Origin of the sequence: Niabella aurantiaca DSM 17617 (genome assembly GCF_000374125.1) — a bacterium.
Taxonomy (GTDB): domain Bacteria; phylum Bacteroidota; class Bacteroidia; order Chitinophagales; family Chitinophagaceae; genus Niabella; species Niabella aurantiaca.
The window spans coordinates 173,014-230,684 of record NZ_KB893649.1; the positions used below are offsets into that span (position 1 = coordinate 173,014).

Sequence of the window (57,671 nt, forward strand, 5' to 3'; positions counted from 1 at the left end):
CCGTAGCGATCACCGTGCTGATGTTCTTTTCAGAAGAGCCCTGCGCGATCGCGCGGATATTGATCCCGTTCCGGCCCAAAGCGCCAAACATCCTTCCGCTGACCCCGGGAAGGCTTTTCATATTTTCCCCTACCAGCGCCACGATCGAAAGATGGGTTTCCGCTTTCAGCGGCTCTACTTTTTTGAGCGCGATCTCATCCGCAAAGGTCTTATCCACGATCCTCTTTGCGGCCTGCAGGTGTTTCTGGTCGATGGCTACACAGATCGAGTGCTCGGAAGAGCTTTGAGTGATCAGCACTACGTTGATCCGCTCTTTGCTCAATGCCTCAAACAACCGCTTTGAAAACCCGGGAATGCCGATCATCCCGCTTCCCTCCAGGCTCAGAAGGGCTATATTGTTCACGCTGGAGATACCGCTTACGATATGCTCCCGTACGACTTTTGTATCTTTTATCTTTCCACCGACCACCGTTCCCGGCATCTCAGGAGCGAACGTATTCTTTACATACAGCGGTATGTTCTTGCTCATTACCGGCTGAATGGTGGGCGGGTACAATACCTTGGCGCCAAAGTGCGACAGTTCCATTGCCTCACTGTAAGAAATGCGTTCGATCACCTTGGCATTGGCCGCCAGCCGCGGGTCTGCCGTCATCATCCCGTTCACGTCTTTCCAAACCTGCAGCGATTCTGCATCAATGGCCGCAGCGATCAGGGAAGCGGTATAGTCGGAGCCGCCCCGGCCCAGCGTTGTAGTGATCCCCTGCTCGTCGGAACCGATAAAACCCGGGATGACAAATACGTTGCTTTTATTTTCCTTAAAATACTTCCGGATCTCCTTTTCAGTTGTCTCCAGATGCACTTCCGCATGTGTATAATCGCTGTTTGTAAAAATAAACTGGCGCGCATCTTTCCATACCACAAACAGTCCCAAATGTTTGAAAGCCTCCGCAATGATCTGTGAAGAAAGCCATTCGCCGTAAGCGGCCAGCCGGTCCTGGTTCTTCGGGGTGATCTCCCGCAATAAGAAAATCCCGTTGCAGATCTCTTCTATTTCATTGATCGCCTTTTTAACCAGGCTCAGTAAGGAGCTTTGCGAAGCGATCGGGATCAGTGCCTTGATGGTTTCAAAATGACGCTGCTCGATCACTGTGACCTTTGACCGGAAATCTTCATTGCCATCCGCGGCCTCTTTGCCCGATGTCAATAAAAGATCTGTGACACCGCCTAAAGCGGAAACAATAACAACAATTGAATTCTTCTTTGCAGCATTGTCTACAATAGCCGCAACTTTTTTTATATTCTCAGCACTGGCTACAGATGAGCCGCCAAACTTAAAGACCTGCATGAACTTGATTTAGTAATAAAAGAAAAGGGAATAAACCCGGGGTAAAAAACGGCAGAATGCCCGATGGATGATATAGCAGCGTACAACCCTCAAGGGGTTGTGGTAATAGTGGTAGCAGTTTCGTTACCGAAAGCTAAAGAAGGTTGGATATTTTGAAAACAGTATTGCATTTTATTAGATACCTGCACAAGATAAGGGAGAATATTTAAAATTATAACAAATACAGCCACTTTTTTGAAAAAAAGCCCCCGGTGGCAAGATCCTGTGTTTGTTAAAATATTGATTTCCCTCCTGTTTTTGCAACGAAACCGCCGAAAAGGGCGTCTTACCGGCCAGGGGTCTGAAGACAAATGGTCTTCCGGCCAAAGTATAATGAATCCTTAAAATACCGGAATTTTTACGGCCTTTGCCGCCGAAGCGCCTGTATTTTTTAAACTTAGGCATTTGTTTTGTTGTTACCGGGTCAGCATATTGATCTCCTTCAACAAAACCATTATTTTTAAAAGAATCCATTGTTATGAACCGATCATTTTTTTTACCCATTGGGGCCGTTCTTACCGCACTGTTCTTATCCGGTTGTGTGAGCAGTAAGAAATTTACCGCCCTGCAGACCGATTATCAGAACCTTAATCAGCGCTACCAGGCCAGCCAGGTTGATCTGGCAGAAAGTAAAGCGCGGGTTAAAAGCCTTGAAGAGCAATTAGAACAGGAACGCACCAATAATGCCTCTCTGAAAAAAGCGCTGGCGGCCCTCCAGGGTTCGCTGGATAAAAGCATTAATCAGAATACACAGGGGAATGTCAATATTTCGAAGCTTGTAGACGAGATCAATGCATCGAATAAATACATCCAGCACCTGGTAAATGCCAAAAATAAGAGCGACTCGCTGCTGATCGTGTTGACCAACAACCTGACCCGCTCTTTAAGCAGGGATGAGCTCCAGGATGTGGACGTTAAAGTATTGAAAGGTGTGGTGTATATTTCACTGGCCGATAACATGCTTTATAAATCCGGAAGCTATGAAATCTCAGAGCGCGCGGGCGACATCCTCAGCAAGATCGCAAAAATCATACAGGACTATAAAGACTATGAAGTACTGGTTGAAGGAAACACCGACAACGTACCCATCAATCGCCCCAATATCCGCAACAACTGGGACCTGAGCTCTCTGCGGGCGGCCTCTGTGGTGATCGCATTGCAAACACAATACGGCATCGATCCCAAACGCCTGACAGCAGGCGGCCGTGGTGAATACAACCCGGTGGCTGGCAATGATACTGAAGAGGGTAAAGCACGCAACCGGAGAACGCAGATCATCATTACACCGAAGCTGGACCAGTTCATGGAACTGATCGACAAGGCTCCGGAGAACAGCAAAGACACTACACAATCGGTTACGCCGGGCATGTAAAAACAGCTTATACATCTGAAAACCTGCATGGGAGTGCCCATGCAGGTTTTTTTTGCTCCTGCTCCCAAAGCCGTCTAAGGGTTTGGGCCTCTCTTTTGACGGTTGGTATGATGATTGGTTGGTTGGGGCGCCCCGAAGCCCCGGTGGGCGCATAAATTACAGCCGCTGATGTGCTGATTTGACTGGCGGAATTGCCGAATCAAATTAAAACAGCAATTCGATATAACCCGCCCGGAGTTACTCAACCGGGCTTTCCGCCATTCCCGATGCACCTCCGCCTGCCATTTGCGGATCCGTTACGGACACGGCTCCTGTTTCTACATGGCCGGCATAGTGCCGCTCATACGACGGATGCTGTGGCAACAGCACGGAGAAGTCGTACCATTGGCCGCTTTTCCCCAGCCGGATGCGGATCTTTTTGGTTGTGTGTGGCTGCAGCGTCAGCTCCCGCCCGGGTAATTGATATGCATGATCTTTGAACAATACTGTTTGTACACCGGGCGTATTGTTTTGCAACAGCAGCTCCAGGTCTCCGTTCAGTTTTTTCCGGAACAACCCCTTTTGTTCGTAGGTGGCGGCAACCGTTATATCCGGGTCGGTCTCCGCGCCCCGGAAGCGCCGGAAAAAGCCATTGGGTCCCTGTACGACCAGGTCGTACCGGCCACCGGAAAAATTTTTGATCTCAAAATGATCTATCAATACTCCGCCCGCGCTTAGGGCGTAAAACCAGGTCTTGCCGGCAACAGTATTATAAGAAGCAGGCGTATAAACATTAAAGGGAGCGCCCCTCAGTCCGGCATCCGCATGATGCGTTCCGCTGCCGGCCCGGAGCTCAATTTCCAATTGTCCTTCACGGGTACGGCAATCCGCAAAAAGCCGGTAGGGCAATGCGGTAGCGGGTCTTGTACCTTTCTCCTGCCGCGGCATGCGGCTGCGATTGGCCGGCGTCCCTGCCGTGGCACCGTTGACGGCACGGATCTCTTCTTCCGTCAATGGCAACGGAGGTTTTTGCTCCGGCTTATTCCGGGCATTTTGGATATCCTGTACCACGCTTTCTTTTTTTAAGGAAGCGGGCAGGGGATACTGCTCACCGTTATACGGACGGAATACGGATGTCAGATCCCCGCAAACAGCCCTGCGCCAGTCGCTGATATGCGGGCTGCGGATGGTTTTACCGGTTTTCTTTGAAAGAAAGGTTTCCAGGAACATCAGTGCAGAGGTATGATCAAAAACCTCTGAATTCACAAATCCACCCCTGCTCCAGGGAGAAGCAACGATAAACGGTACGCGGTATCCGAGGCCAATGGGCAGGTCATGCTCCCAGGAAAAGTCGGGGGCCGGATCTATGCCGTCCGAAACCTTTCCGGTGGAATGGTCTCCTTTTTTGGGCACTGCAAAAGGAGCCAGGTGATCGTAATAACCATCGTTCTCATCATAGGTCAGAATAAAGATCGTCTTCTTCCATACCTCCGGGTTTTCCGTGAGGATCTTCAGCGCCTCCGATACATACCAGGTACCGTACAGGGGCGTACTGGTATGATCGGAAAAAGCCTGGGGCGCCACCAGCCAGGACACGGCAGGCAGTGTTCCGTTTTTTACATCCGCCCGGAATTGTTTAAAAATATCCTGTGCGGGAATGTTCACTGTTTTTTGCTGTCCCATATCATCGGTGAAGGTATACGGCTCCAGTTTCAGGTAGGCATCTCCGTCATCCTCATTTGTGGTGAACGCCTTATCGACCAAGTTCTTTTCTTTTTCTGTAAGCTGCGCGTATTGCTGCTGTACTTTCTCTGCGGGTATTTTTTCCTTACCGGTATGATCTCCGTTCTTTCGGAAATACGATGAAAGCTTTACCCGGTGATTCTTTATATATTCTACCGCATTATCGCCATAGTTGCCCAGCCAGTAATCCGTTTCATCCGGCAGGGCGGCCGTCCAGAGCCCGTTCTGGTAGATCCGCCAGGGAATACCGTGCTCTTCCAGCAGCTCCGGAAAAGAGCTCCAGTCTACATACACATTGTTGCGCGATTCGGCCTGGGAATTCCGGACGGCCGGCTTGCTTTCGCCCGACAGATCCGGCCGGATATTCCCCGTCCAAAAGAACAGCCGGTTCGGGGTGGTACCGGTCAGCGAGGAGCAAAAATTATGATCGCAGATGGTAAAGGCATCCGCCAATGCGTAATAGAAGGGTACATCTGTTCTTTGATAATGCCCCATGCACATGACCGTTTTATTGGGGATCCACTGATCGTACCGGCCCTGATTCCGGGCAGCGCTCTGATCCGGCCAGTCGTGCGGAAGCCCACCCTGCCAGGTGATCTTTGTTTTGTTGATATCAATATGGAACGGTACATAAGCATTCCCTTCTTTATCTTTCTGGATCCAGGCTTTGTTCTGATCCGGCAATATTTTTACCCGGGGGTCATTAAATCCCCGTACACCCTGCAGGCAGCCGAACATATGATCAAAGGACCGGTTCTCCTGCATCAGGAAAACGACATGCTCTGCGTCATAAAAGGTCGTTCCGGGCGCTGCGCTGATGCTGGCAGCCTTTGCAATGGAAGTGGGCAATACGTTGGTCAGCCCGGCCGCTCCTGATAAGATGGTTGCGTTCTTCAGAAAATCTCTCCTGCTCTTATTCATGATGTGGTTTGATCATTAATGAGCGCAAAAGATACTGATTTTATGAACGGTCCCGGATGAAAAAGGATGGATGGCCCGTTATATGAGGGGTGTTTTTCCGGTATCCCGGTAGTAATCGATCTTGGACAGGAACATCGCTGCCATTTTTTCTGCGCGCCATTTTGCTTCCTCAGCCTTCGGCCCCTGAAAGTAGGTATCAATGGTTTCCTGCCACAGCCGTAGCCAGGTATCAAAATGCGGCCCGCTGATGGGCAGCTTTGCATGTGGTGGAAAAGGGCTGCCAAAATAAGTATGGTTCCCCAGCAGCACGGTTTCCCAGAACCGGTACATTTTCTCCAGGTGCTGCGGCCACTGGTCGCGGATCACGGCATCAAAGACCGGTCCCACCTGCTGGTCTTCCCGGATCTTTGTGTAGAACTGATCCACCAGCAGCTGTATGTCTTCCCTTGTAGTGATCTCTTTTTTTAGTACCGTCATTTTAATTCATTGAAAGATATCGTATCAGATAATATAAGGTCCACGCGGTAAAGGCAATGATCAGCACCCAGATCCACAGCGGGATGCTTTGCGGCGTTTCGCTTCCCTCGATCAGAAAGGAGCGGGAATCGCCTTTGCCGTATGCATGGATCATTACGGGCAGGATGCCGTCCACCACTTCGTGCTCCCTGATCCCCTCTACCGCTATTGCCGGTCCGTTGCGGACAACAAAGGGGATCTTCCGGATCCCTTCTTTCCCGGAGGGGTCCCTGCTCACAATTTTCAATATATGTTCCCCGTCTGTCAATTTATGCGTATCCAGCTCAAAATTGACGGGCGCCTCCAGCTGCAGCACCGGGTTGGGCGCTTCATCAATAAAAACATAAATCGTACTCTTATCCATAACAAAGCTACTTATTTAAAAATTGAGCGTTTAATATGATCTGCGGAAGTTTCTCCCGGCCGCAGGATCCATTTTACCGAAAAGAACAGCGAAAGGGCCACAATGGCCGCTACCGCTGCAACGATCCAAAGGTCCCAGCGGCTTTCCGGGCCGGCGCCGTGACTGATCCCCCGCAATAGTTCTGGTTGTCTACGTTCACAAACCGTACAAGCCACAGCGATGGTTCCGGACCCGAAAAAACAACTGAAAAATAATATCCGTTTTCTCATTCCGATGTTTTTAACTTCAACAAATCAATGATCTTTTTTACGTCTTCGGGCGCCACTTTTTTGCCCTGGTTGCCCCAGCTCGTCCGTTCGTGGTCGATGATGGCGGCTACTTCATTTTCGGTAAAATTCATATTCGTTCCTACCGGCGGCATCACGCCATACTCCTCGCGCGCATCATACCCGTTCATAATGATGTCTACATATTTTTCCAGGTCTTCCCCCGTAACCACGGGGCTGCCTTTCAGCGCCGGAAAAGCACCGGGCAGTCCCTCCCCGTTTTCCTGGTGGCAGCTCTGACAATTGGCGGCATACAGCGCCTGCCCGTCGACGGTGGCTGCTGTGCCCTCGCCGGCTGCTGCTTTTTTCTCCTTCTTATATAAGAATTCCGGTACCGCGGTATTTTGCGGCAGGGCTGCCTGTTTGAGGGATTGCAGGTAGGCCAGCAGGTACAGGGCATCCTTTGTTGCCACGATCTTTTCATCACCGTTCAGGTAGGCCGCCGGCACATTGACCACAACATCTGATTCCGCCGGGTCTTTTTTCCGCTCAAACAACCAGGGATAGGCGGGCATTACGGATTCCTTCACCACAATCCTCGGGTTAAAAAGGTGCACGAGGTTCCAGTCCTTGCCCGGCTGGCGGGTGCCAACATTGGTGAGGTCCGGTCCCGTACGCTCCGTACCCATCAGGGTAGCGGTATTGCGCCAAAAATCGGTACGGACATTTGCCGCATAATCAGCGGCCAGCCCGGGCCGGTCGCCCCATACCTTATCCATATCAATATTCCGTACCTGCTGGGTATGACAGGCCACGCATCCGTTGGCAATGTATATCCCCTTCCCGATACGGGCCTCTTTACTGAGCGCCGGGGCGCCCGGCAGGGGCCTGTTCTGCTTTTGATTGGAAAGCGCAGGAACTATTGCTACCAACACGGTCAGTCCTGCAAAAAAAAGCGCCGCGTTTGAAAAAAGTAGTTTATGATTATCAAGCATGCTCATCTTCTCAGAAATTGACATTATAAAATCAGTGGGCCGCCACCCTTTCTCTTAACTGGTTCAGGGCCGTTTCGTTGACATCCGGAAGCTCATTCCCGGCAGCGTACATTTTATACATATTGTAAGCAAAAACAAGGTGGGAACCCCACATCAGGCTGCCTCCTACTGCCCGCCATACCCAGTAAGGAGCCATCCCTTTTACCGTTTCAATAAAAGGTACCCCGTTGAGCCAGGCCACGCCCCGCAGCGTGCTTCCGTACATCAGCGGAATGATATAAAATAGCAGACCGATAAGCGCCAGCCAGAAATGGATCCCCACGCTTATCTGCGGAGGCTCTTTTCCTGTAAGCCGGGGCACAATGGCATAAATGGCCGCCCAGAGAAAAAAGCAGATGATCCCATACATCGTCATATGGGAATGCGCTACCGTAAAATCTGTAAAGTGCCAGATCAGGTTGGTAGTACGGAATGCTTCGGCCGTGCCCTGTAACGACCCGGTGAAATAGAAAATGATCCCTACCAGGAAAAACGGCAGGGTATAGCTGGAGCTCACTTTGCTCCATGCGCCCTTGAAGGTCATCAGGAAATTGGTGGTGCCCGCGATCACCGGTATGGCCATGCCGGCGCTGCCTACGATGGCTACCGTTTGCAGCCACCAGGGAATGGCACTGAATACAAAATGGTGCGTACCGATCAGGGTATAGAACAGGATCTGCGTCCAGAAGGCCAGTATTCCCAGGCTGTAGGAATAAATGGGCTGGTTCAGCTGCTGGGGCAGGAAATAATACACAATACCCAGGGTGAACAGCATGAACCACATGCCCACTCCCTGGTGCATATAATACCCCTGGATGATCGTTTCGCCCAGGCCGTTCTGCCATGTGGGAATATAGGCCACCAGAACGATGGTGATGGCAAAAATGACTGAAGCCACAATATACCAGTTGGCAATATAGATCTCCCTTGTGGTGCGGCGGGCGATCGTCTGGTAAAAATTCCACAGGGTGAGCACCAGTCCCAGCGCAAACAGTAACATCACCGGCCAGATATATTCCCGGTACTCGCCACCGCCATTATTGATGCCAGCCATCAGGAACAGGGTCCCAAGTACCACCGATGCATTGATAAGGCAGAGCGCATACCAGCCCGTTTTAAGGCTAAAAAGTTTTGTATTGCTTACCCGGGGCACCACGTAATAGCCCAGTCCCAACATGGCCAGGGAGGCCCATCCCCAGAATACGGAATTGGTATGCACCGGCCGGAGGCGTCCAAAACTCAGCCAGCTGACATGATCCGCATCGGGGGCAATAAACTTGATGCCCACATATTCTCCCACACTGGTACCAAACAGCAGCCAGAACACCGAGCAGCCCAGGTACCACAATACCAGCTTTGAAAGTGCCGGGTCGACGTCCGGGCGCTTCTGTGCCCGTTTTTTTTCGGCAACAATGGGCAACCCCTCCGTTTCGCGGATCCGCAGCAGACCGTTCCTGTCCTCGGCCTTTCCGGTACCGGAAAGGCGGGCAGCAGCTGGCAGGGGCCCTTCCTCCGGAGGCCGTTCTTCCAGCAACTGCTCCAGTTCCTGCTCCGGCAGCTGCTCCAGGTAAGCGGCCAGTCGGCCGGCATCTCTGAGCTGCTGCTTGTTTTTAAACTGCTGCAGGATCCTTTGCATTTTAAGATACAGCAATACCACCCCCAGCAAGATGGGCAATGCCATCAGCGTAATGGTGATGATGACACCGGTTTCGCTGAGCAATGGCCCCCCGCCCGGAGTGCTCTGTGCAAATAACTGCCCTGCGGGAGCCAGCAAGGCCGCTACCGGCAAAATGAGCAACCGCGCGTTGCTATTTTTCTTTTTTAATGCCAGGATCTCCCGGAGCTGCGCATTGGTGAACCGTTGCAGCCAGGCTTCCGGCGCCCCGTGTTTTTGACCCGCCGTACCTGCTTTGGAGGCCGTACGGATCCTGCGGATCTTTTGCCGCATCAGCCATGCCACTGCAAACAGCACCAGAACAATCAGCAGTAAGAATATTCCCCATACAGATCTGTCGGCAAAAGAAAAGGAATAAGGAAACCCACCGCCGGCTTGTGCACCGGACGGGGCGGAGATTAAAAAGACCGGGAGCAATCCCGGGGTGCTGATGACCGATATCCGTTTCATAAATGCATATATTAGATATAAATACCTTTTTATCTTTTATTGAGTCAAAAAAAATCACTTCCGCTTCAGGAACGTCTCTTTCCGGTCCAGCTGTTCAATGAATTCACCCAGCTTTGCATTCTCCAGCATGGTCTGCATTTCTTTCCGTACTTTTTTAAATTTGAAATGAATGGGGCAGGGATTGGTCTCCGAACATTGCTTCAATCCCAGTCCGCAACCCAGAAACAGCTGTTCTCCGTCCACGGTCTTTACAATATCGGCCAGTGAACGGTTCAGCGATGCTTTCTCCAGGTAAAACCCGCCCGTAGGCCCTTTCATGGACTCTACAAGACCTTTGCGGCTTAGCTCCTGCAGGATCTTTGCGATGAAATGCTCCGGAGAATCTATGCCGGTTGCTATTTGCTTTATTCCGACACGGCTTCCGTTCCGGGTTTGCTGCGCAATGTAGATCATTGCCCTTATTGCATATTCGCAGGTCTTAGAAAACATCGATGATGCAAAGCTATGCTATTTCTAATAAAAGATAAAAATATCTTTTATTAATTTTTGTACCTTTATGAAAACTGCCGGAAACGCAACCCTGCGAACACCTTCAGCGCTGCCCGGTACCGGCCTTTTATTATAAAAACAGAAATATGAGCACTACCATCGCCATTAAACGGATATACGAAGCGCCTTCAAAGAATGACGGTCTGCGCGTGCTGGCAGACCGGCTGTGGCCGCGTGGCCTTAAAAAGGAGGCGGCGGCCATTGACGAGTGGGCAAAAGACCTGGCCCCTACCACTGAATTGAGGAAATGGTTTGACCATGACCCCGAAAAATGGACCGGGTTCCAGAAGAAATATGAAGAAGAACTAAAACAGAATCCCGCGCTGAACGAATTTCTGAAAAAGCATGCAGACACCCGGAAGATCACCCTGCTGTACGCAGCAAAGGACGAGCTGCACAACCAGGCCATCGTTTTGCGGGAAATCCTCAAAGCCCATAGATAAAAGCGTTTGAGGTTTCACGTTTGAGATCGGGTCCCGGCTTTGGCGCCCGATGTTGCTGCTCTGAATCCGGAGCGAACCTGAAACATGGAACGTTAAACCCTGAAATCTACTGTATCAACAGCATCCAGCCTTTATTTTTGGGAACCGGTATTTTGTCACCCACTTTAAAGCTTCTGGCTTCCTGGAAGTTTTTAACTGCCGGCGCTGTTATGGTTGCTTTGGCCGGGTCGATACCCAGCTGCTCCCAGTTGATATTTAAAGTAACCTCCGTATCGGTCTCATTCCTGCTGGCGATGGACACCAGCGCCTTACCTTCTTTTTTATAAACCGTTGCTTTTATTTTATCGTTGTCCGTTTTTACCGGATTTGTGCTTACCCAGTAACCGATCATCCGGGAGCCCTCCATCCCAAAATCATCCCAAAGCTTCCAGATGCCCGTTGGGTCCGCATTCGCCGTCCAGGGAATGCGGCAGGTCATGCCATAGATCATTCCCCTCCAGGCGTTTCCCCCATCCTGCAGCATCTCTCCCATCAGGCCAAAAGGGATCCCGCTTACTTCCGTCAGGAAAAAATCGGGGCTGTTATGCTCATAATCGAAATACTCGCCAAACCACAGCCGGTTCAGATAAGGAAAATGCTCCATATAGAGATTGGCGCTGTTGATAAAGCCATCACTCTTATTATACTGGTTGGCCGAATGCAGGTCGATGATACCCGGGTGTCCCTTGGCCGTTAATACCCTTTTGATCCGTTTCATGGTAATACGGTCAAACGCCACATCATCCAGGTAAATGCCATCGATGCCCACTTTTTTTGTCAGCCAGTTCATGCCTTCCACGTAATAATTATGCCAACGGCTCATGCCGCTGTTGATAATGGCAGCGTCTTTTACAGCCGGTACAAACCAGGCAGCAATATAGTCCGATCCTATGTGCTCCTGCAGCCAGCGGAACCCGCCCCCCTTGCCGGGTGAGTACACTTCATGACCCAGGCTTCTCAAAGGGAACAGCTCATATGCATGGTTCGACAGTTCCCGTACGGTATTGTATATTTTTACCTTCAGCCCGTCCTGATGTGCCTGATCGATATAATTTTTCATTTTCTGCCACTCGATAAAGGGATAATTGATCCAGGGATTGATGGCATTGCCGTGGTGGATATTGATCACCGTAGCGCCGGTGCTCTTTATCTTACTGATGCTGTCGTACCGGTGATAAAACCGGGTAGCCCACTGAAAATCGGTGTTCAGCGGATGAAAGGGGGTCAGCAACAGATTGAAATTAAAATAGAGGGTATCCCCTTTTTTGAGATGGCGCGGGCCCGTATAATTATCCGCAAGGATCGATTTTCCCTTTTGAGCAATGGTGATGCCCCCCTTCTGCCCGTTTCCCCATGAAGCGGGAAGCAACAGGGGCTTCTGCAAATAGAAGTTCGTGTTTAACGGGCGTACATAACGCTCATCGCGCAGCGTATATTGCAGGCCTGCGTTGACTGCTCCCACCCAAACACCGTCCTGGTTCTTATGCGCCACATCCCATTTCCATGAAAGGCTGTCGGGCCGGGCACGCCCCTTCTCTCCCAGGCCCATCAGGTAGGTGGCCGCCTCCGGGGTAAAAGGAATGTGCAGGGTAATATTTTTAAAGTCGGCATCCTGCAGCGCCGTTACTTTTACCGTGTAGGAAAGAAAGCCATCAAACTCCAGGGAGGCCGCCACATCCATCTGCACCAGCGGGCTCCTGCTGGTGGTCTTCCAGACAACGGTGCCTGCCGACTGGTTGGTATATTGCAGATTCCCGTTCTCAAATTTCAGTTCTTTACCATCGGCACCTGTAAAATGAAAATGGATCTGCTCTGTAAGAATATTATTCGGCTCCGTTTTCAACCCCGTCATTTCTTCTGTAAAAAAGGTTTGCAGCTGTGCGGGAAAGCCCGATGGGGCTACCGTAACCCGCCTTCCCAGCAGATCGATCGCATTGTTTTTAAGTACCAGTGGGGTATAGGGGGCAATGACCGTATTTTCCTGCGCCATTGTGGAGTTGAGCCATTTCAGGCGGGTCTGGTTCCAGGGTTCTCCGATATTCCCTTCCTCAGCCAGTGCCGCAGCAACCGTAAGCTGAACAGGCACCGTAGTTTTCCCGGCCCCTGCAATGTTCACCGTTACCCGGCCTTTGTAAATACCCGGCCGGGCATCCGCAGGAATATCCACCAGGCACCACAGCGGCTGCAGGCTGTCTTTGGCCACCGGTACCTGTTTTGAAAACGGCTTCCCTGTATAATCGATCCCACCGGTATTGATACAGCTCATTCCTGAAGCAGGAATTACATGGTCCTTTCCGTCTTTCAGATCCGAAAAAAGAACAGAAATATTTCCCAGATCCCGCAAAGCATAGACCGCCAGCTGAAAGGAATAATTTTCACCGCGCATGCCGTTTCCTTTAAAATCCGTTACCACACCGCGCCGGATCCACCGATAGGGCAGCTGCGCAAACATCTTAACAGGATATTTCCGGTCTTCGGGAAAAACGATGTAATCCGTACGCCCGTATTTTTTTACCAGCGCAGCTGTCTCTTCCGCCGTTGCTGTGATCTCCATGGGATAAAAGCTGTTAAATGCATCGCTCGATTCCATGGCCACCACCGGCGCATTTACTGAAAGCGACGCCGGAACCGCATTCAGCCAGGCAGCACCGGCCGTTTGCTCGGGTTTCAGATAGCTCACCGTTGGATAATTGGGAGAGCCGGAGTTTTTGGAAACAAGATAGTACAGGTAGTACTTCCCCTTTCCGGAGACCGGTTCAAACAGGATCACCCCTTTTTCGTTATTGACCGATGCCACTTTTACATTGCTGATCTTTTCGCCTGTCCGGGCGTCCTGGACAATGATCCTTTTTGCTTCCGGGTCCGGATCCCGCCTTCTCCATTCCACAACGGTTTTCGCCACTTTGCCGGATCCGTTGAACTGCACCACGGCCCTGTGGTCGCCCAGGGAGTCTGTATCCCAGTGGCCGGCACCGGAGGTATACTTGATCTGTTGCGCATGCAGCATATGAAAAACAAGCATCGAGAGCGCGGAAAGAACGTATTTCATTTGTATGTCTTTGGTCCGGCAAATCTATAAAAAATGCCGTACCGCCTGCGGTTCTTTTTTGTGCAACCGTTTGTATAGAGCAGTAGAGCATGGATGAGCCGCAAAAACAGCGGTTCCGAAATACCGGAAGCTGTGCACTTCTGTGGAAGCTGCAGCACCTCTAAAAACTTTTATGTTTCGGCATCTCTGTGGCATCTTCAAAAAAAAGTCCTATAAGATCAGGAGACCTTATAGGACAACTATTTCTTTACTAAAAAGAATTAAGCTACTTCTACTTCAGCGCCTGCTTCTTTCAGTTTAGCAGCGATGTCTTCAGCTTCAGCTTTAGATACACCTTCTTTTACGGGTTTCGGAGCACCGTCTACCAGTTCTTTTGCTTCTTTCAGACCTAACCCTGTCAGATCTTTAACGATCTTAACAACGTTCAATTTAGAAGCACCAGCGCTCTTCAGGATCACGTCAAATGCTGTTTTTTCTTCAGCAGCCGCCGCACCACCTTCACCACCGCCAGCTACTACTACCGCAGCTGCAGCAGGTTCGATGCCGTATTCAGTTTTTAAGAAATCTGCTAATTCCTGTACTTCTTTTACCGTTAAGCCTACCAGGCTTTCTGCTAATGTTTTGATATCTGCCATTGTGTTTTAATTTTTACCGTCTTCATTTCACGTTCCGGTAATTACCGGAACCGATCCGACGGCGGGTTTAAAAAAATTGTTTGTTTATTAAATATAGGTCTGAGACGCTATAAATACGATCATTCAGCCGCCGGAGTGGCATCTGCTTCAGGAGCATTTGCTTCAGGAGCTGCAGGACTTTCCGCTGCGGGAGCCTCTGCTGCTGCCTGCGCATCACCTTCCGGTCTGTTCTGCAGGGCACCGATCACACGCTGGATGGGCGACAACAACAAGCCGATCACTTCACCGATCAGTTCATTTTTCGTCTTGATCTTAACCAGGGCAGCCAGTTGATTGTCTCCTGCATACAGATCCCCATTAATGAACGCCAGCTTTAATTCAGGCTTTTCATTTTTAGCTTCGCTCCGGAAAGAGCTCAGAATAACAGCCGGCTCTTTGGGATTTTCGGAGAACATCAGGGCGGTCACTTTGTGCAGCGAATCATATACTCCGGCATATTTTTCAGCATCCAGTGCTTCCAACGCCTTTTTGATCAGCGTATTCTTGGCCACTTTCATTTCCACATTCTTGTCGAAACAAGCGCGGCGGAGTTTGGTTACCTGTTCTACAGTAAGCGATTCTGTATCTGTTATATAAAAGTTGCTGTATTGAGAGAACTTTCCCTTCAATACCTCAATTACTTCATTTTTTTGTTCTTTAGTCATTTTATTGCGGTTTGACTGACCCCGTTTTACGGGGTGAATTTTAAAAATTAGAACCGGTTAAGCCGGGTGATTACTGTACAAAGGATTTTGTATCCAAAGCAATTCCAGGGCCCATGGAGCTCGCCATGCTGATTCCTTTTAAATAAATACCTTTTGCTGTGGTGGGTTTAGCCTTAATAAGAGCGTTTAACAACTCCTGTCCGTTTTCAGCAATCTTTTCAGGGCTAAAGCTCACACGGCCGATGGACGCATGTACAATACCTGCTTTATCCACTTTGAACGCGATCTTACCGCCTTTCACCTCGTTAACAGCAGCAGCCACATCATTGGTTACCGTACCTGTTTTGGGGTTCGGCATCAGGTTGCGCGGTCCCAGGATCTTACCCAGTTTACCGATCTTCGGCATTACTGCCGGAGTAGCGATCACTACATCCACGTCGGTCCAGCCACCTTCAATTTTCTGAACATATTCATCCAAACCTACATAATCAGCACCTGCGCTGTTTGCATCGGCTTCTTTATCCGGAGTGCACAATACCAGTACTCTTTTTGTTTTACCGGTTCCGTGCGGTAACGTTACGGTACCACGAATCGCCTGATCTGCCTTTTTAGGATCCACACCCAAACGTACGTGCAGATCAACAGAGGCGTCGAATTTCGCCACGCTTGTATCTTTTACCAATGCAGAGGCTTCTTTCAGGGAATACGCCTTGTTAGCGTCTACCTTTGCATTTGCAACTTTTCTTTTTTTACTAATGAATGCCATTTTAAATTCTTTTAAAGTTTTAAGAAACTTTCCCCTTCAGGGGAATCAGGGGGTTAATTTTCCCATGGGGCTTTGCCTTCAACATTCAGTCCCATGCTGCGCGCAGTACCGGCAACCATTTTCATGGCGGCATCAACGGTAAAGCAGTTCAGGTCAGGCATTTTGTCTTTTGCGATCGCCTCAACCTGATCCCAGGTAACCTTACCTACTTTGGCGCGGTTGCTTTCCTTAGAACCTTTCTGAATTTTAGCGGCTTCCATCAGCTGAATTGCTGCGGGGGGCGTTTTGATTACAAATTCAAAACTTTTGTCGCTGTAAACGGTGATCAATACGGGGAGTACTTTTCCCATTTTGTCCTGGGTGCGGGCGTTGAATTGTTTGCAGAATTCCATGATGTTTACACCTTTGGAACCTAACGCCGGCCCGATTGGGGGTGCAGGATTGGCCTGACCGCCCTTACACTGTAGCTTTACAAAGCCAGAGATTTCTTTTGCCATTTTATTCGATTTATTGGTTCAAACGTTCCCGGTTTAACCGGGGAACTCCCAAATTCCTCCGTCCTGTGCTTCTTTGAGAACAACAGGAGCTATAAAAGAACTAATTGGGGCTGCAAAGGTACGGAAAAACCGGAAACGTAACATGCAGAATGTTGAATTTAAATTTTAAAGGCACGCCTACATCGTAAAATATTGATAAACAAAACAATAAATGTGGAGACATGCAGATGTGGAAATGAAGATCCTGACATCAAACCAGGTCTGATCATTATCAAGAGCCAACAGTTCATGGTCAATAGTTCTCCGGTATGAAGCGAAATCCGACGTTGAACTTTGAACCCCGCCATGATCGGTGAGAAGTGAAACACGGAACTAACCTCAAACAGAAACATCAGACCAGAAACCTGTTCGTGGTCAGTGAGCATTGACACTGGCCAGAGGCCTATTTTACATCAAATGTCCTCCCACTCCGAGGCTCCGAAATCCACATTTTTCACATTCCCACACTCCCACATTTTCAAATTTTTAACTTCCCTAAACCATCTCCTGCATATCCACCAGCTTCCTGTAAATACCCCCTTCGATCTGCATCAGTTCCTTATGTGCGCCCCGTTCTGCAATTTCGCCTTTATTGAGCACGATGATCTCATCTGCGTGGCGTACGGTACTTAACCGGTGGGCAATTACCAGCGAAGTCCGGTTTTTCATCATATTATTGATGGCGTCCTGTACCAGGCGTTCGCTTTCCGTATCGAGGGAAGAAGTAGCTTCGTCAAGAATGAGGATGGGCGGGTTTTTGAGGACCGCCCGGGCAATGGTCAGCCGTTGTTTTTCGCCTCCGCTTAATTTAGCGCCCCTGTCGCCGATATTGGTATCAAACTGTTCAGGCTTATGTTCTATAAACCGCCAGGCATTTGCAACTTTGGCGGCGCTTTCAATTTCACTCAATGGCGCATCGGGGTCGGAAAGCGTAATATTATTGCCAATGGTATCGTTAAACAGGATGGGCTCCTGGCTTACGATACCAATTTGTTTTCTTATAGATTCGATGCTGTAGTCCCTGATATTGACGCCATCAAAGAGGATCTCGCCTGAGGTTACATCATGAAAACGGGGTACCAGGTCTGCCAGCGTGCTCTTTCCCGCACCGCTGCTGCCCACCAGCGCCACGGTCTTTCCTTTGGGAATAAACAGGTTGATGTTTTTAAGGATGGGCGTTTCATTGTATGAAAACGACACATTTCTAAACTCGATGCCTTCGTTGAATACCTCCAGTTTCTTCGTACCGGTATCTTCTACTTTTTCCGGTGTGGTTAACAGCGCTTCAATACGCTCCACAGCAGCGGCACCTTCCCGCACCCTGAAAAAGGATGAGGCCAGGGATTTGGCCGGGTTGATCATCATCGCAAATATGGCTATAAATGCGATCAGATCGCCGGGGCCGAGGGAGTTGCCGTTAAGAATCAGGTTGGCGCCAAAATAAATGATCACACAGAGTACCACTACACCTAAAAGCTCTGTAAGCGGCGATGCCAGGTCCCTGCGGGCCGCCATTTTCTTATTGATGCCCAGCAAGGTATTGTTGAGGGTAACAAAGCGGTTGTTCAGGATCTTTTCCGCGGTAAATGCCTTGATGATCCGGATCCCTGTAAGGGTTTCATCCAGTATGGACAGGGTATCGCCCACCCGCAGCGATGCCGCGTTGCTTTGTTTTTTAAGGGTGCGGCTGATGCGGCCGATGATAAAGGCCGTTGCAGGCAACAGAACCAGCAAAAACACCGAAAGGCCGGGGCTGATGGCCACCATCCCAACAAGATAGCTGATCACCATCACCGGGTCTTTGATCAACCCTTCCATGGTATTTACAATGGAACTTTCTACCATGTTGGCATCATTGGTCATGCGGCTCATGATATCGCCTTTTTTCTGCTCGGAAAAATAGCCCACCGGCAGGTTCAGTACTTTGGCATAAAGATCATTTTTGAGATGGATGATGATGGAGCTCCTTACCGGTACCGAAATCAGCGAGGACACATACAACAACAGGTTTTTTAGAAATACTGAAATGACCACCAGCATGCAACAGAGCAGCACGGCATGCATTTGCTGCCCACTGTTAACCAATTTTGTCAATTCCTCACCGATATAATGCCCGCCCGGGATCTTGTTCAGTATATCTTGCCCGCCAATACCATCCACCTTAAAAATGAGCGACATTAACGGCGCCAGCATTCCCAAAGAAACCACTGATAATGAAGATGCTATAATAGTAATAGAAACATACAGGACGATCTTCCCCTTGTAATAACCGATATACTTAAATAAGCGACTGAATTTTTTTAGGCCCATCCGCGTTCATTCATTAAAACGCGCAAAGTTACGAGAAAATGTGGCATCCGTTTCATTTTACCCGCTACGGATGCTATTGAAATTCCGGGATCGCTTAAAACGCTACCGCTTTTTGAGCTCCATAAGCACAACATAGGAAAAGTTTAACAGAGTAAATTCCTCCGTTCCTTTGATTGGTACCAGACAGGACCAGATGTCTAATTTCTATAACGGACTTCTGCAAACCAATCAACAAAATGAGCGGCTACTGCTCTAATGCTTACCGGGAACTATGAATTATTGTTATCGACCGTATCTATTTTGCAATAACCGCGGTTCCCCAGGGGTCACAAATAGGGATAAAAGGTATTCTATGCTCTTTACAATATTCCGTAACAGCTCTTTTTGCGCCTTTATATTCGCCATTGTTATAGTCATGTATAAAAATAAATCCCCCTTGAGATAATCGCGGATAGAAATATTTCAAACCTTCATAAATCGGCTTATACAGGTCAGCATCAAGGGAAACGAAAGCGAAGTTTTCATTAAGATCGCCTATAGAGTCAGGAAAATAACCTTTTTTTATCACACAGTTATCACGATATTTCATCTTATCCAATACCAATTCGATAGTGGTGTCAGAAAAATCCTGTGTTCCGGGACTATAGTTGTTTTTTGTTTCTATGACTACATCTTCCACCGAAAATCCTTCAAAAGTGTCAAAAAGATATAAACGTCTATCGGGGAACGCTTCATTCATATATTTGGCAAAATCTCCCCGATACACACCAAGCTCAGCGACAGCTCCGGGAATATTGTTCACCCTTATCTCTTCAGCCACGAGTTCAAGAGTACTTATCCGCACATATCCTAAATGAACAGGAATATAAAACAATCGTTCCCTGTCCAGCGCTTGCATTGATTCCTCAAGAATAAATTTGTTTTTGTTGATGTATCGATCAACGACTTTGGCATCCTGCTTATTTTTTTTAAAGAATCCCATTCTTTGTGTATTGTATGTTGTGTAATATACAAAAAGCGGATCAGATATTTCAATGCATAGCATTTTTCAGTTCCTGACAGGACAAAAATGTCTCGCTCCTGCTTAACCCTAACGAATTGATACCTGAACTCAGCCTTCTAACAAATCATCATATACCTTTTTTCGTATTATCGATGTAACCCGCTCGCTGTGATAGCTTTCAATAAATTTACGTGCCTCCATCGAAACAGAAGCATACAGTTCCGTATGATTAGCAAGTTGCTGTAATGCGGCAATAAAATCGGTTTCTTCTTCAACAATAAAAATATTTTCGCCATTTTCAGCCCCTTCCATTCCTTCACATGCCAGGAGCGTCGTAACAACCGGTACTCCCATAGCCATTGATTGAAGAATTTTAATGCGGATTCCGCCTCCGCCTAAGCGTATTGGGGAAATAAGTATGGCCCCGTTCAGCAAGTCTGTCAGATCATCAAGAAATCCGGTAAAAACAACTTCAGGGTAGTTCATCTTAAACGATTCTTCCCATATTCCTGTTACATAAACTTTCAATCCTGTCTGGTTGAAAACAGATGGATACATTGCATCAAGAAACCATTTCAGCCCATCCTCATTAGGCGGATGTCCCTGCGAGCCCAAAAACACAATCCGCTCTGCTTTTGTTTTCCGCGGTTCCGCTAAAGAATGAGCATAAAACATATCAGGAACGGCGGTCGGCCACATTCTAAGTTTTGCTTCATTTACCCCCTCTTTCAACTGTTCAAAATCATTCCGGTTCAAAACCAATACCCGGTCATACAAGTTCATTAGGTTGAGCTCTGTAAACTTCACGGTATTGATCACATGCGAGGCATAAAGACTCTTATCATTGTATAATCTGAAATAGTCCTGCATTATAAGATACCGGTTCTCATGTTGAAAAAAAACCGTTTTTGATGATTGTGGCAACGAATGAATCAACGGAAGAAGATCGCTATATTCTACCTGAACAATATCAAATGCTTTTCTCAAAAAAAGTGTTTCAAGGACATCAAGCATTTCCCGATCAAGCGGCAAAAACGGATAATGTCTGTGTGGATTCGATAATCCTTGTCCATGTCGCCTTTTTCTTTTTTTGACGTTTTTGATGAATCGGGATATTCTTTTTGCAATGGAAAGTCTTTTCTTGGATGCATGATTGGCCATGACTCCTTTACCGTAAATGGGCAATATTTCCACTTCCGGCCACATCGCCTGTAATGTTTCCACATGGACCTTTTCTGCCACAGCAACCTTAAAGATCAACGTAATATTATAAAATTTCCTCAAATCATTGATCTGTCCAAAAACGCCAAAACGGCCGCCATCCGACACAGGAAAAGGGCAAAGAAAGGTAATTACTGCAACGTTGGGTTTGGCTTGAATATTCATAAAATTTACTAATCAGTCAGTGAACCTCTTTCGTTTAAAGAACGCTTTTTTACTGTCCCTTTATTTTAAAATATTGCATACCCCGCCTGCCGGATGTATGGGCGCCAAAAATCAGGATAAACATTTAACCCATGTAGGCCAAACGGTAAATCATTCTTCATAAACTTCATGGCGAGTTCCGGCTGTTGCTCAATAGAAAAATGAACTGCGATGCGGTAACCGGGAATATGCAATCTCTTCTTTTTCCGGTTAACTTCAAGCGACCAAAATACATCCTCGTTAAAGAACTTACTTTCGTTATTTGCATTGTAGAAATCAATCAGAGCACGCTCTGATTTACACAAATTGTAAAACTTTTCAACCCGCCTCAAAGAAAACCCCCCGTTCCCTACACGATTGTAAAATTGCCATATTGTCGGGAGCATACTATTGGGTTGCTTCCGGTTAGAACGGTGATGCAGGTACGATCGAATTCTATGTTTCCATTTATCCCGTTCTATCCACGGAGCTCCGATATAATCAAATCCCTGCTCGCACCAAATCAACAATTCATCTTTAAATACAAAAGCATCAAGTTGGTAGATCAGTATAAAATCATAGTCCAAAAAGCGTTCATAAAATTCAGCGGATAGCATCAGGTTATTATACCCTTTTATATCCCTAAAGAAATGGCTGGGGAACGTTTCTACCCGATATCTGTTCTCCTTTAAAAAGGGGGTATAAGTAGTAAGTTCGAGTCCTTCCGGCCTTATTAAAAAAAGTGAATGGTCTCCTAAGATCTTACAGCATTGTTTCAGGCTTGCCTCCTCATACGCCTCCAAAGTAGTTTTGTAAACAGGAATAACTACTGCAACTCTATTTGACATGGGGACATTTAGCGATGAATGAATGTACAATTTCCAAAAACATAGTGACAACAAATTTAGCAAAAGTATGTTTCACTTTGCTGATCCTGGTCAGCAATTTTGATAACCTTATCATTTCTGCTTAGCCGGTAACGCCTTGGTCGACACACGTAGGTTTCCTTAGGGTTTGCTTTGGTATGGTACGCAACGTAGTTTTTGTTTTTGAATCAGCACATTTTGACAATTCAAAAATCGAATCCAGGTTATCATACCCTTTATTTAAGCTAAAGAACCGGTTAAAAGTGGCTTTCGCCTGGCTGGCAACCATATTCCTGTACTGGCTATCCTCCACAAGCTTCACGATGTATGCAGCAAACATTCCCGGGGTATCTCCCCGAAGGCATCCATTATCAAACTTAAGAGGGATCCCGTCCAGTCCCCGCAGATTACAGACTACCGGCAAACCAAAAGACATAGCTTCCACTACTTTAACCTTAATGCCGGTTCCTTCGAGCATTGGGCAGATCGCCATATTCGCATTGCTGTAATAATCGTGCAGATCATCTACAAACAAATGCTTTTCTACATTGGGATAGTTTGGAAAATGATTACAAATAAGACCAATAACACATATTTTCAAATCTTTTGGCAGCATGGGATACACCTGCTCAAAAAACCAATTTATAGAGCTCTTATTATTCGGATTATCACTCGCCACATAAATCAAATCATACTTTCTATTGCTTCGAACCTCATCCATCGATTTGTGAGTATTGCCAAACATTACAGGAACAAACCGATGCTTAGCTGTCAAAAACTGACTAAACAAATAATACTCATCCATCGAAATAGACCATACTTCATCAAACATGGACAGTAATTCTATCTCGCGTTCAAGTGTAGGGCCCAGCTTAAATCCTGAACGCTCTTTAAACTGAACGGTCATGAAATCATGAGTGTCAATGATCAATTTCGCTTCGTTCAGATATGGATTATCGCAGATAAGATTTGCCCAGGTAACATAACTAATGATGATGATATCATATTTGTTCTTCTGCAGAATCTGATCGAACTGGTTTTGTAAATAGGAGTTCGTATGGTCAACGATTGGCGATCGCCCGCTTAAGAGCTTTCTTTTACGAAAAAAATTGGTCAGCTTCCATTTAAAATAATAGCGAAATTTATTCTTTCTTGGCATTTTAGTAACACCAACGTATAAACCATAATCGGGAAACCGCTGTTTAAATGCATTATCATCAAATTGATTCCAGCCTGCAACCTCTTTGACACTCATAAAATCTACCTCAAAGAATGCTGACCGGCTTTCAAAATATTCCAGAAATTGAAGGGTACGCGTCCGGCATCCATGATCTTTTCGTAGTGGCGGATCGGGCATGAAGTAGAGTACTCTTTTTTTGCGATTCATTACCGTTCAGTAGTTTATATACTTTCCGTATATCGTTTTTCAATAAAATGTTATTTAGAGCTCGGGCAGCCCTATACTTTTCTATAAACGACGAAAGAGGCCGTTTCGCAACAAAAGAGTTGTATTTATTTGTTAAAAAAAATCAAAGAGTCATTAGCAGTCGGTGTCTTCTATTGTTGTTCATTAGGCATCCGGATGTCAACAGGGCCGTTTCACTAACAGGGTCATCTAACACAGCATTTGAAACGCCTTTAATTTGGATTAGTTATACAGAACATAAAAAAACCTAAAGTGCGTGTCCTTCTAAACCTCTAAAGCCTCCGTCATGATACGAAAAAAGGTTTCTTTTGTATGATTCTTTTGAAAAAAAGATCCTGCCTGTGCGCTCACTTTTTTATAATGATCCGGCATAGATAACAGTTCTTGAATGGCCCGGGCAAAATCTGTTGCGGATCGCGCTACTATACATCCGTTCTCTGTCTTATTGACCAACCCGTCCACTCCCCGAGGGCTGCATACCACAGGCAGACCATAAGAAAGAGCTTCGATCACTTTTATTTTTACCCCGGTACCGCTGAGCATAGGGCAAATGGCCAGCTTTGCTCTGGAATAGAATGCCCCCAAAGAATCCGTATAGGGAATTTTTTTTATATTTTCTTTGTCCGGAATATATTGATGAATACCACCGATAACGCACCACTGGAAAGACGGATTTATAAGGGGGTATACTTCCCTGAAAAACCAATCGGCGGCTTTGAGGTTATGGCGATTATCACTGGCAACATAAAGAATATCGTAACTCTTTTCCGTTTCTGCAATAGCAGTGTGATCATCCGTGCAAAACGGTACAAGGACCGTTTCTTTCTTTGAAAATTGACGAAACAGATACTGTTCCTCCGCCGAAATGGCCCAGATCTTATCGAAATAATTTAGCCGCTTCATCTCGTCACCAAACGCCTGCCCGATATCGAATTTCTTCCAGACTTGTTCTTGTGCTGTTAAAAAATCATGGGTATCTATAATAAGCTCCGCCCCTCTCACACAGGGGTTGCTTTTAATCAGATCTCCCCAATGAGCATAGCTGATCACAATATAATCATATGTATTGGCCCTTAGTATGTTATTAAACAAATATTGGTTATACGTGGTTACAAAACTGGGAAGTGATCGTCGCGGCGATAAATCCCTCCACAGCCGCTGCATGCGATAGCGCAGCCACTGATCCAATTGTTGCATAGAACCAGGCTTTCTCCGGAGGCTATAAATATTACGAACCCGCTTCATTTGCTGCATTGCCTCTCTCTCTTCACTGCTCATCGGAGCACCCCAGGTGTCTTCGCTGTGAACATAATCTACCGTTATACCGTTCCGGTGAAACGCTTCAAGCAAACCCCAGGCCCTGGTATGCGCCCCGGCATTGTTTTTCATAATATTGAACGGGATAAAATACAGCAGGGTCTTCATTCTTCTTTCCGGGAGCTAAGTCATACAGGGAATTAAAAAAAGATACGTTTATGCCTCCATATACCCGTTGGTCCGGTAGCTGTATTTGTACTGCACGGTTTCCCGGTATATTTTTTCATTGGTGCCCAGGTTGGCCCGGGAATTAAAAGTGTGAAAGATATGATATCCAACCGCAGCAAGTTTTACTTTCTTCTTTTTGATGCCGAGGTTGATCAACCGCTCACCCAGCTCGGAATCCTCCCTGCCCCAGCCCTCAAATCCGCTGTAATAGCCGTTCACTTTCACATAATCATCTTTCCAGAATGCCAGGTTACATCCTTTTATATTGTGTGATTTACGGGGATCCACAAAAAAGAAACCCGAGAAAAGAGGTACGCGCAATGCATTAAAACGGTTGGCAAGTCCCGGCATAAAGGAATGCAGCCCTTCAATATTCTTGGTACGCAACAGGTCATGACTTCGCTGTTCGTTGATCAGCGTCCTGCTTCCCTGTACAAAATACCCCTTCCGGGCGGCCTTCATGTGATCTGCAATGAACTCGCGGTGCATGACAATATCCCCATCAATTTCAATGATATAGTCCGACTCGATTTCTTTTATCGCTTTATTCAGGATCAGGCTTTTACGGAAACCGCGGTCTTCGTGATACACGTGCTTTACCGGTATCCCGTGGATCTTTTTAAAGTTTTCGATGCACCACGCTGTATGCGCGTCATCGCCATCCTCCGCAATAATGATCTCATCCGGCCTCCGGCTCTGGTACAGTACACTTTTTAATACCAGTTGCAGGGCCTCCGGCCATTTGTAGGTGGAAATCATCAATGCTACCGTAAAAGGAGTTTTTTTCATATATATTCTGTCTTTCTGCTTTTTGGTTTAGACCGGCCATCCGGTACGATCATACCCTCCAATAACAACGTAAAAAACCGCTGCATTGCAACATTTTTGTCAGTTTGATTTATTCCGGATGCCAAATTTATCAATTCTTTTACAACTTTGCGGATCGTATCATCACCCAAAGACAAAGGGGGAGATCCATCTTGTTCAGCCTGCAACGCGCTCCTCTGTGCTCCTGTTTAGCTTGCAAAGATAGTTTTTTTACTGCATCAACGCGCAGAAATCAATCCGCCAGGCCCCGAAAGAAGCCACTGATTTATCAAACTATTATTAAATTTGCCCCTTATTTAGGAACTATGCAATTGATAGCTTTAGATAAATTCGATCACCTTGGTCCGGATGATTTTAAAAAAAATTACTATCAAAAGAATAAACCTGTTGTCATCCGCGATCTTGCCCGTCAGTGGCCCGCCTTCTCCCGGTGGAACTGGGATTACTTCATCAATATCGTAGGCGACAGGGAAGTGGGCGTTTACAACAACATCAAGAGCGATTCCTACACCCCCATCAACACGGCAGACGCCTATATGAAATTTGGAGCATACCTGGAGATGGTAAAAAAAGGCCCGGTGGAACTGCGGATCTTTCTTTTTAACATTTTTCAGCATGCCCCCCAGATCGTTTCCGATTTTACATGGCCGGATGATTACATGAAAGGATTTGTAAAAAAATTCCCCATGCTGTTCGTCGGCGGCCAGGGGTCGGTTACTCACATGCACTTCGACATCGACCTCAGCCATATCCTGCACACACAATTCATGGGAAGAAAAAGGGTGCTGCTCTTCCCTTTTGAGGAGCAGCACAAACTATACCGGAAACCCTGGGAGGTTTTGAGCCTGGCCAATTTTGCCCGGTATCACGAACAATTCGACTATGAAAAGTTTCCCGCCACAAAGGCCGCCCGGGGGTATGAGGTGATCCTGGAGCATGGAGACACCCTGTTCATGCCGGCCGGGTACTGGCATCATATGGAATACATTGATGCAGGATTTGCCATGAGTCTCAGAGCATTACAAAGCGGGATCACCGGCAAGCTGAAAGGCGCCTGGAACCTGTTTGGCATGCGCAATATTGATACCCTGATGAAGAGGACCGCACCCAAATGGTGGTATGACCGGAAGGTGAAGCAATTGTATGCAGATGCCGAGCAAACAATGAGGTGATGTGCTAATCTGAAAATGCCTTGCTACCCGGAAAACCGGCAGCGCTCATTTTCAAATTCATCAATTACCGGATTATTCCTCCGCGTTCCAAATATTCCAGCTGAGTTCAGCCTGTCCTACCAGCATCTCATACCCGTTTTTTATAAGCGCCCCCCGGTCCTTCCCTTCTTTTAAAAAAGCCGTTAACGGGGGGTTATATACCAGGTCATACAGGTAATGCCGCGAAGTGATCAATGTATAGGGCAGGTTGGGCTTGCCTTCGATGTTGGGATAGCTTCCCAATGGTGTGGTATTGATAATTAAAGAATAAGCTTCCATGATCCCGGCATCCAGGTCTGCATATCCCCATTCATTTTCACCGGGAGTCCTGGAGACATACCGGTAAGAGACGCCCAGCTTCTCCAGGGTATAGCGTACCGCCCGCGCCGCGCCGCCGGTGCCCAGGATCAATGCCTGCTGATGATGTGGCTGCAGTTGCTGAAGCAAGGTGGTTTCAAAGGCCGCAGCATCCGTATTATACCCCTTCAACCGGCCGTTGGAGATCCGGATACAATTGCAGGCGCCGATGGACTCCGCCTCCCCGTCCAGCTCATGAAGAAAAGCCATAACCTCCTGTTTGTAAGGGATGGTCACATTGAACCCGGCCAGTTCCGGATATTGCTGCAGCAGCTCCGGCAGCTGCCGGATGGAAGGGATTTCAAAAGCCTCATACCGGCAATCTCCGATCCCTTCTTTTTCAAATTTTTCAGTAAAATAGCGTTTTGAAAAAGACTGACTTAGCGGGAACCCGATCAAACCATACAGACGCATCAGAATGCGGTTTTATTATCCAGGTACAAACCAAATGAATCGCCCCGCAACCCGATGCGCATGGCTTCCAGCGCAATCAGTTCATTGGGAGGGATATTGCCGAGGTTCACATTGCACCCGATCAGCTCCAGAAAATAAAGCTGCTGGGCCTTTTGGGGTGCCTCCCATATGATCTTCTCAGAAGGGATCTGCGTCAGGATCTCCTGCACCAGCCCCTCGCGCACCTCGCCGGTTCCGCGGTAAATACCCACGTTTCCTGCCTCCCGGGCCTCAGCGATCACATAAGAAGAGCCCGCTTCCAGCTCGGCTTTCATCAACTCGATCCACTTATACGGCGGAATGATATGTGTGGCGTCTTTACTTCCCACCTCGCTTAAAACGGTTCCGTGCTGCGTCAGCTTTTCAATATAGCCACACTTCTCGGCATGGGGAATGCTGATAGAGCCGTCACTTACCTCCATATAATCGATCCCAAAATGCTTGCAGATCGCAATATAATCGTCCACCTGATTCCTTACCAGGTAGGCTTCAAAAAGGGTGCCGCCAAAATAAACGGGAACATCATAGGAGCGATAGACTTCGATCTTCTTTTCCAGGTTGGGAGTTACGACCGCAGTACCAAATCCCAATTTCAATACATCTACATGAGGATGAGACACACTCATAAAACTCTTTGCCTCATCAATACTCAACCCCTTATCCATTACCATGGTAATGCCGTTTGTACGTGGACGAACGTACCGTTCCGGCATTTGCGTCAAATTAAACTTCATTCGGTATCAGTTATTAATCGTCGCAAAAGTAACTATTTTGCTTAAGTTTATGCCACCCCCCTCCCGTTACTTGCAGAAAAAGCATTGAGAATGAATAACCAATTGATAAAACCAACTTAAATTATCAGACGATTTTCCGTTTATAGAAGGGCATTTACTTATTTTTGGTGCCAGATTTTATTATAAACACTTTATCCTTTATATATGAAGAAATCAGTTCGGATTTTCTGGCGGATTTTTTTCCTTTTATTTGGCCTGGGCATTTTAACCGTTCTCCTGGCCAACTGGGGCGTATTTGGAAGAATGCCTTCGCTGGCGGAACTGGAGAACCCTGCCATCACCCAGGCTTCAGAGGTGCTGGCGGCAGATGGAACACTGATGGGCAAATATTACCTCCCCAATGGCAACCGTTCAATCATTAAATACAGGGATATTTCTCCCAACGTAATCAATGCCCTGATCGCTACAGAAGATAAACGTTTTTATGATCATGCCGGCATCGACCTGAAGGGAACGCTGCGCGCTATCTTCCTGCTGGGAAAAGAAGGCGGGGGCAGCACCATTACCCAGCAGCTGGCCCTGGCCCTGTTTGCCCAGCGTGCCAGCAACAAAGCGGTAAGGGTGATCCAGAAATTAAAGGAATGGATCATTTCAGTAAAGCTGGAACGCAATTTTACCAAAGAAGAGATCATTGCCCTTTATCTGAACGCGGTTCCTTTCAGTGATAACGTATACGGCATTCGTAACGCCTCCAGGACCTGGTTTAAGAAAGAGCCGGATCGTCTGAGTGTGGAAGAAGCGGCATTGCTGGTGGGTATGATCAACGGCCCGGGCATCTATAACCCGAGAAGGAACCCCAAGCTGGCCATCGACCGCAGGAACACGGTGATCTCCCGTATGGTGGAGAACGGGAATCTGTCTGCAGCCGAAGGCGAACGATTAATGGCCACCCCGATGACGCTGAACTATAAAAAGATGGACGAAAATACGGGGTACGCGCCCTACTTCCGGGACGTGCTGCGCGATGAGTTAAAGAGCATCCTCAAAGACCCGGGTCTGAAAAAGCCGGACGGCTCTTCTTACAGTCTCTATGAAGACGGGCTGAAGATCTATACCACCATCAACCCCCAGATGCAGCAGTATGCGGAAGAGGCGGTCTATATGCAGGTACCCAACCTGCAGCGCGCACTGGTACGCCAGTCCTTCATAAAGAACGGATCTGTCTGGAAAGGCCATGAAAATGTGCTCCTCCGTGCAATGAAGGAAAGTGACCGCTGGAGAAGTATGGCCGATGACGGATTCTCCGATAAAGAGATCAAAGCCAGTTTTTACAAAAAAGTGCCCATGCACATTTTTGCCTGGAACGCCCATAAAGGGCGCGATACGGTAATGACCCCCTACGATTCCATTAAATACCACCGGACCATGGTGCAATCTGCCTTTATGGTCATGGACCCTGTAACCGGTGAGGTAAAAGCCTGGGTGGGTGGCATCGATTTTAAGACCTATAAATACGATCACGTAAACCTCCGTACAAAGCGGCAGGTAGGGTCCACCATCAAACCCCTGCTGTATGCCCAGGCCATCGAAGAGCGGGGCATGACGCCCGAGTCCATGGTGCAGGACGTGCAGCAGAACTTTGGCAACGGGCAGCTGGTACCGGCAACCGGCAGAACCTGTACCGGCAGGACCATGACCATGGCCTCGGCGCTGGCCTGGTCCCGCAACTGTGCCACCGCTTATATTATGAAGCAGGTAGGCGCGGCCCAGTTTGCCAACTTCCTGCAGCGCATCAATATTCCCACGAAGGTAAAACCCTTCCCCTCCATTGCCCTGGGTGCCTGTGAACTTTCGCTTTTTGAAATGCTTTGGGGCTACTCTATTTTCGGAGGACGGGGCTTTTCTACCAAACCTTATTTTATCAGCCGAATTGAAGACCGCAATGGCAATGTGATCAAACGCTTTGACTATAGTGTGAACCGGAAGGAAGCCATCAGCGAAGCAACGGCCTATACCATGAGCCGTATGATGCAGGGCATTGTTGACAAGGGAACCGCTGCAGGCCTGCGTGCCCGCCTGGGCGCCGCCGAAATGGCCGGCAAAACCGGTACCACCAATGACAACAGTGATGCCTGGTTCATGGGCTTTACCCCCCAGCTGCTGGGTGGCGTATGGGTAGGGTGCGACGACCGCTTTATCCGCAACGAGGGCCGCGGAGGCTTCGGCGGCCACGCGGCGCGGCCGATATGGGAAGCCTTCTTTAAAAAGGTATATGCCGATAAATCATTGGGCATTAACAGGGATGAAAAGTTCCCCGAACCGGCCACTATGGATAACGAGATGCTAAGCGCTGACCCTTCCCAATATGTGACTTCGGAGAACCCGGAACCAACGGCCGAAGGCGAAGATGCAGGGTTGGGTACCGAGCAGGATTACATGCAAAATACCAATGAATACATCGGACCGGAATCCAAGCCGGTCACCGATGAGAGCAAAGGCCCCGCTAAGGATACCACCAAAAAAGAACCTCCCAAAGCGGTTCAGGGAAAACCCATCGGGTCTGCCGACCAGCCAAAAAAGAAAAAAGGATTCCTGGGAGGCCTCTTCAAGAAAAAAGATAAAAATAAAAAACAGGACCAGGAGAAATAGCAGTCAGTGATCAGCCGTGTTATGCCGAAAAGTGTCGGTGTTTCTTTAAAATTTAAGGTCCCGGGTTAAATCCATTTAATACGCAGTGATCATCTGGTAACTGATAGCAGAAGGCTGATGGCTGGCCGCTGACAACTGACAGCTAACAGCCGGTAGCGGTCTGACGCCTGAACTATCGTATATTTGCGCATTATTTTATTTAAAAATCGAATCATTATATGGCAGACATTTTTGAGCGGCTATTAAAAAATTACGGACCCATTGGTCAACACCGGGAGAGAGCCCACGGTTATTTTGCATTTCCGAAACTTGAAGGAGCCATCGGCAGTGTGATGAAGTTCCGGGGAAATGATGTGATCGTTTGGAGCCTGAACAATTACCTGGGGCTGGCCAATCACCCGGAAATAAGAAAGGCCGATGCTGATGGCGCCGCTCAATATGGACTTGCACTGCCCATGGGCGCCCGGATGATGAGCGGCAACTCCAACCTGCATGAGCAACTGGAAGCCGAGCTGGCCGCCTTTGTAAGTAAGGAAGATGCTGTTTTGCTGAATTTCGGCTACCAGGGCATGGTGAGCATCATCGATGTTCTTTGCAGCCGGCATGATGTGATCGTTTATGATGCGGAAAGCCATGCCTGTATCATCGACGGGCTAAGGCTGCACCCAGGGCACCGTTTTGTTTTTAAGCACAACAATATTGAAGACTTTGAAAAACAAATGGAACGCGCCACTGCGCTGGTCGAAAAACAAAAATCAGGCGGGATCCTTGTGATCACCGAAGGCGTTTTTGGTATGGCTGGTGATCAGGGCAAGCTAAAAGAAATTACCGCCCTGAAGCAAAAATACAGCTTCCGGTTATTGGTAGACGATGCACACGGATTTGGAACCCTGGGCAAAACAGGCGCCGGTGCCGGGGAAGAGCAAGGGGTTCAGGACCTGATCGATATTTATTTTTCAACTTTTGCAAAATCAATGGCTTCCATCGGGGCCTTTGTTGCCGGCGACCGTAAGATCATTGATTATATCCGCTACAATATCCGCAGCCAGATCTTTGCCAAAAGCCTGCCTATGCCTTTGGTAGTAGGCAACCTCAAGCGACTGGAACTTCTGCGTACAAGACCCGAGTTAAAAGAAAAACTCTGGGACGTGGCATTAAAATTACAGAACGGCTTAAAAGAAAGGGGATTTGATATCGGTACTACAGACTCGGTAGTAACACCGATCTACATGAAAGGGGGCGTCGAAGAGGCTACCGCTATGGTAATGGATCTGCGGGAAAACTACCGCATTTTCTGCTCCATTGTAGTATATCCCGTCATACCTAAAGGTCATATCATCTATCGGCTGATACCAACCGCCAGCCACACAGACGCTGACATTGAAGCCACTTTAGAGGCTTTCTCCGCCGTAAAGGAAAAATTAGATATCGGGGCCTATAAAACAAACGCCATCCCGGATATGGCAGAACGGTCATAAAGAGACTTTTTTAAAAAAGGAGTCTGCAATCAACGTCTTTGCCGGGTTTGCCCTTTGCGGTGCAAACGCAACGAGGTAATGACCTTAGAAGCTGTTCACATATAGTTTCTTGAATTGCCGGCAGGGCAGAGAACCGGTAGAAAGGCGTTTTAGTCGCCCCTTTTTTAATTAGCAGGGGAAGGGGCCGTGAATATTCAAAACCACTAAGAAACTGTTTAAAAACAACATTTTGATGCTCCCTATAAGCGCCATCCGGCGCGTTGTTGTCATTAAAGCCGCGCTTTAGCACGGCTTTAATGAAGCCGTAATTTCATAAGTGCCATCGGCACGGATCATCATGCCCCGAGCCCATGGCTCTCTGTTGCTCTTTGGGACGTATAAACGGGTTGAAACCCGTTCTTGCCGGATCTTTCGAGGCCATGCCTCTTTTGCTAAAATGATCGTTGAACCCCTTTTTTACAGATGGCCGGCTACAGCGATTGCCTAAGTAGAGACGATAAAAAGCTGGTACCTTTTAATGGTTATACGGATTCTCCCGGATCGTTTTTAAACAGCTTCTAAGAGATTAAGAAACACAAGGAGCTTAATGTCTTAGTGGTTTTTTGATAAAAATGCATATTGCAACTGTTTTTCAGGGTCAGGATAATGGGAAAACCGGCCAGACGGGTTTTTATGGCCATTTGCATTCCTCCTTTTTTCCGGGGACCGCATATACAAAAGGCTGCCCTTACGGACAGCCTCTGCATTCTTATACCGATTACTTACTGGTTATTTCACTTCATCTACTACAACAACTTCAACGGTCTTCGCTTTTCTGCTTACATTATATACTTTAACGTTGTTGTTCTTAACGTCGCTTACTTCAAAAGTCAGCCTTACGCTTGCCGGCAACGGAGTATCGAACTGGTAGTTACGTACGATCTTGGAACCTGAAACAGTTTCTCTGTAGAGCAACTCACCGGCTTCATCTTTGATGGCAACGGCATAGGTTCCTTTGTTCAGATTGTTTAAACGCAGCTGGTAAATAGGCAGCTCCGTAGTAGCATTGTTGATGTACTTTAATTCAACGGGATTGTCAACATTGTCATTTGCAATAGCGGTAGTTGCAGAAACAGTAGTGGCAAAAATTGCCGCGATAACGATTGATAATACTTTTGATTTCATGGTAATTTGTTTTATGATTTTTAATTAAGGTTTGTTCTTTTTATTTAATATAAATGTTCGTTGTTGTGATGGTATTGGAAAACAACACCCCCAACTTATATGCTGCACTGGCAGCCCTGGTTAATAAAGTTTTCATTTTTACGTCTCCTTTTGTTTTCTTTTTACAATATTTTTTATCATCGGTCCACATCGCCGGGCGGCAAACAAAAACGAGACAAGCGAATCATGGTTGCTGAGCTCAAATCTGGTGACCCTGTATCTGCACCATTTTTAAATTGATAACACAAAGCTACGGGCTGTAAAACGCGGAATAAAACCAATATTTGAAGGTCCACAGGGTGGTTAGCCACAGGTTACTCAATACAAATAATTACAAACCAATTAATTACAAAAATCCCCGCCATGATATCCAAAGAAAAATAAAGATCCGGAATCTACGGTGGCCAATGGCTGCATAGCATCTTTCCTCCCGTTACAAACGGTTCTTTTATACAGCAAACCGGAATGCGCCGTTCACAGAGGTGTATAATATTTTCCAGATTTTCTGAAGACAAGAGCCCGGGCGGTCAGCCGTGTGTTGCACCTGCCACCTGAGAAATAAAAATGTTTTGCCTCTCATAGATTGTTTTTTCCTCATACGACGGATTTACTGTATCTTACGGCGCCGAAACATATTAAACCATGCTCAAGCATAAGACCTCTGTTCTCTTTGTTAATAATTCTGGCAAAGAAAAAAAAGCGATCCAGGTTCCAACCGCACTGCTCTTATCATGGCGGAAATATCTGATTGGTTTTATTGCGGTCATACTGCTTTTGTGCGCTACCATCTGTTTTATCATTTTTAAAAAAACAAGCAACTTTTATTCTGTTTTCTATAAAACCCGGCTGGAACACGCCAATCGCATCAAGAATGAGATCAATGTAGAAAAAGTAAAAGCATCGTTTAAATCGATCGATCAGCAAATGAAGCAGATCAATCATCTTCTTGGAGAAAGGGGGCTATCCAAACTTGCCCTGGAAAACGCAGGCGGGCCGGAAGAATTTGACATTACGGACATAAACGAGGTCGCTTCTTTTTACGAGAACGAGCTGCATAAAGCAGCAGATGTGATCCGGGAAACGCCCATCGGAAGACCACATTTCGGAGAACAGACATCCGGCTTCGGACACCGCTACAACCCTTTTGGAAGCGGGTCGGTCGAAAGTCATAGCGGCCTCGACTTCCGGGGTACGATCGGGGAAACCGTAAAAACAACTGCCGACGGTGTGGTTGCGTTCGCGGGAGTAAAGGGTGGTTACGGGAATTGTGTGATCGTACAACACAAAAACGGGTTCCAGACACTCTACGGGCACCTGTCCAAAATCAGTGTAAAACCTCATCAAAAAATAAACTCCGGAGACAAGATCGGGGAAGTGGGCAGCACCGGAAGAAGTACCGGCCCCCACTTACATTACGAGATACTGATAAACGGAGTACGGACAGACCCCTCCCGCTTTACAAAACTATAAAGCCATGTTTAATAAGAATACCCCCAAAGACAAAAAAACGAATTTGGATAACATCACCATCAATACCGTGATCGACGAAGGCATGCTGATAACCGGAAATATTTCCGGTGAGGGGGCCATAAGGATCGATGGAAAAGTTGAAGGCAATATCGATCTCAAAGAAGGCATTATCCTGGGCGAAAAGTCGGAAGTTACCGGCTCGGTAAAGAGCAATATCATTGTTGTTCACGGAAAGCTGTACGGGAACCTGAACTGCCGCTACCTCTACATCAAAAGCACCGGCCTGATTGACGGGGATATTGAAGTGGGCGCCTTTGAGGTAGAACTGGGAGGCAAATACAATGGAACACTTAAAATGCAGGATCACGAAGCGCAAAGCAACGGAACACCCAAATCTAAAAAAGCAGTCTTGGAGGGAGAAGCCCTGCTGTCCAAGTAGACAATATACCCGCCTGAATTCCATATAAAAGTTACCCGGAATTTTTCATATGCCGCAATCCGGATCATTGCCATCCGCTTTTCGTTTCCGGACGCCAACAAAACACGGAGCATTGGCCGGGGTGCCCGGTCTTTACCCTGCCAAAAATAAAATGACGCCTATCTATCCGTTCTTTACCCAAACGCCCTAATTTTAGTTTCCACTTTTATAAAACGATTTTATGCATACCGGAACCAGGATCTTTTTCTCAATGCTGGCCCTGCTCATTTGCCCGTTTGCCCGGGCCGGCAATAACAATCATTCAATGGGCCGCGATCGCATAGATACATTGCCATCTGTCGAAAAAAAGGCGCCCAACAGCAGTTACAGGCCGGCATTTAGCGGACAAACACGGGTAAGAGGCGCAAAGACCGCCGCCAATTATACCGTAGAAAAAATTGCAGAAAAAATAGGCGCGCCCTTTGCTATCGTGGCCATGCCGGACGGCCGGCTAATGGTTACCGTAAAAGCCGGGTATATGGAAATACGCGACCGGAACGGAGCCCTGGTAAAAAAAATTACGGGGTTTCCGGCTGTTGACCTGGTTGGCCAGGGTGGGCTGCTGGATGTTGCCTTCGATCCCCATTATGCCCGGAACCGGATGATCTACTGGACTTATTCAGAAAAACAGCCCCGGGGAAACCTGACCGCTGTAGCCAAAGGAAAGCTGAACGAAGCTGCGGGCCGGGTAGAAAATGTGTCGGTGATCTTCCGCGCAACCCCTGCTTTAAGAAGCAACCTGCACTTCGGTTCCAGGATCGTTTTTGACCGGTCTGGAAATTTGCTGGTAGCGGTAGGTGAACGATCGATTTTGGAAGGCCGGGCCCAGGCGCAGCAACTGCAATCAGGTTTGGGAAAGATATTCCGGATCACCACCAGTGGCAAACCGGCCGCCGGCAATCCCTTTCTTAACAAAGCAGGCATACAGCCGGAAATTTACAGCTACGGGCACCGCAACCCCCAGGGGCTGGATATCCACCCTGCAACAGGGGAGCTTTGGGAAGCGGAGTTCGGGCCCCGGGGCGGTGATGAGATCAATATCGTACGGGCGGGAAAAAACTATGGCTGGCCCGTGATCACCTATGGCATCGAGTACAATGGCTCAAAAGTTGGGGATGCCCTGCAGCAAAAGAAAGGAATGATACAGCCCGTCTATTACTGGGACCCGGTAATATCCCCCAGCGGGATATGCTTCTACAGGGGCAACGCCATACCGGAATGGAAAAACAATTTGTTTGTAGCTGCGCTGAGCGGTCAGCATATCGACCGCCTGATCATCAGGAACAATAAGGTTACGGGAGAAGAGCGATTGCTTACGGACAAAGGGGAGCGCTTCCGGGACCTGGCCTGTCTGAACGGCATGCTTTATACCATTACCGACAGGGGAACGATCTACCGCATCCGCCGGTAGTGTTCAATAAAGCAGCAGCCGTTGAAGTTAATGGCCGGGCTGCAGGCACAGACCGCCAACGGGTGCCGGAACAAAATCTCCGAAATTTTTAAATTTTCACAGCGGTAAAAAACGCTACTTTCGCAGCCTGGTGAAAGCAATGAACAGGAACAACGAAACATTGGATACAGGCAGCAACTGTATTGAAGTGCAATATTTTTTTGAAGAGGAATCCCATTTGATGGACGCGCTGGTCCAGAACAAATGCGAATACGAATTGTTGGCACTCATCCGGGAAGTGGCTTCCCGTTTAAGACTCCGTGTAATTATTGAAACGGCGCCATCTGCAGAAAAAGGCTTCAGACGATGCTTTAAGGTGGTGCTGAAAAAAGAACATAAAGCCGCAACAGCAGCAGTTTCCGTTGCCACTGTTGCGCTGGTGGCTGTTATTACTGCTCCGCTGTCGGCATCCGCGGGCGACGCAGCGCGGAACCTGATCGGGCAATTACTGGAAGCCCCTGAATTCAGCAACACCGGCAATAAAAGACTGCAGCTGCAGGTAGAAAAATTACGATTGCAGATGATGGCCGGTTGCGAACATCTGGACACCAGCAATATCATCAAAAAACGGCGATCAAACTTCTTTGAATTGCTGAACCGCTATCCCAGGATCAGCCGGGTCCGCTTTGCCGCTCTTGACGTACAGCAGGCAGGGATAACGCAGGAAAAGGATGTGCCCCGGCAGGACTTCGGCGCCTTTGTGCTCACCACAAATGTACTGGAGCCGGAGGAGGTCGACGATATCGATATTGAGATCATTTCTCCGGTATTGAAAAAGAGCAATTACAAATGGACCGGCATGTACCAGGGGCGCCCACGCTCTTTTACCATGCAGTCCCGGGAGTTCAAAAAACTGGTGCAGTCCGGAAAAGTACAGTTTAAGAATGGAACCTCCATCAACTGCCAGCTTACCATTCATAAAAAAATGAACAATGAAGGTACTGAACGCATCACCGGTATCACCATAGACCGGGTAAATCATTATTTTGAAAACGACAAGCCCGTTGAAACCGTCGAAGGCAAAAGGCAGAAAAAACAGCCGGAACCGGAAATCACACAGTTAGCCTTGTTCATGTGATCCGCCGTCGGTTGCCCGGGATCCGGTAAACAGGGTGTTCCTAAAAAATAAAAGGCCGGCCGGGAATGATTTTTCAGAAAGACCGGGAACATCTTAACCACGCGGGTAATAAAGATCGCCGGCAACGTTTCAATATGCTTTTGAATACACTCCAATACCGGAAATATTGTTGCACTCTCAGGATTTATATGGAATAAATGACCGCTGAACGGGGGCCTTCCGAATCTCGTAAAAAAAGCAGTTAGTCCTGGCAGACCAACCAGGTTCAAAGATACATATAAATACATTCTATTTATAATATATCTTCCTGTTGTTTTGTCACTATTTTTAGTGACAATGGGCATGATTAAGAGGGCGGTTCATCTCCCTTACCGGTATTTACGGCCGGTACAATTACACGGCCGCTTTACCGGCGCTTATATGAAAAAAAAGCATATTTGTGTGCTTTTTTGACTTCTGTAAATTTGCAGCTGAAATGGTGATCGTCTGTGTCCGCTTATGGCACACAAACGTTTTTTATCAGCCAATTCCGATCCATACCCTTATGACATTGACTCAATTTCTGGCTTGTGATGAGCTGGACCAGCTAAGCGCGCTTTGGAAGGCAGAACTTATTGAAGAGAAGAATGACGATACGTTCACTTACTCTTTATATAAATTAGATGATTTCTATGTGCGGGTAAAAGTATTCACAAAGGACAAGTCCATTTGTAGTTTCGAATGCATTAAAGATCCCGGTGATCATCCTGCACAGGCATTGCATGTAAAGACCGTTACGTAAACGAGCATCAGGCAGGAAAACAAACAGACCTGTCAGGTTTTAAAAACCTGACAGGTCTGTAACCCTCCGCGGTCAAAAAAGGAGGCAGCCACCGGTTCATAAAAGGGCTGCCCTTTCAGACAGCCCTTCGTCATCCTGGTTTTTACTGCACTCTTTTAGCGGCAGGCCTATTGATTTCTGACAACCGCAACGATTTTAGAATAGTTGCTATGCCCGTTCGTATCCACCTGCTCAATACGTATATAGCCTTTCCGGTCACTTTCGTCGGTAATGATCTCAGCACTGTTCTTGCTGCAGGAAACCGCGCCAAATCCGATAAGCACATAGCCCAATACCGCCGCCATAAACATTTTACGGTTTCTCCGGGCGCCGCCAAAACCCAGGGCCGCCGCTGCCAGTACGGAAAGCCCCAGCAATACCGTGTTGCCGTTTTTATCAATGCGCACCGAATAAGTCGTAGTACCTGTAAATGCCGCGCCTGCATGTTTGGATTTTATGGTAGCGATGGTTTGGAAATCTTTTCCATCTTCAGACGCCTGTATATTAAAATGATCGTTGTTGGCCTCGTCCTCTGTAGTAAAACTCACCAGCAGGTCATCCCCCCCGGTGGTGGCCGTAATGGGCCCAAACTGTACAGGGAGCACCTGCAGTATGGTTATCTCTACCCTGCCATCACCGCCAATGCCGCCTGACCTGCTATTCCCGGAGTTCGTCCGGAAACCGCCGCCGCCACCTCCTCCGGGAGCAATACCAGGCCCGGCATTGATGGTGCTATTAGCGCCGTCGCCGCCGTTACCACCACCATTCCCACTGCCTTGGGTCTGGTTCAGACCATTGCCGCCATCACCCCCTACACCTGCGGCGCCGCCGCCACCGCCGCCATAACCCCCATTACCGTTATCGCCATCAGCTCCGTTGCCTCCTCCATTGGTTACAATACTGGTTGCACCCCAAAAGATCCAGCCGGCCGTTGGCGCTGCATTACCACCGCTTCCCCCCTGGGTCTGATCGAGAAAGCTGCTTGCGTTGCCGCCATTGGCTCTAATAGCATAAAGGATTGGCACTATCTCAAAATAAGAGTCATCGCCGCCGGTATTCGCGCCGCCACCATTACCTACGTAGACGTCATAGGTACCCTCTTCCAGCGTAACGGTTACCTGGGAATAAGCACCGCCACCACCGCCGCCACCGGCGTTATTACCGCCCGAAGAACGGGTTCTGCCACCGGCGCCGGCACCCCATACTTTGATAATTGCCAGTTGGGATTGACCCGACGGCACGGTATAGGAATGGCCTCCCGGAGTGGAAAAAATAGTTGTTTGTGCAGATACCGTAGAAAGCAATACTAATAAAGCGCCAACAAGAACGAACCGGATATTCATCCTGTTGCAGAACAATGATTTCATTTTGTGCAGTTTTAAGAATTAAGTAAATCTGTAGTTGGTGTGGTAAAGCAAAAGTTGAATTCAAAAAATTCCGGCACACTTAGGGGGCATCAGAAATAGTTTGAGTGGCTGCATCAATGACCATACAACAAGATCACACTTGAAAGACGACCTGCCTTACAAAATGGAATCATTCCGGTATGTTCAGTATATTGGAGTTTCAGAGGAGCACGGGATCCGAAGTGGATCGCCAAGGTTAGTTTAAAGGAAGTACCAGTTGCTTGCTTTCTTAGAGTACCGACGCTGACAAAAGTACATCATCAGCCCTCCCCTGTCAATACCCCTGGTGGGGTATTTTGAGCCGTACTCCTGAAACACCATCAAAAAAGCCGCTTCCTTTGGGGGAAGCAGCTTTAAATGAGCGGCCGGCTAAAGGCTTACATCTACCGCCAACAAAACGCAGGTTCATTTACAAGGCCGTGCAGGAGGCTCAGCACCGGTTCATAAAGGGCTGTCTTTTCAGACAGCCCGTCGTCATCCCGGTTTTTACTGCACCTTAATCATTAACAACCTTTATTACTTTTGAATAACTCACCCCACCATCCTGGGTGTGTTGCGCAACGCGTATGTACGCAATTGAATCCTTTTTTGCCTCCATTGTACTACCGTCTTTAAGGCAGGCCCCGGCAGCTACTACAATGACCACCAATGCCAGTGCTCTCAACCATCTGGATCTTACCAGCGTGAGGAGGAACAGTCCGCCCAACCCGATCGCAGCCAGCGACACCGGTACATTCAATGCCAAACTATAATCGATCGGCAGGTCCGAATTCCCATTCACCGCTTTTGAGTTCAGCTTGCCAATGACCGTCCAGTTCTGTCCGTCTTCGGAGCCTTCCACTATAAATTCTTTATTGTTCTTCTCGGTCAATGTTCTCCAGTTTACAACCAGCTTGCCGCTCTTTTTACTCACACTGATGTTTTCAAATGCGGAGGGAAGCGGTATGCAGGCATTGACAATGGGTGTTACCAGCGCTGTCGTTATCGGAGTCGGCGCTCCTCCCCCGTTAGAGATCTGCATATCCCTCAGCACTATGTAAAGCACTTTATCATGGTAGGGATTGCTGTTCGAATAGGGTGCGGGGTAAATAGCCGGCATTGTAAGGGAGCTGAAATTCATGGGAGAATTGCTACCCTGGGTAACGTTATAAGTGGTCGCGCCTGTGTAGATCTTCTGATCCGTTCCCAGATCAAGCTGTGTATTGCCGTTTGTTTCGATGTACACATCAAACTGGAAAGAAATAGTGCTTCCAAGCCCGTTCACGGCTACGGCAAAATTCAGAATATTTGTGGTACCACAATCGATGGTGCCGGTAACAGTAGGATCGTTTGCGGTAATGGTAATACCAGCAGTAGCGCACTGAACGGTTTTTCCGTTATTGGACTGACTGGACCAGGAATCTCCTTTAAAAACCGGAGGGTTGCCGGCGTCACAGGCCCCGGGAATCAGGATCTCGATATTCTTAAATGTAAACCGGTAAACAGTTCCGCTGATCAATGTTTTTGTATATGTTAACCCATCTGCGGCATCCAGTACTTTAATGCTCGGATCGGAATCGGGCGGATAGGTCGGAGACAATACCGGGTTTCCTGTATTGGTATTGTCAAGCGCAATGGTAAACAACGCATTTGCCAAATCACTCGCAGTAGGTGCGGAGCTGGGATTGGGGTAAGTTAAATTCGGATAGTCCGCAAGTTTCCATAAATGAATATACGTCCACTTATTCCCCGAATTGATGTCAATATCCACAGAAAGGTCAATGACCGATTTGCAGTATTGTACATTGTTAATCGTAACTGTTTGTGTGCTGAGTAATTGAACCAGGGGGCTGGTAAATGTACAAGCCGCAGCATATACTTTTTTATGCGTACATAAGAGGGAAAGAACAATAGTCGTTAAAATTAAAAACCGAGTTTTCATTTGTGCAGTTTTAAGAATTAAAAAATAGAAGAATTACCAGTGAATGACAGCTGGCGGAGAGGGCATACGGATTCAAAAAATTCAGATACACAACGGGTATCGCAATAGTTTTGAGTGGCGGGCCACAGCACTTGTTTGCAGGTGGTACAACCGGGTAGTAAAGTTCCACACCCAGCAACAATAGCCGGTAGCCTGTATGGTCGGGTTTCATAGCATAGCGCAACATCCGCAACGGATGTAATCTATTGGCTTACGAGGGTATAGGGTAATAACGGACCAGGCCAGAGGCCTAAAAACACATCAGGGTCGTATACAACCGAACACCTTCAGCGTTCCTGAAAAAGGGGAAATATTTCTGCGCCATAACGAACCGGTTCCTGCACAGGCATCCGTTTTCATAAACAATCTAAAAATAGCCTGCGGTTCCGGGATCAGCACTTCATGTATCCAGCGGGCACAGGCGTTTTTATTTTCTGCCGGTACCGCTTACGAAACAGTTGTTTTACTTGCAAGTTGCTGTTTGGTATCCTTTCACACCCAAAGTTAATCATATATAAATGTGCCGTTATTCGAAATTCGATGAACCCTGTGTATGGTTCGGCAGAGACCACTTCCCCATCGCCCGGCACCCTCATAGCAAGGCCCCCGTGTAAAGAATTACCGGAGGCCTGATCTTGCATTATAAAACTATCTTCTGTGTTCTTTTCAGTTACCCGGTATCGGCTACAGGAGGAGCATTGCTTCTTTCTTTTGAATCAGCTTCCAGTACCGGTCAGACCTGATGCCCCTCCATCAGTATCCTCCTGTTCCCGGCAGGGGCAGCTGACCGGCCAGATGAGCAGGCGGGTAACATCAGCCCCGGTTAAAAACATACCTGGAAAATTGTCGGAACGGAGCTCCGCGCTTTGCCCCGCTGTTCTACGAAGTCTTTACCATCGTTGAATGCTTCCGCTTCAAAATGACCATTGCTTTGTAAATGCAGTAATGTTTACAAGTGTTGGTCTTTCAACATTCCTGATGGCAGATTTTAACAGTTAGCCGGTATAAAAAATCCCGTCCGGCGTCAACAGCGTTTCAAAATTAGGTTTGCGAAAAATGTAACGATTTGAAATTCGATGAACACTGTTCTTTATTCGGCAGGCAGGTTCAATGAACCGTTAACGCATCGGTAGCAGTGTACCGGTTCTCCATGTGGCGGATCCGGTGTTTCAAAAACAGAAGATCCGGGGCAGCCGGGCAGAACAGGCAGTGCTTTTCTACAGATCCTTAATCCAAAACAACAACGATCTGTACCGGGCCTCTTACCTCTCCTTCGGCCATATTGTTCCGGGCAACGATCAGGGTATAAGTTCCCTTCCTGTTTGTTTTATACTCCATGGCGGCGCCAAACGGCCCGTCGGTCTTGCCGTCCGGCATCTCGATCTGACTGATCCGTATATTGCGTTCCCGGCCTTCCGGCTTTAGTTGCGCCGTCAAATGCCGGGTGTTGGTCACGGGTATTTGAATATGCACCTGCTGGTAGTCCTTCCGGATCTCTGTGGAAAGGGTGTCTGTATTTCTTTTAACCGTCAGCGCAATTACAGAATCCTTCTGGTCCGCAGGCGCCGGTATGGGATCGGCTATGTTGCCGTTATGAGGTAACGGGCTCTGCCCGTGCCCGCTCAGGTTGCTGTCGCGATCCTGTTGCAATGGCCGGGAATGATCCGGGTTGTGGCAGGCATATGCCAATCCGGAAAGCAGGACGATGTATAGAGGGAGTCTCCGCATGATGCATAAAATTTTGTAGGTTTACAAAAATATCAAATCTGTTATGAACAAGAAATTTATACTTTCCACCACCGCGACCCTTAGCTTAAAAAATGCGGAGATTGTAGAATATTGTGGCATTGTATCAGGGGAAACCGTTATCGGCGCCAATATTGTCCGGGACTTTTTTGCAGGGATCCGAGACATCGTTGGTGGCCGTTCCGGCTCCTATGAAGAAGTGCTGCGTGAAGCAAAAGACACAGCCATCCGGGAAATGCAGGAATACGCGGTCCAACTGGGAGCAAACGGAGTGATTGGTGTGGACCTGGACTATGAGACCATCGGGCAAAGCATGCTGATGGTTACTGCCAGTGGTACCGCGGTGAAAATTGAAGGGATCTGACCCCGGCCATTGCGGCAGACCGGATGATGGTCAGGCAACAGCAATGAACAAACGGTCGTTACAAATTGATTAAAAAATATTGAAAACCAGGCAACCGTAAAACTGCCATCATCGTCTTATTCCCGATTGAATAAAAAAAATCCCCAACATTGTTACACGTTGGGGACCTTCATCAAAAACCATTAACCATTAAACCTTATCCTATGAAAATTCAATTTCAAATTTATAAACTATTTCCTATATTTCAAAAGTAATATTTTGAAGTAAGGGAAATTTTCACATTTTATTATCAATTTATTTCCTGCCAAACCCCTAATAATCTAAAAATCAATGCAAAAAAAAGTTGTAGTGGCCATTACCGGTGCAAGCGGCTCTATTTACCCTGCGCGGCTGCTATCAAAGCTTTTACAAATACAGAACCAGTGGAGTGCAATTGGCGTGGTGGTAACCAACAATGCAAAAGAAGTATGGCAGGTAGAAACGGGCACAACCTTTAAGCCGGAACCTGCTTTTTCCTACTATTCCACTACCGATTTCAATGCCCCTTTTGCTTCCGGCAGTGGCCGTTTTGACACCATGATCATCATTCCTTGCTCCATGGGAGTGCTGGGCCGCATTGCTGCGGGCATTTCCAACGACCTGATCACACGTGCGGCAGATGTGGTCTTAAAGGAACGGCGCAAATTGATCTGCGTTGTCCGCGAAACGCCTTACAGCTTGGTGCATATAAAGAATATGGAGGCGCTCACCCTGGCAGGCGGCATCATTTGCCCCGCTACCCCTTCTTATTACAGCAAGCCTCAAACAATTGAAGCCGTTGCCGATACGGTGGTGGACCGGGTGCTGGATCTGGCGGGTTTTGACATTGCCTCCTACCGCTGGGGCCAGGAGCCGGACTCCTAAGCGGCCACGTGTCCCATCTGGCGGAGGCCATGCGTGGGTAGCGCCTCATAGCTGTATGCTTTTTCAAGAAAATTTCTGGCAAAAACCTTGCAGCGACGGGTTAGCGGTTAACAGGAGAATGGGTTAGCAGACGTTCCTTCCCTGCTCCCCGCGCGCTTCGCGGTTCATTTCCCCGCAAGGATCGCAAGGGTTTTACAATTTATTTTCCCTGCGTTCTTTCGAGATCAATTTGCGTTTCAGCAACCATGATAGTATGCTCCCTCAACAAGATAGGACCACATCTTTTTTACGGTCTTTATAGCGTTATACAGAATGGTCCCCAAATAAAAAAGCCATCCTGTTAAAGATGGCTTGTTCCTATCTGTTGATCCCTGCTTATCCCAAAGGCACATTAAAAGGCACTTTTTTTGGAGGCAGGCATTGTTTATCGTCGCAGGTCTGGTATTCCACGGTTCCCGACAGGGAGGTTTTTGCCGGAGCCTTCAACGTTACCTTCTGAACAAAAGTAACGGTGTTCGCATATTGATGGGCGGTGGAATTGGTGGTGGCGTCATGAAATTTTTCCATTTTTCCCAGTTCCTTTACATTGCCGGCCCTTACGATCAGCGGGTTGTTGGTAAAGTCTACCTTTGTAGGATAGGCAATAGCACCCTTAGGCTGGGTTTGGGAATAAAGATGCCAGCCGCTTTTCAGGGTAGCCACCATCTTCACTTCATATACTTTTGCGCTTATTTTTTTTGCGGAGAACTTCCAGCTTGCAGGATCAGCCTGCGCTTTCACACTGCCAAACGCCAGTACGGTCAATAATCCCAATAGAATACGTTTCATTGCTGTCGATTTTAATTTTACAAATGCAAAGGTATCACCTGATTCCTTTACAAAAACATAAAATGAATTGTTTAACGAATGACGTTAAAATTAAGAGACCAGTTGTCTGGCCATTAAAAGGGAGGTAAGGATCTTCTTACCATCTTCGTTGCCCAAAACGGCACTGCAGGCCCGCTCGGGGTGCGGCATCATGCCAAACACATTCCTTTGCGCATTGCTGATACCGGCAATATTGTCAATGGCTCCGTTGGGATTGCTTTCAGGTGTTTCCTTCCCTGTGGCATCGCAGTACCGGAAAAGGATCTGTCCGTTGGCCTTTAATGCTTCCAGGGTTGCAGGGTCTGCATAAAACCGTCCTTCCCCATGAGCAACGGGTATTTTATACACTCCCTGGAACCGACCGGCGTCTTCCTTCAGCTGCTCTTTATAAGAACCCTCGGCCTTTATAAAAATATTCTTGCAAATGTATTGCTGGCGTTCATTACGCAACAGCGCGCCCGGCAGCAGGCCCGATTCGCAGAGGATCTGAAACCCGTTGCATACCCCATATACTTTTCCTCCGTCGTTTGCAAATGCAATCACCTGTTTCATAATGGGGCTGAAGCGGGCAATAGCGCCGCACCGCAGATAATCACCATAAGAAAAACCGCCTGGTAAAACGATGCAGTCCTCCGTGGTAAATGCACTGATATCTTCACTTTTGTGCCAAAGCGGAACTACTTCCTGGTTCAGATCATATTGTAAAGCGTCCAACATATCCCGGTCGCAATTGGATCCGGGGAATACAACTACTCCAAATTTCATGCGTATTATTGATTTATGGTTCAACCAAGGTGCAAAGATAACCAAAGCCGGGGGATTTTGAGGACGAGAATCCAGATTTGAGCGCTGAGATCTGAGAGCAGGGCCCGGCTATCAGCGTTCTGGGGCCGGACATCCGTTACCGGAACATCAAACCTGAAAATGTCAAACCCCAAACAAAAAACCTCACCCCTCCCGTTTACCGGTACCCCGCAATTTCGATCATTATGATATACCCCACTGTTAACCAAAAAGCGATCAGCGGGTAAAGCCGCACTTCACTGTTCTGATAACCAAAACCATGCACTGCTGCGCAAGGAGCCAGGATCAGCACCCAATTTGTAAAAGCCGGGCCCGGATTCACAAACGCGATCGCTACTGATACCACAAAATAAAGCAGGAACAATATCCACCCCTTACGCACCTGGATCAGCATTTTTGAAGAAAGTGCATTGATCGAATAAATGCCCGCCAGCAATGGCAGGATCGTGAGGAACAGGGCTCCGGCGAACCAAAGCTGCTGCTTTTTCAGGCTGATCCCTACAGAAAATGGCTCCAGGAGGGTATATACGGTTGCCCATTGATCCGTTAAAAACAGATAAATCAGGTAAAAATAATAGGGCGTCAGAAATCCAAACACCAGCAATAACCATTCGTTCACCCGGAACGGCCTCAGCATGGCCAATGCCAGGAAGCCCCAAACAAGAAAAAATACCGCGGGTTGAAAAAACATGGTAGCGCCACCCAGCACCAGGCCGCAATTAAAGATAAGGGCCCTGGCGTCGGGATGACTATGTGCCCTGAAAATAAAGATAAATGCCAGCAGGAACAGGAAGGAAACAATCAGCGGAGCCGATAGATAATTAAACTCAGGAATAAAAGAGGAGACCAGCATTAACGCCATGCCCGGCAGATAATTCGCCCGGTTCACCAGTCGCTGGTTGTTGATAAAATTGGTAAGGAGGTACGCCTGCCAGAACAAAAGAAGAAAGGCAGCAATGGCAAAAAAAGAAGGGAACACCGATGTTACAGGCTCCAGGAACCGGAGCAACCGGTCGTAAAGAAACCCATCCTGTGGGCGGGCCACCAAATGCCTGTTGCTTTGCGCAGCGGGCAGCAGCAGCCAGGGCAATTTCAGCAACAGCCCCAGCATGAAAATCATAATAAGATTTCCCGGGTTCTTTTGTTTAAAAACTCCAATCACAACAGTCAGTCATATTTGAAACAAGTTCCGGTCCGTTTATGTAGCCGGCTTAGAAGTTAACCTTCGCAAAAGAGATGTTCTTTTTATATAAATAGGGAATGATCATGCTGCCGGGGCCCACTTGCTTTCCATACCGGGGCATAAAATCTACATACTTATCCTTCGCTTCTATTGGCTCCGTCTCGGTCATCTGCCCGTCTTCGGTAATGATCACATCATCGAGGTCGGAGATCTTGCCGGAGTGGTTCAGCACAAAATGCATCTCGCTGCCGTTCAGCAATACCTGATAGGAAATGGTACCATCCGTCCGGTCTTCCGATTGATGCTTAAAAATGATGTTTTCCGTAGTCCGGTTCCCTTCCCTGTCAAATGAGAACACACCGATATTGCCGGCATGGTATTGCTCGGATCCGTACCCATATCCGGTTCCCCACCAGTAGCTCCTGTAAAAGAACGGGGAATAATAATAGTAGGGCGACCAGTATCCCCCGCCCCAGGGACCCCATCCCCCCCAGCCTCCGTAAAAGCCATAGGGGCTATAAAAACCATAAGGGCCGCCCCAATAATTCCACCGGTCCCACATTCCGCCGGCATTGGTGGTATAAAGTGCTTCCGCACCTATGGAGAAGCCGCCGTTCTGGTGAATGATGATGCTGTTTATGAACAGGTCGTTAAATGCTGTTTTGCTTCCTCTTTTACCACCTACTTTTTTTCTCAGGTCATCATTAAAGGGAGTAATGGTTTCAAATAATTTCTCCTTTTCGTCCAGGCTCAGCGCATAATTGTAAATACCGGCAATATTCCCTCTTTTTTGTTTGGCATAAAAGGAGCTCATCAAATAGCGGTTATTTTCTTCATCCACTTTGAGCTTGATATCATCCAGGAACAGATCGCTTACGGAGAGCGGATATTCTTTATAGATATCGCTGTTCTCGGGTTTTACAATAAGTGAGGCATCCTGTATGTTTCCGCTATTGAGACGGTTGTATTTTATAAATGCAAAATCCCCGTTGTTGGCCAGGCTGTACCCATTGAGGAAATGGCCTCCTTTATCCATGGAAACGGTATAACGGCTTTCTTTGATCAGGTTGAGCTCGCCGTCGTATAGCCGGGTTTTAAAAACATGATGGGCCGGATCTTTTTTATTGATCTTGAACAACAGGATCTTGTTGCCATCACTGCTTTTTACCGAGCTGTTGATCTTCCGGTCTGCCTTATAGGCTATGATCGTTGTGTCCAGCGTCACCGGCTCGCCGAGGATCTTTCCGTTGGCCTCGATCCTCACTGCATTACAGAAGACCGTGTTTCCCTTTTGAAACTGGTAAAGCAGGAAGGCGTAGTTATGGAACGGATAAAAGGTCAGATCCAGCAGGTCTCCCTTTTTGGGAAGCATGGTAACCGGAACCGATTCCAGCAATTGCATGTTCTCATTAAAAACATTGATCTGGTGATTTCCCTTTACCTCTTTATAGATAAGATAGTTATTGGCCAGTTTCCCTATGATTTCAAAATTCATCCGTTGCACGTCGGCCTTATTTACATCGGCGTACACAATACTTTGTGCGTTTGCAACGTTAATAAGGCTGAAACTAAGTAGTAACAGACTAAAAATCAACTTTTTCATAACTCTTTTAAATATTCGATCATAAAGTTACAGCTTTCTTTTCATACCCTGTCAGCTTTTAACAAAGCCTGTTACCAGGGGAAAAATATAGTGAAAGGCGGTAATAAAATAAGTTTTTTCTTTATTAATCTTTGTTTAAACTTTGCTGCTTAATTGCAGAATAAAAGGACTCATACCAAGTGAAAGCTTCGACAAACAAAATGACGGCCGCCGGCCTGCTGGTTGCGTTGGGAATTATTTATGGGGACATTGGCACTTCCCCGCTGTATGTGTTTAACGCGATCATCGGGAACCGGGAGGTGAACGAGCTGCTTGTAATCGGGTCCCTGTCCTGCATCATCTGGACCCTGACGCTGCAAACCACCATCAAATACGTGGTGCTCATTTTAAGGGCCGACAACCGGGGGGAGGGCGGTACGTTCGCCCTGTTTGCCCTGGTCCGGCGGCGACGAAAATGGCTGGTCCTACCCGCCATGATCGGCGGCGCGGCAATGATCGCCGACGGGATCATCACCCCCCCAATGACCATAACCTCCGCCGTTGAAGGGTTATCCATCCTGCCTTCGCTCCGGCATATGTCTACCAACACTGTTGTTCTTATTGTTCTCTGTATCCTGTGCGCGTTCTTCTTCCTGCAGCAATTCGGAACGGCTTCCATCGGTAAAATATTCGGCCCCGTAATGTTCCTCTGGTTCACCATGCTGGCCATTTTTGGTATTATCCATCTTTTTGACGACGTTTCTATATTCCGGGCGCTCAGTCCGCACTATGCCATTGACTTCCTGATCCGGTACCCGCACGGGTTCTGGCTGCTGGGGGCAGTATTCCTATGTACCACGGGAGCCGAGGCGCTCTATAGCGACCTGGGGCACTGCGGCCGGGAAAACATCCGCGTTTCCTGGATGTATGTAAAACTTTGCCTTCTGCTGAACTATTTTGGGCAGGGGGCTTATTTGCTGTCGCACCATAGCGGGCTTACCGTTACCGAGTCGGTTAAAAAAACACTGGGCATTAATGCCTTTTTCAACCTGATGCCCGAATGGTTTATCGTACCGGGGGTGATCATTGCCACTACCGCTGCCATCATTGCCAGCCAGGCGATGGTTTCCGGCGCCTATACCCTTATCAGCGAAGCGATGCGTTTGAACCTCTGGCCCAAGGTAAAAATAAGATACCCATCCGAGGCAAAAGGCCAGTTGTTTATCCCTGCCATCAACACGCTGATGTTTGTGGGCTGCGTAGGGGTGGTCCTTTATTTTCAGCAATCCTCGCGTATGGAGGCTGCTTACGGGCTGGCCATTATTGTAACGATGCTGACCACTACCATTCTTTTTGCCAATTACCTTGTGCTCAAACGGGTTAAGCCGCTTTGGGTATATGTATTTATTTCCTGCTATCTCATCATCGAAATCGCATACCTCATAGCCCTGCTGGCAAAGTTTGTGCACGGCGGGTATATTACCGTCATGATCGGTGGCCTGATGTTCCTCGTAATGTATGTCTGGTTCCGCGCCCGCAAGATCAAGAACCGTTATGTGGAATTTGTTCGTATGGAACATTATATTCCGAAAATGCAGGAGCTCAGTGCGGACCGCTCTATTGCAAAATACGCCACACACCTGATCTATCTTACCAGTGCCGACAACCCCCGGGAGATCGAGCACAAGATCATTTACTCCATCCTGAATAAAAAGCCCAAGCGGGCCGATATCTACTGGTTTGTACACGTGGATACCCTGGATGATCCATATACCGCGGAGTACAAAGTAGAGCATATCATTCCCAACGACATCATCCGTATCGACTTCCGGCTGGGTTTCCGCATACAACCCCGGATCAATATCATGTTCAAAAAAGTCGTGGAAGACCTTGTGGTCAACAACGAGGTAAACATCATCAGCCGCTACGAAAGCCTGGCCAGCAGCAACACGGTCGGGGATTTCCAGTTTATGGTGATGGAAAAATACCTTAGCCCGGATAATGATCTGCCATTTATGGAAAAGATCACTATGAAACTGCATTTCCTCATCAAACAGATCAGCCTTTCCGAGGAGAAAGGTTTCGGGCTGGATCTCTCCAATGTGACCGTAGAAAAGTTCCCGCTGATCGTGGCGCCGCTTACCAGCGTAAAGCTGAACCGGATCCAGGATCCCGAGTAATTTGTTTCAGGTTTCAGGTTTCAGCTCCGGTTCTGTGTTCAATGATCCATTGACTATTCACTATTGACTATTCACTGTTCCAGGCGTGCGCGCCGTGGCGGGTTGGATTTTCGTTTCTGCCTAGTGTGGGACGCTCAATTTCCAGCTCTTATGACCTTTACAGGAGTAAGACTATTGAGCAACAACATCTTTACTTTTACATTTAAAGTTTTTTATTCAATATTTGACATTCCACGAAGGGGAAAGGAACGGCATCTTCATTCCCACATTTTCAAATTCTCCAAGGCCAATGCCTCACCCGATCGGGATCACATTGGGAGAAGGTTTTTTCTTCAACTGCTCGGGCACCGCCAGCAGGATCTCTTCCCGGAGGGCCTTTACCAGTTTTTCTTTCAGGAAATGACGGTGCACTGCAAGACTTACTTCGCGCACGGGTACGGGTTTTTTAAAATGCCGGATCAGTTGCTGCTGGCTTCTGGGCATCTGGAGGGTCAGCAACTCCGGCACAATGGTAACACCGTCGCTGATCTCTACCATCCGTTTCAGCGTTTCCAGGCTCCCGGCTTCATACTCCAGTCCGGAATGTTCTTTGCTTTGTTTTTGCAGTTCGCAGATGGAAAGGATCTGCGACCGGAAGCAGTGCCCTTCCTCCAGCAGCCAGAGCTTGCTGGTATCAATGTCCTTCGGCAGGATATACTGCTTCTCAAATGCCCGGTTCTTACGGGAGGTGAATACCATCAGCTCCTCATAAAATAAAACATGCTCCGTAATGCCTCCTTCGTCCAGGGGCGTTACCAGGATGCCGGCGTCGATCTTTTCTTCCTTTAAATATTCCACGATCTGCTCCGTTTTCAGCTCATGGATGATCAATTTTATTTCCGGGTACTTTTTTATAAACGCCGGTACAAAAACGGGAAGCAGGTAGGGCGCCAGTGTGGGAATGATCCCGATGCGCAATTGACCGGAAATCTTTCCCCGCTGATCTTCAATATAGCGGTTCAGTTCATTGCGGGCATGCAAAACGCGCCGGGCATGCTCCAGGATGCCTTGCCCTACAGACGTAGGCACTACCGGTAATTTGCTGCGGTCAAAGACCTTCACCCCCAGTTCTTCCTCCAGTTTCTGTATCTGCATGCTCAATGTGGGCTGGGTGATGTAGCAGGCGTCTGCGGCCTTTATAAAATTCCGGTGCACATCTACCGCAATAATGTATTCCAGCTGCTGTAAGGTCATAATTATCGTATTTATCGATAAAAATATGAAATTTATTGATTCTATCGATAATATTTAAACCCCAGAAAGGCGAAAGGGGGGGTGATTTTCTACACTGTGCAGCAGCGCAGGTAAGACCCAAACGCTACGAATGCACCAGGATACCCGGTCATGCAAAGCGGGTTCCTGCTTCGTATTGCTTTGCGTCGCACGGTTTTGTGGCCCCGGCCTATCTTTCTTCCAGCAATACTTTTTTATCAACAGTAAGCCGGTAATTACCACCTACTTTTAATGCATAATTTTCTTTGTCATGGCTCACCGGAAAATCAAAACAAACCGGGTAATCGTATTCTTTCACCCGATCCCAAAGCAGGTCTTTAATGTCTTCTCCAAAAGGACGCGTGGTGTCCTGCAGGTCGGTAAATCTGCCAATGATCAGCCCTGCGAGCTGGCTTAATTTCCCGCTGCGTTTCATCTGGCACCACATGCGGTCGATATTGTATTTCTGTTCCCCGATGTCTTCCACAAACAGGATCTTGCCTTTTGGCTGCATATCGGACCTTGTGCCGATGGCATTCACCAGCAGCGACAGGTTCCCTCCCACCAACGGTCCCTCTGCCGTACCCCGCCGGTTGTAGCGGGTCCGGAGTACCGTGTAACAGGCCTTTTCCCCGCCCAGGGCCTGGCGCAGTGACCGTACATACCGGTTCTTATAGCCGTTATCGTTAAATGCCGCGGCCATAGGAGCATGCAGCCCGGCAATGCCGAAATTGCGGTACACATGATTGTGGAAGATCGTAATATCGCTGTAGCCGATCACCCACTTGGGGCGGCGGCGGAATTTCTTAAAACTGATCCGGTCAATAATGCGGCCGGTACCATACCCGCCGCGGCCGCAAAGCACCGCCTGTATCCCGTCGTCATCCAGCATCCGCTGCAGATCTTGCAGGCGTTCTTCATCCGTTCCTGAAAAATAATTGTCCGAAGCTCCCCCCAGGGTATCCCCGGTCCTGACGTTAAAACCCCACTGTTTCAATACGCGTATGCATTCCGCAGCCTTAGCTGCATCCATATATCCCGCCGGGCACACAATGCCGACGGTATCGCCTTTTTTTAGTGAGGGAGGTAATTGTACCCGCATCCTGTTTTTATTTATATACTGGTTAATGTGGCTCCGTCCGTACCAACGGCCAGCCGGTGCTTCATACCGCAGCGCAACGCATAATTGTTGACCTGGTGGCCTACGGGAAAATCGAAACAAACCGGGTAGCTATGGTCTTTTATCTTTTCCAGGACGATGTCATAAATATTTTTCCCAAATTGCTCATCTACGGGGTCCTGCTTGATCTTCATTCCACCAACGATGAGCCCGGCCAGTCCGGATAATTTGCCGGTTCTTTTCAGGTTCCAGAACATGCGGTCGATACTGTATAAATACTCCCCCGTATCTTCCACAAAGAGGATCTTTCCCCGGGTATCGATGTCCGATGCAGAACCCGCCAGGCTCTCCAGGGTTTTCAGGTTTCCGCCCACCAATATCCCGGTTGCGTTTCCGGGCCGGTTCAGTTTATTAAAAGCCTCGGCAGTATAGCTCATCGGTTGCCCGGTGAGCGCTTTCCGTATCGATTCGATCGTATCTTTTTGCAGGGGATCCGCGGTGTCCCAGACATCCGGAAAGCTGTTGCACATTTTGGAATGAATAGAAGCAATCCCAAAATTCCTGCTGATATGCGCATGCAATACGGTAATATCGCTGAATCCGATGAGCCATTTGGGATCTGTTTTAAACCGGCTCCAGTTCAGCTCGTCCACGATCCGCACCGATCCGTAACCGCCACGGGCACACATGATGGCCTTCACATCCGGGTCATCCAGCATTTTTTGAAGATCATCCCTTCGCTCGGCATCTGTTCCGCCAAAGGTAAAATCGCGCTTCCCGATGGTATAGCCCACGCGTATCTTAAACCCCCATTGCTGCATCAGGGTGGCCGCAGGGATGATGCCTTCACGCAATATAAAGCCGGCGGGCGATGTAATCCCGATCATATCACCGGGTTTCAGGTAGGGTGGAATGGTTTCTTTAATATCTGCTCCGGGCAGACGGGCATTGACCACCGCCGCAGGGACACCTGTTGCTGCCAGCAGAGCCAGTGATGATTGTACAAAGGTCTTACGGTTCATATCCGCTAAGATAGGACCGGGAATTTAAATACTAAAATTCAAATGACAAGAAACAAATTCTAAACACCACCAGAAAATCAGGTTCAGCGGATAGCCAAAAAGTATTGTGTTCGCTGCGCGAAATGAGCCTTGAGTATCCAGCCAAAGCCAACGTTACGCATTAAACTTCAAACCTGAAACAACAACCAGCATCGAGCGTTCAAGACGGCCCCCAACCTCAAACGTGAAACGTTAAATGCGTCCGGATCCCGGAACGTTAAATCCTGAACTTAGCCCCCGTGATCCTTGTCACTACCATTGCGGCTACGGTATTGCCGGTTGCATTGAGGACGGTAGCCAGGGGATCCACAAGTGTGCCAATGATCATGACCGCCGGTACTGCTTCTTTTGGCAGATTATAGGCGGAGATCATGAGCAGCTCGCCAATGTATCCGCCATTCGGGATGCCGCCCTCTACCATACTGCACAACACGGTGATCCCCAATGCCAGCAAGAGATTATGGGCATCAAAAAAATTCCAGCCCAGCATTTGAAACACCACATAAATCTTTACAATAGCCGAAATTGATGAACCATTCTTGTGCAACGTGGTGCCCACCGGGATCACCACATTGGCGATGGACGACGGAATACCGATACGGTCTGCTGCAACCAGGTTCGCCGGTATGGTGGCCAGGCTGCTGCAGGTGCTTACCGCAGTAAGTGATGGAACAATATTGTTTTTCCAGAAAAGGCGTACGCCTTTACGGCCATTGGCAGCAAAAGCATACAGGGTAAAAAAGATAAAAAAATACAGGATACCGGTTCCGTAGTACAAAGCCATCGGTTTTGCATAAAAACCAAACAACTGCGGCCCAAGGTCAGCCGCCTGGTAGGCAATATAGGCGCCCAGCCCCACGGGCGCGCCCTTCATAATCAGCAGCAGCAGGCTCTTCATTACTTCATTGGCTGCTACCAAAAAATCATAAAAAGGCTTTGCCACCGGCCCTGACCTACGGACGGCCGTACCCAGCAACAGGGAAAATACCAGCAGCGCCAGCATGTTTTGCCGTGACAGCAACTGGTAAAACTCGCCCACCGTAAAAAAAGAAACCAGCCGCTCACCCCAGGTCTTATGATCGCCTTCAGAAAGCGTTGCCAGGCCATTCCCTGCTGCCAGGGGCGTTGCCGTTGGAAACAGGCCTGCCATTACAATGGTGAAAAGCGCCGCCAGCAAAACAAAGACTAAAAAGGTCATTGCCATCGCCGCCAGCACACGCCCGAGTTTGTTCTTTTGCTCAATGGCGGCTACCGCTACAGCAATGGCAAAAAAAACCAACGGTACCACCGTAACAAAAAGCAGGTTCAGAAATACATCTCCCAGCGGTTTCAGCACCACCACGGACCGGGGAAAGAAAACGCCGATGATTCCTCCCGCCAGCATGCCGGCCAGCAGTAAAATGATGCCGGAATAGCTGCCCCACAATTGTTGCCTGGAAAGTTTTGCCATATATGCGGATCTGTGTTTATAAAAATAGGCAAAATCGGGAACTATACATAAATCCGTATCTTTGCACCTCACCAGTCATTCTTCAAAAAGCGCATGTAATCGATTCTTTCTTTTAAGACAACAGGAACAATGCCCCTCCGGCGTTATTACTTTATTTCATCCTTAAAGAAAGAAACATGCTGACACTTCAGAATCTGTCCTATATCCATCCCGACAAAGAACCGCTGTTCCATAATCTTCATCTTACCGTGAACCGGCACGATAAAATAGCCCTGGTCGGCAATAACGGCGCGGGAAAATCGACCCTGCTCCGGATCCTGGCGGGCAGGTTGCAGCCATCGGGTGGACGTATAGATTCAGCTGTTACGCCATATTATATACCCCAGGCATTCGGACAGTACAACCACTTTACCATCGCGCAGGCATTGGGTATCGAAAATAAAAGGAACGCCCTGAAGGCGATCCTGAACGGAGACACTTCGGAAGCGCAGTTCGCAGCACTGGAGGATGACTGGACCATTGAAGAGCGATGCAACGAGGCACTCCATTACTGGCAACTGGGCAACCTGGACCTCTCCCAATACATGGACACATTAAGCGGCGGGGAAAAAACGAAGGTATTCCTGGCAGGCATGAGCATTCATCAGGCCGGGATCATTTTGCTGG

General features: G+C 47.9%; 48 protein-coding genes (2 of these 48 only partly in view). 14 read left to right on the top strand and 34 right to left on the bottom strand.

The genetic code is table 11. From position 1 onward, the window contains the following. Positions 1–1,345: the 5' portion of a bifunctional aspartate kinase/homoserine dehydrogenase I gene (gene thrA, locus B160_RS0127595; RefSeq protein WP_018631214.1), read on the bottom strand. 1,112 nt of this gene lie to the left of the window's left edge; 1,345 of the gene's 2,457 nt are visible here — the first part of the coding sequence; its start codon is at positions 1,343–1,345; its stop codon lies off the left edge, out of view. A gap of 517 nt (positions 1,346–1,862) precedes the next feature. On the opposite strand from thrA, the gene B160_RS0127605 reads away from it, so the two are divergent. Further along, the gene (locus B160_RS0127605; protein WP_018631216.1) at positions 1,863–2,756 is read left to right on the top strand and encodes an OmpA/MotB family protein; all 894 of its coding nucleotides are present in this window, start codon (positions 1,863–1,865) and stop codon (positions 2,754–2,756) included. Between the two features lie 237 nt (positions 2,757–2,993). On the opposite strand, the gene B160_RS0127610 is transcribed toward B160_RS0127605, so the two are convergent. The 7 genes from B160_RS0127610 to B160_RS0127640 form a co-directional block, all read right to left on the bottom strand. Next, the gene (locus B160_RS0127610) at positions 2,994–5,399 is read right to left on the bottom strand and encodes a phosphocholine-specific phospholipase C (RefSeq protein ID WP_018631217.1); all 2,406 of its coding nucleotides are present in this window, start codon (positions 5,397–5,399) and stop codon (positions 2,994–2,996) included. 78 nt (positions 5,400–5,477) lie between these two features. After that, positions 5,478–5,876: a group III truncated hemoglobin gene (locus tag B160_RS0127615; protein ID WP_018631218.1), complete on the bottom strand. Its 399-nt coding sequence runs from the start codon at positions 5,874–5,876 to the stop codon at positions 5,478–5,480. A gap of 1 nt (position 5,877) precedes the next feature. Then, the gene (locus tag B160_RS0127620; protein ID WP_018631219.1) at positions 5,878–6,279 is read right to left on the bottom strand and encodes a hypothetical protein; all 402 of its coding nucleotides are present in this window, start codon (positions 6,277–6,279) and stop codon (positions 5,878–5,880) included. 11 nt (positions 6,280–6,290) lie between these two features. Beyond that, positions 6,291–6,548: a hypothetical protein gene (locus tag B160_RS0127625; protein ID WP_018631220.1), complete on the bottom strand. Its 258-nt coding sequence runs from the start codon at positions 6,546–6,548 to the stop codon at positions 6,291–6,293. Beyond that, a complete protein-coding gene (locus B160_RS0127630) occupies positions 6,545–7,546 on the bottom strand; it encodes a cytochrome c (RefSeq protein ID WP_018631221.1) in 1,002 nt (333 codons plus the stop codon). Before B160_RS0127630 ends, B160_RS0127625 begins: the two co-directional genes overlap by 4 nt. 25 nt (positions 7,547–7,571) lie before the next feature. Then, the gene (locus tag B160_RS0127635; protein WP_018631222.1) at positions 7,572–9,704 is read right to left on the bottom strand and encodes a cbb3-type cytochrome c oxidase subunit I; all 2,133 of its coding nucleotides are present in this window, start codon (positions 9,702–9,704) and stop codon (positions 7,572–7,574) included. A gap of 54 nt (positions 9,705–9,758) precedes the next feature. Further along, a complete protein-coding gene (locus B160_RS0127640; RefSeq protein ID WP_018631223.1) occupies positions 9,759–10,193 on the bottom strand; it encodes an RrF2 family transcriptional regulator in 435 nt (144 codons plus the stop codon). Between the two features lie 146 nt (positions 10,194–10,339). Here B160_RS0127640 and B160_RS0127650 point away from each other — a divergent pair, with 146 nt between their 5' ends. Then, a complete protein-coding gene (locus B160_RS0127650) occupies positions 10,340–10,696 on the top strand; it encodes a DUF488 domain-containing protein (RefSeq protein ID WP_018631225.1) in 357 nt (118 codons plus the stop codon). Positions 10,697–10,802: 106 nt separating this feature from the next. Here the strand turns inward: B160_RS0127650 and B160_RS0127655 are convergent, their stop codons facing one another. From B160_RS0127655 to B160_RS0127720, 12 genes are all read right to left on the bottom strand, one after another. Then, positions 10,803–13,784 carry a glycoside hydrolase domain-containing protein gene (locus B160_RS0127655; RefSeq protein ID WP_026310071.1) on the bottom strand — a complete coding sequence of 994 codons (2,982 nt, stop codon included), beginning with the start codon at positions 13,782–13,784 and terminating at the stop codon, positions 10,803–10,805. A 260-nt stretch (positions 13,785–14,044) separates the two neighbouring features. After that, complete coding sequence (rplL, locus tag B160_RS0127665) at positions 14,045–14,419, bottom strand: 50S ribosomal protein L7/L12 (protein ID WP_018631228.1); 375 nt, start codon at positions 14,417–14,419, stop codon at positions 14,045–14,047. Between the two features lie 119 nt (positions 14,420–14,538). Then, positions 14,539–15,123 carry a 50S ribosomal protein L10 gene (gene rplJ, locus B160_RS0127670; protein WP_018631229.1) on the bottom strand — a complete coding sequence of 195 codons (585 nt, stop codon included), beginning with the start codon at positions 15,121–15,123 and terminating at the stop codon, positions 14,539–14,541. A 70-nt stretch (positions 15,124–15,193) separates the two neighbouring features. Then, positions 15,194–15,889 (bottom strand): 50S ribosomal protein L1, encoded by a 696-nt coding sequence (rplA, locus tag B160_RS0127675; RefSeq protein WP_018631230.1) that lies wholly within the window; start codon positions 15,887–15,889, stop codon positions 15,194–15,196. Positions 15,890–15,942: 53 nt separating this feature from the next. Next, complete coding sequence (gene rplK / locus B160_RS0127680) at positions 15,943–16,386, bottom strand: 50S ribosomal protein L11 (protein ID WP_018631231.1); 444 nt, start codon at positions 16,384–16,386, stop codon at positions 15,943–15,945. A 534-nt stretch (positions 16,387–16,920) separates the two neighbouring features. Beyond that, complete coding sequence (locus tag B160_RS0127685; RefSeq protein WP_018631232.1) at positions 16,921–18,735, bottom strand: ABC transporter ATP-binding protein; 1,815 nt, start codon at positions 18,733–18,735, stop codon at positions 16,921–16,923. A 295-nt stretch (positions 18,736–19,030) separates the two neighbouring features. Further along, complete coding sequence (locus tag B160_RS0127690) at positions 19,031–19,717, bottom strand: TylF/MycF/NovP-related O-methyltransferase (RefSeq protein WP_018631233.1); 687 nt, start codon at positions 19,715–19,717, stop codon at positions 19,031–19,033. 129 nt (positions 19,718–19,846) lie between these two features. Next, the gene (locus B160_RS0127695; protein ID WP_018631234.1) at positions 19,847–21,124 is read right to left on the bottom strand and encodes a glycosyltransferase; all 1,278 of its coding nucleotides are present in this window, start codon (positions 21,122–21,124) and stop codon (positions 19,847–19,849) included. A gap of 65 nt (positions 21,125–21,189) precedes the next feature. Further along, complete coding sequence (locus B160_RS0127700) at positions 21,190–21,990, bottom strand: DUF5672 family protein (protein ID WP_018631235.1); 801 nt, start codon at positions 21,988–21,990, stop codon at positions 21,190–21,192. A 121-nt stretch (positions 21,991–22,111) separates the two neighbouring features. Further along, on the bottom strand, positions 22,112–23,395 hold the full coding sequence (locus B160_RS30335) for a glycosyltransferase (protein WP_018631237.1): 1,284 nt from the start codon (positions 23,393–23,395) through the stop codon (positions 22,112–22,114). A 303-nt stretch (positions 23,396–23,698) separates the two neighbouring features. Then, on the bottom strand, positions 23,699–24,823 hold the full coding sequence (locus tag B160_RS0127715; protein ID WP_245562293.1) for a glycosyltransferase: 1,125 nt from the start codon (positions 24,821–24,823) through the stop codon (positions 23,699–23,701). An 84-nt stretch (positions 24,824–24,907) separates the two neighbouring features. Beyond that, complete coding sequence (locus B160_RS0127720) at positions 24,908–25,708, bottom strand: glycosyltransferase family 2 protein (RefSeq protein ID WP_018631239.1); 801 nt, start codon at positions 25,706–25,708, stop codon at positions 24,908–24,910. Positions 25,709–26,052: 344 nt separating this feature from the next. Between B160_RS0127720 and B160_RS30345 the strand changes: the two genes are divergently transcribed. Next, on the top strand, positions 26,053–26,919 hold the full coding sequence (locus B160_RS30345) for a cupin-like domain-containing protein (RefSeq protein ID WP_018631241.1): 867 nt from the start codon (positions 26,053–26,055) through the stop codon (positions 26,917–26,919). Positions 26,920–26,991: 72 nt separating this feature from the next. Here the strand turns inward: B160_RS30345 and B160_RS0127735 are convergent, their stop codons facing one another. Further along, positions 26,992–27,729: a shikimate dehydrogenase family protein gene (locus B160_RS0127735; protein ID WP_018631242.1), complete on the bottom strand. Its 738-nt coding sequence runs from the start codon at positions 27,727–27,729 to the stop codon at positions 26,992–26,994. Next, complete coding sequence (locus tag B160_RS0127740) at positions 27,729–28,502, bottom strand: phosphosulfolactate synthase (protein WP_026310072.1); 774 nt, start codon at positions 28,500–28,502, stop codon at positions 27,729–27,731. The genes B160_RS0127735 and B160_RS0127740 overlap by 1 nt, the downstream gene beginning before the upstream one ends. A 204-nt stretch (positions 28,503–28,706) precedes the next feature. On the opposite strand from B160_RS0127740, the gene B160_RS0127745 reads away from it, so the two are divergent. Then, on the top strand, positions 28,707–31,151 hold the full coding sequence (locus B160_RS0127745) for a penicillin-binding protein 1A (protein ID WP_018631244.1): 2,445 nt from the start codon (positions 28,707–28,709) through the stop codon (positions 31,149–31,151). 218 nt (positions 31,152–31,369) lie between these two features. Beyond that, positions 31,370–32,629, top strand: coding sequence for an aminotransferase class I/II-fold pyridoxal phosphate-dependent enzyme (locus B160_RS0127750; protein ID WP_018631245.1), 1,260 nt, complete (start codon positions 31,370–31,372; stop codon positions 32,627–32,629). Positions 32,630–33,397: 768 nt separating this feature from the next. On the opposite strand, the gene B160_RS0127770 is transcribed toward B160_RS0127750, so the two are convergent. Then, a complete protein-coding gene (locus tag B160_RS0127770) occupies positions 33,398–33,793 on the bottom strand; it encodes a hypothetical protein (RefSeq protein WP_018631248.1) in 396 nt (131 codons plus the stop codon). A gap of 681 nt (positions 33,794–34,474) precedes the next feature. On the opposite strand from B160_RS0127770, the gene B160_RS30960 reads away from it, so the two are divergent. From B160_RS30960 to B160_RS0127805, 5 genes are all read left to right on the top strand, one after another. Then, positions 34,475–35,302, top strand: coding sequence for a M23 family metallopeptidase (locus B160_RS30960; RefSeq protein WP_018631250.1), 828 nt, complete (start codon positions 34,475–34,477; stop codon positions 35,300–35,302). A gap of 4 nt (positions 35,303–35,306) precedes the next feature. After that, positions 35,307–35,741: a bactofilin family protein gene (locus B160_RS0127785; protein ID WP_018631251.1), complete on the top strand. Its 435-nt coding sequence runs from the start codon at positions 35,307–35,309 to the stop codon at positions 35,739–35,741. A 220-nt stretch (positions 35,742–35,961) separates the two neighbouring features. After that, entirely contained in the window at positions 35,962–37,191 is a 1,230-nt protein-coding gene (locus B160_RS0127790) for a PQQ-dependent sugar dehydrogenase (protein ID WP_018631252.1), read from the top strand. 139 nt (positions 37,192–37,330) lie between these two features. Next, complete coding sequence (locus B160_RS0127800; RefSeq protein WP_018631253.1) at positions 37,331–38,308, top strand: hypothetical protein; 978 nt, start codon at positions 37,331–37,333, stop codon at positions 38,306–38,308. Positions 38,309–38,852: 544 nt separating this feature from the next. Beyond that, entirely contained in the window at positions 38,853–39,089 is a 237-nt protein-coding gene (locus B160_RS0127805) for a hypothetical protein (protein ID WP_157558265.1), read from the top strand. Between the two features lie 167 nt (positions 39,090–39,256). Here the strand turns inward: B160_RS0127805 and B160_RS30965 are convergent, their stop codons facing one another. From B160_RS30965 to B160_RS0127840, 3 genes are all read right to left on the bottom strand, one after another. Further along, positions 39,257–40,495 (bottom strand): glycine-rich domain-containing protein, encoded by a 1,239-nt coding sequence (locus tag B160_RS30965; protein ID WP_026310074.1) that lies wholly within the window; start codon positions 40,493–40,495, stop codon positions 39,257–39,259. Positions 40,496–41,030: 535 nt separating this feature from the next. Continuing rightward, positions 41,031–42,455, bottom strand: coding sequence for a hypothetical protein (locus tag B160_RS30970; protein WP_018631257.1), 1,425 nt, complete (start codon positions 42,453–42,455; stop codon positions 41,031–41,033). 1,266 nt (positions 42,456–43,721) lie between these two features. Next, entirely contained in the window at positions 43,722–44,222 is a 501-nt protein-coding gene (locus B160_RS0127840) for a hypothetical protein (RefSeq protein ID WP_018631260.1), read from the bottom strand. 43 nt (positions 44,223–44,265) lie between these two features. On the opposite strand from B160_RS0127840, the gene B160_RS0127845 reads away from it, so the two are divergent. Both B160_RS0127845 and B160_RS0127850 read left to right on the top strand, forming a co-directional pair. Then, entirely contained in the window at positions 44,266–44,604 is a 339-nt protein-coding gene (locus B160_RS0127845; protein ID WP_018631261.1) for a YbjQ family protein, read from the top strand. A gap of 330 nt (positions 44,605–44,934) precedes the next feature. After that, positions 44,935–45,507, top strand: coding sequence for a UbiX family flavin prenyltransferase (locus B160_RS0127850; RefSeq protein WP_018631262.1), 573 nt, complete (start codon positions 44,935–44,937; stop codon positions 45,505–45,507). Positions 45,508–45,882: 375 nt separating this feature from the next. On the opposite strand, the gene B160_RS0127855 is transcribed toward B160_RS0127850, so the two are convergent. The 4 genes from B160_RS0127855 to B160_RS0127870 form a co-directional block, all read right to left on the bottom strand. Continuing rightward, the gene (locus B160_RS0127855) at positions 45,883–46,335 is read right to left on the bottom strand and encodes a protein-disulfide reductase DsbD domain-containing protein (RefSeq protein WP_083927767.1); all 453 of its coding nucleotides are present in this window, start codon (positions 46,333–46,335) and stop codon (positions 45,883–45,885) included. 90 nt (positions 46,336–46,425) lie between these two features. Further along, complete coding sequence (gene purQ / locus B160_RS0127860; protein ID WP_018631264.1) at positions 46,426–47,139, bottom strand: phosphoribosylformylglycinamidine synthase subunit PurQ; 714 nt, start codon at positions 47,137–47,139, stop codon at positions 46,426–46,428. Positions 47,140–47,335: 196 nt separating this feature from the next. Next, the gene (locus B160_RS0127865) at positions 47,336–48,298 is read right to left on the bottom strand and encodes a hypothetical protein (RefSeq protein WP_245562294.1); all 963 of its coding nucleotides are present in this window, start codon (positions 48,296–48,298) and stop codon (positions 47,336–47,338) included. A gap of 91 nt (positions 48,299–48,389) precedes the next feature. Continuing rightward, positions 48,390–49,964 (bottom strand): hypothetical protein, encoded by a 1,575-nt coding sequence (locus tag B160_RS0127870; RefSeq protein ID WP_018631266.1) that lies wholly within the window; start codon positions 49,962–49,964, stop codon positions 48,390–48,392. A 179-nt stretch (positions 49,965–50,143) separates the two neighbouring features. Between B160_RS0127870 and B160_RS0127875 the strand changes: the two genes are divergently transcribed. After that, the gene (locus B160_RS0127875) at positions 50,144–52,123 is read left to right on the top strand and encodes a KUP/HAK/KT family potassium transporter (protein WP_026310075.1); all 1,980 of its coding nucleotides are present in this window, start codon (positions 50,144–50,146) and stop codon (positions 52,121–52,123) included. Positions 52,124–52,417: 294 nt separating this feature from the next. Here B160_RS0127875 and B160_RS0127880 read toward each other — a convergent pair whose 3' ends face one another. The 4 genes from B160_RS0127880 to B160_RS0127895 all read right to left on the bottom strand — a co-directional run bounded on the left by B160_RS0127880 (position 52,418) and on the right by B160_RS0127895 (position 57,005). Continuing rightward, a complete protein-coding gene (locus tag B160_RS0127880; protein WP_018631268.1) occupies positions 52,418–53,356 on the bottom strand; it encodes a hydrogen peroxide-inducible genes activator in 939 nt (312 codons plus the stop codon). Between the two features lie 208 nt (positions 53,357–53,564). Further along, a complete protein-coding gene (locus B160_RS0127885; RefSeq protein ID WP_018631269.1) occupies positions 53,565–54,476 on the bottom strand; it encodes a S66 peptidase family protein in 912 nt (303 codons plus the stop codon). A gap of 11 nt (positions 54,477–54,487) precedes the next feature. Then, positions 54,488–55,516, bottom strand: coding sequence for a S66 peptidase family protein (locus tag B160_RS0127890; RefSeq protein ID WP_018631270.1), 1,029 nt, complete (start codon positions 55,514–55,516; stop codon positions 54,488–54,490). Between the two features lie 256 nt (positions 55,517–55,772). After that, positions 55,773–57,005, bottom strand: a complete 1,233-nt coding sequence (locus B160_RS0127895) for a dicarboxylate/amino acid:cation symporter (protein WP_018631271.1) — start codon at positions 57,003–57,005, stop codon at positions 55,773–55,775. Between the two features lie 176 nt (positions 57,006–57,181). Here B160_RS0127895 and abc-f point away from each other — a divergent pair, with 176 nt between their 5' ends. Beyond that, positions 57,182–57,671 carry the beginning of a ribosomal protection-like ABC-F family protein gene (gene abc-f / locus B160_RS0127900; protein WP_018631272.1) on the top strand. Its footprint extends 1,103 nt past the window's final position, so the window shows 490 of its 1,593 coding nt (coding positions 1–490); it begins with the start codon at positions 57,182–57,184; the stop codon falls past the right edge of the window.

Excerpts from the sequence above, each read along its gene's own strand:
- B160_RS0127605 (WP_018631216.1), top strand. The coding sequence starts at position 1,863 with ATGAACCGATCATTTTTTTTACCCATTGGGGCCGTTCTTACCGCACTG.
- B160_RS0127610 (WP_018631217.1), bottom strand. The coding sequence starts at position 5,399 with ATGAATAAGAGCAGGAGAGATTTTCTGAAGAACGCAACCATCTTATCA.
- B160_RS0127615 (WP_018631218.1), bottom strand. The coding sequence starts at position 5,876 with ATGACGGTACTAAAAAAAGAGATCACTACAAGGGAAGACATACAGCTG.
- B160_RS0127620 (WP_018631219.1), bottom strand. The coding sequence starts at position 6,279 with ATGGATAAGAGTACGATTTATGTTTTTATTGATGAAGCGCCCAACCCG.
- B160_RS0127625 (WP_018631220.1), bottom strand. The coding sequence starts at position 6,548 with ATGAGAAAACGGATATTATTTTTCAGTTGTTTTTTCGGGTCCGGAACC.
- B160_RS0127630 (WP_018631221.1), bottom strand. The coding sequence starts at position 7,546 with ATGAGCATGCTTGATAATCATAAACTACTTTTTTCAAACGCGGCGCTT.
- B160_RS0127635 (WP_018631222.1), bottom strand. The coding sequence starts at position 9,704 with ATGAAACGGATATCGGTCATCAGCACCCCGGGATTGCTCCCGGTCTTT.
- B160_RS0127640 (WP_018631223.1), bottom strand. The coding sequence starts at position 10,193 with ATGTTTTCTAAGACCTGCGAATATGCAATAAGGGCAATGATCTACATT.
- B160_RS0127650 (WP_018631225.1), top strand. The coding sequence starts at position 10,340 with ATGAGCACTACCATCGCCATTAAACGGATATACGAAGCGCCTTCAAAG.
- B160_RS0127655 (WP_026310071.1), bottom strand. The coding sequence starts at position 13,784 with ATGAAATACGTTCTTTCCGCGCTCTCGATGCTTGTTTTTCATATGCTG.
- rplL (WP_018631228.1), bottom strand. The coding sequence starts at position 14,419 with ATGGCAGATATCAAAACATTAGCAGAAAGCCTGGTAGGCTTAACGGTA.
- rplJ (WP_018631229.1), bottom strand. The coding sequence starts at position 15,123 with ATGACTAAAGAACAAAAAAATGAAGTAATTGAGGTATTGAAGGGAAAG.
- rplA (WP_018631230.1), bottom strand. The coding sequence starts at position 15,889 with ATGGCATTCATTAGTAAAAAAAGAAAAGTTGCAAATGCAAAGGTAGAC.
- rplK (WP_018631231.1), bottom strand. The coding sequence starts at position 16,386 with ATGGCAAAAGAAATCTCTGGCTTTGTAAAGCTACAGTGTAAGGGCGGT.
- B160_RS0127685 (WP_018631232.1), bottom strand. The coding sequence starts at position 18,735 with ATGGGCCTAAAAAAATTCAGTCGCTTATTTAAGTATATCGGTTATTAC.
- B160_RS0127690 (WP_018631233.1), bottom strand. The coding sequence starts at position 19,717 with ATGGGATTCTTTAAAAAAAATAAGCAGGATGCCAAAGTCGTTGATCGA.
- B160_RS0127695 (WP_018631234.1), bottom strand. The coding sequence starts at position 21,124 with ATGAATATTCAAGCCAAACCCAACGTTGCAGTAATTACCTTTCTTTGC.
- B160_RS0127700 (WP_018631235.1), bottom strand. The coding sequence starts at position 21,990 with ATGTCAAATAGAGTTGCAGTAGTTATTCCTGTTTACAAAACTACTTTG.
- B160_RS30335 (WP_018631237.1), bottom strand. The coding sequence starts at position 23,395 with ATGAATCGCAAAAAAAGAGTACTCTACTTCATGCCCGATCCGCCACTA.
- B160_RS0127715 (WP_245562293.1), bottom strand. The coding sequence starts at position 24,823 with ATGAAAAACAATGCCGGGGCGCATACCAGGGCCTGGGGTTTGCTTGAA.
- B160_RS0127720 (WP_018631239.1), bottom strand. The coding sequence starts at position 25,708 with ATGAAAAAAACTCCTTTTACGGTAGCATTGATGATTTCCACCTACAAA.
- B160_RS30345 (WP_018631241.1), top strand. The coding sequence starts at position 26,053 with ATGCAATTGATAGCTTTAGATAAATTCGATCACCTTGGTCCGGATGAT.
- B160_RS0127735 (WP_018631242.1), bottom strand. The coding sequence starts at position 27,729 with ATGCGTCTGTATGGTTTGATCGGGTTCCCGCTAAGTCAGTCTTTTTCA.
- B160_RS0127740 (WP_026310072.1), bottom strand. The coding sequence starts at position 28,502 with ATGAAGTTTAATTTGACGCAAATGCCGGAACGGTACGTTCGTCCACGT.
- B160_RS0127745 (WP_018631244.1), top strand. The coding sequence starts at position 28,707 with ATGAAGAAATCAGTTCGGATTTTCTGGCGGATTTTTTTCCTTTTATTT.
- B160_RS0127750 (WP_018631245.1), top strand. The coding sequence starts at position 31,370 with ATGGCAGACATTTTTGAGCGGCTATTAAAAAATTACGGACCCATTGGT.
- B160_RS0127770 (WP_018631248.1), bottom strand. The coding sequence starts at position 33,793 with ATGAAATCAAAAGTATTATCAATCGTTATCGCGGCAATTTTTGCCACT.
- B160_RS30960 (WP_018631250.1), top strand. The coding sequence starts at position 34,475 with ATGCTCAAGCATAAGACCTCTGTTCTCTTTGTTAATAATTCTGGCAAA.
- B160_RS0127785 (WP_018631251.1), top strand. The coding sequence starts at position 35,307 with ATGTTTAATAAGAATACCCCCAAAGACAAAAAAACGAATTTGGATAAC.
- B160_RS0127790 (WP_018631252.1), top strand. The coding sequence starts at position 35,962 with ATGCATACCGGAACCAGGATCTTTTTCTCAATGCTGGCCCTGCTCATT.
- B160_RS0127800 (WP_018631253.1), top strand. The coding sequence starts at position 37,331 with ATGAACAGGAACAACGAAACATTGGATACAGGCAGCAACTGTATTGAA.
- B160_RS0127805 (WP_157558265.1), top strand. The coding sequence starts at position 38,853 with ATGACATTGACTCAATTTCTGGCTTGTGATGAGCTGGACCAGCTAAGC.
- B160_RS30965 (WP_026310074.1), bottom strand. The coding sequence starts at position 40,495 with ATGAAATCATTGTTCTGCAACAGGATGAATATCCGGTTCGTTCTTGTT.
- B160_RS30970 (WP_018631257.1), bottom strand. The coding sequence starts at position 42,455 with ATGAAAACTCGGTTTTTAATTTTAACGACTATTGTTCTTTCCCTCTTA.
- B160_RS0127840 (WP_018631260.1), bottom strand. The coding sequence starts at position 44,222 with ATGCGGAGACTCCCTCTATACATCGTCCTGCTTTCCGGATTGGCATAT.
- B160_RS0127845 (WP_018631261.1), top strand. The coding sequence starts at position 44,266 with ATGAACAAGAAATTTATACTTTCCACCACCGCGACCCTTAGCTTAAAA.
- B160_RS0127850 (WP_018631262.1), top strand. The coding sequence starts at position 44,935 with ATGCAAAAAAAAGTTGTAGTGGCCATTACCGGTGCAAGCGGCTCTATT.
- B160_RS0127855 (WP_083927767.1), bottom strand. The coding sequence starts at position 46,335 with ATGAAACGTATTCTATTGGGATTATTGACCGTACTGGCGTTTGGCAGT.
- purQ (WP_018631264.1), bottom strand. The coding sequence starts at position 47,139 with ATGAAATTTGGAGTAGTTGTATTCCCCGGATCCAATTGCGACCGGGAT.
- B160_RS0127865 (WP_245562294.1), bottom strand. The coding sequence starts at position 48,298 with ATGATTTTCATGCTGGGGCTGTTGCTGAAATTGCCCTGGCTGCTGCTG.
- B160_RS0127870 (WP_018631266.1), bottom strand. The coding sequence starts at position 49,964 with ATGAAAAAGTTGATTTTTAGTCTGTTACTACTTAGTTTCAGCCTTATT.
- B160_RS0127880 (WP_018631268.1), bottom strand. The coding sequence starts at position 53,356 with ATGACCTTACAGCAGCTGGAATACATTATTGCGGTAGATGTGCACCGG.
- B160_RS0127885 (WP_018631269.1), bottom strand. The coding sequence starts at position 54,476 with ATGCGGGTACAATTACCTCCCTCACTAAAAAAAGGCGATACCGTCGGC.
- B160_RS0127890 (WP_018631270.1), bottom strand. The coding sequence starts at position 55,516 with ATGAACCGTAAGACCTTTGTACAATCATCACTGGCTCTGCTGGCAGCA.
- B160_RS0127895 (WP_018631271.1), bottom strand. The coding sequence starts at position 57,005 with ATGGCAAAACTTTCCAGGCAACAATTGTGGGGCAGCTATTCCGGCATC.